The organism is Staphylococcus sp. HMSC059F04 (assembly GCF_001812565.1).
In the GTDB taxonomy this organism is placed as follows: domain Bacteria; phylum Bacillota; class Bacilli; order Staphylococcales; family Staphylococcaceae; genus Staphylococcus; species Staphylococcus lugdunensis.
Genome location: NZ_KV809472.1, coordinates 65,489 through 123,159, shown reverse-complemented (window position 1 = coordinate 123,159; position 57,671 = coordinate 65,489). Strand labels below are relative to the sequence as shown.

The following is a 57,671-nucleotide window of genomic DNA, read 5'->3' as shown; positions in this document are numbered from 1 at the left end:
CATATGTTCAGTATTAACAGTACCATATTTAGTTTGAATCATGCTACCTTCAAGTATTGGTAAAATATCTCTTTGGACGCCTTGACGAGAAACATCTTGGCCACTACTTTGATTATTTGTAGCTACTTTATCAATTTCATCAATGAAGATAATCCCCATCTGTTCTGCAAGTTCTATTGCTTCTTGATTGGCTGTTTCTTGGTCGATAAGTTCATCGGCAAAATCATCGGCTAGAATATTTCTTGCTGCTTTTACTGGCACTTCTCGTTCAACCTTTTTCTTAGGCATCAACTGATTCATCATGTCCTGCATTTGTTGATTTTGATTTGTACCAAGCATTCCTAAGGCCCCAGGATCTTGCTCTACTTTAATGCGCACCTTTTCGTCTTCGAGTTTTCCTGCTAGCAATTGCTGTCTTATTTCAGAGCGTTTAGTTTTAATTTCTTCTGTTGGTGGTTCTTCCTCATCTTCTTGGTTATTTCCAAAATTTGGAATGGCGCCACCAAAAAGATTTTCTAAAGGATTATTGCCTTGTGCTGCTTTCTTCTTCATACTTGGAACTAGCAATTTAACTAATTTATCATTTGCTTTGGCCACAGCTTCATCTTTAACCATGGCTTTCTTTTGATTTTTAACTAATCTAACTGCTACGTCTACTAAATCTCTGACCATGCTTTCAACATCGCGTCCCACGTAGCCAACTTCAGTAAATTTTGTTGCTTCTACTTTGATAAACGGGGCACCAACAATTTTAGCCATGCGCCGAGCAATTTCCGTTTTACCCACACCAGTTGGCCCAATCATTAAAATATTTTTAGGCGCGATTTCTTGTTTTGTTTCTTCATCTAATAAACTTCGTCTGTAGCGATTTCTTAAAGCAATGGCTACTTTTCTTTTAGCATCATCTTGACCGACGATGTATTCATTAAGTTGAGAAACAATATCTTTGGGTGTAAGTTTAATCCCATTTGTATCCATTTTGTTACCTCCATCAATTTAACTCAAATCATGTGTAGTATTATTTTTATAGTGTTTCAACAATGATATTATCATTAGTAAAGACGCAAATGTCAGATGCTACTTTAAGACTTTCATAAGCCATTTCTTTAGCAGACAAATGTGCTGCATGGCGTTTTAATGCGCGACCAGCACTTAATGCGTAATTGCCACCTGAACCAATCGCAATAATGTCATCATCAGGTGCAATAACTTCTCCTGTACCACTCACCACTAAAATGCCACTTTTATCCATAACAATCAACATTGCCTCTAATTGGCGTAGTTGTTTATCACCACGCCATTCTTGGGCAAGCTCAACAGCTGCACGTTCTAAATTACCGCTAAATTGTTGTAATTTAGTTTCGAATTTTTCAAATAAGGTAAAGGCATCCGCGACACTTCCAGCAAATCCTGCTAAAACTTTATCATCATATAACCGTCTAACTTTTCGTGCTGTTTGTTTCATGATGACTTGTTGCCCTAGCGTCACTTGGCCATCCCCAGCCATTGCTGCTTCACCATTATGTCTTACAGCATATATTGTTGTTGCATGTATTGATGTACTCATTTAATTACGCTCCTTTTTTGCTCTAGGATGAGCATTTAAATACACTTTTCGTAATTGATCTTTTGAAACATGTGTATATCGTCCTGTCGTCGATAAATTAACATGTCCTAATAAAGACTGAACTGTCCGTAAATCTGCGCCTTGATTAAGCAAATGCGTTGCAAAGGTATGGCGTAGTTTATGAGGGTGTATGTCTGTAACACCCGCCGTACGTTTTACAATATCATTTAACACATAGCGCACACCACGTTCAGTTATCGGTTGTCCATTCATATTTACTAATAAAAATGGATGGTCATTCTGTTTTACAGGACCAAATTCTAATAAGTATTGTTCTATGCTTTGCTTACAAAACTCTCCAAAAGGAAGAAAACGCTCTTTGCTCCCTTTTCCTAGCACTTTAACTCCTGGCAATGTTAAATCAATGTCCATTTTCTTAATATGGACAAGTTCTGAAACACGCATTCCAGTAGAATAAAGCAATTCTAATATTACTCGATCACGTAATCCCTTTTTAGCATCGTGTAATACCGTTTCAAAAAGTGCATCCATTTCTGCCTCATAAAAAAATTGTGGTAAGTACTGCTCTTTTTTAGGGTGTACTAACTGCACAAATGGATTAATAACAGTTTCGTCCTGTGTCATCCAATATTCATAGAACGAACGCAACGTCGAAATTTTGCGTGAAACTGTTGTTCTTTTCAAATTTTTATTATACAAGTAGCTCAAATAATTTCTAGCATCTTTATATTCAAACGTTGATAAAGTCAACATCTCTTGTGCTAAAAATTCATTGAATTGCATCAAATCATCATGATAGGACTTAATCGTATGGTCGGAGAAATTTCTTTCTACTTTTAACATATATAAAAACGCTTTCTGAATCTCGTTCAACAAAAATCCCCTCCATCATATGCATTGTAGCATATTACATGAAGGGGGCTAAAATAATTTGATATTTTATTCAAAATTTTTTGAGAATTTGTCAAAATTAGTTTACAATTTAAGACTTGTTTTTGTATAAATTATAATGTTTTTTTATACTTTTCAAGATATTCTAATGCACGGTTTGCAAGTGTTTCATACCGCTCTTTTTTATCTTTTATACGCTTTTCAAGCACCGGCAATAAGCCAAAATTAGCATTCATTGGTTGGAAGTTTTTGTCATTTTTCGCATGCGAAATATAATAAGCCATGCTACCAATCATCGTTTCTCTAGGGAAAATCACTTCACCTTTTGCAAGTAATTTATGTGCTAAATTGACGCCAGCAACAAGACCACTCGCCGCACTTTCAACATATCCTTCAACACCAGTCATTTGACCAGCAAATTGTATGTGTTCATTCCCAATAAGTTCATATTTTTCATTGAGTACATCTGGCGAATTAATAAAAGTATTTCTATGCATTACACCATATCTTACAATTTCAACATTTTCTAACCCTGGAATTAATTGAATAACCTCTTTTTGTGCGCCCCATTTCAAATGCGTTTGGAACCCTACAATATTGTAAAGCGTTCCTGCGGCATCATCTTGTCTGAGTTGCACAACTGCAAATGGGCGTTTTCCAGTCTTAGGATCTTCTAACCCAACCGGCTTCATTGGACCAAATAGTAATGTTTTACGCCCACGTTCTGCCATAACTTCAAATGGCATACATCCTTCAAAATATTTTTCTTTCTCAAATTCATTAACTGGCGCAACTTCTGCTGCTAATACCGCATCATAAAAACGGTTGAATTCTTCTTCAGTCATCGGACAATTTAAATAAGCAGCTTCACCTTTGTCATAACGTGATTTTAAGTATACTTTGTCCATATCAATTGAATCTTTTTCAATGATAGGTGCAGCAGCATCATAAAAATAAAGTTGATCTTTACCAGTTATATTAACGATTTCTTGCGCTAAACTTGAAGTTGTCAATGGTCCGGTGGCAATAATTGAATGCCCGTCAGGAATTTGTGTTATTTCTTCATTCAATACAGTTACATTGGGATGACTGCGTAATGCGTCGGTAACATAACCAGCAAAATCATGTCTATCTACTGCTAATGCCCCCCCAGCAGGGACTTTAGCCTGATCCGCTGCTTTAATTATTAACGAATCAAGCCTTCTCATTTCTTCTTTTAACACGCCTACCGCATTTGTTAATGCATTTCCACGTAAAGAATTGGAACACACGAGTTCAGCAAATTTATCTGTATGATGCGCTGGTGTTTGTTTCACTGGTCTCATCTCTATTAAATTGACATTAATCCCGCGTTGGGCTAATTGATACGCAGCTTCAGAACCTGCAAGTCCAACACCAATCACATTGACTGTTTGTGTCATTTCAATCCTCCTATTTTAGCCATACTTTATTTTTAGGCTTTATTGATAATACTATTTTTGAGCTTCTTCTTGATAATCACAATTAGAACAAACTACTTGACTACTGCGTCCTTTTTTCTTCTCTACTAAATAATGCTCACATTTTGGACAGTCTCTTCCAATTGGTTTATCCCATGAAATAAAATCACATTCTGGATAATTAGAACAACCATAAAATATGCGATTTTTCTTAGATTTTCTTTCAACAACATCGCCTTTTTTACAAGTTGGACATGTAACACCAATTGTTTTAACAATCGCTTTAGTGTTACGGCAATCTGGAAAATTAGAGCATGCCATAAATTTGCCATAACGCCCCATTTTAATGACCATTGGAGACCCACATACTTCACAATCCTCGCCAGCAGGTTCATCTTTAATTTCTATTTTTTCCATTTCTTTTTCTGCTCTAGCGACATCTAGTTTAAAACTATTATAAAAGTCATCAATAACCTTGCGCCACTTCATATCGCCTTCCGCAATTTTGTCTAATAATGTTTCCATATTAACTGTAAATTCAACATCAATGATTTCAGGGAAGTATTCTTTCACTTGCTCATAGACAATTTCACCTAATTCTGTAGGCACAAAACGCTTACTATCTAATTTGACATAGTTACGTTTTTGGATTGTGTCTATTGTTGGCGCATATGTTGAAGGTCGACCGATTTTTAATTCTTCTAACGTTTTGACTAATCTAGCTTCGGTATAACGTGGAGGTGGTTGAGTAAAGTGTTGTGCTGGCTCTATTTGAGTTGCAGTAACTTTATCTCCTTCTTTAAGATTTGGCAATTTATTTTCTTTATCATTTTCTTTATCGTCTTTTGCTTCTACGTATAATGTCATAAAGCCTTTAAATTTAATCGTTTGACCGTTCGCTCTAAATTTAATGTCATTTTGCGTTACATCTAAGGCAACGGTATCAAGTATCGCTGGGGCCATTTGGCTTGCAACAAAACGTTCCCAAATTAATTTGTACAAACGATGTTGATCTCTTGATAAATATGATTTCATTTCATTAGGCGTACGCATTGCACTTGTAGGACGAATTGCTTCATGGGCATCTTGGTCCCCCTGTTTACCTTTGGCTTGACGCTTAGATACATAATTGCTGCCATAATTCTCTGTAATATATGATTTAGCTTCATTTTTAGCAGCGTCTGATATTCTAGTAGAATCTGTACGCATATACGTGATTAAACCAACAGTACCTTGCCGTTTTAAATCTATACCTTCATATAATTGTTGTGCAATCATCATTGTTTTACGCGCTTTGAAATTTAATTTACGCGCTGCTTCTTGTTGCAATGTTGAAGTTGTAAAAGGTTGTGCTGGATTTCTAGTTTTTTCCTTTTTATTCACATTTGTTATTTCAAACTGGTCACCATCTAATTTAGCAGTTACTTTATTAACGTCATCTTTGTTTTGTAATTTAAATGGTTTATTTTTATAATGTAAAAATTTAGCCGTGAATTTGGATTTTTGATATCTAAATTCACCTTCAATTGTCCAATATTCTTCTGGTTTGAAATTGCGAATTTCATTTTCACGGTCTATGACTAATCTTAAAGCAACAGATTGTACACGCCCTGCTGACAATCCTTTTTTTACCTTTTTCCACAATACAGGTGAAATGTTATATCCTACAAGTCGATCTAAAATACGTCGTGCTTGTTGCGCATCAACTAAATCCATTTCAATATCTCGTGGATGTTTAAAGCTTTCTTTCACCGCATCTTTTGTAATTTCATTAAATACGACTCTATTTTCTTTTGAATCTTCAAGTTCTAATATGTTTGATAAATGCCAAGCAATCGCTTCACCTTCACGGTCGGGGTCACTAGCAAGAAAAACCTTTTTAGCTTTTTTCGCATATTTCTTTAATTCCTTTACTACCGGCCCTTTACCGCGTATCGTTATATATTTCGGTTCAAAGTTATCATCAACATCCACGCCCATTTGGCTACGTGGTAAGTCACGTACGTGTCCCATTGAAGCGATAACTTTATATTTTTTACCTAGATATTTTTCAATGGTTTTTGCTTTTGCAGGCGATTCAACAATGACTAAATTATCTGCCAAAGTGATTTCCCCCTCGCTGAACTAATTACTAAAGATAAATGATAAACGCTTAATTTTGTTTTTGTCAATCTTTTAATGTTCTATTTTTCATTTTATAACGATATTGTTAAAAAAATTGCATAAATTAAGATACTATATTTTTTCTATCTGAGCACACATTATTTAATAATTTCAAAAAACTTTATTAATATCATAATCCATTAAAATATCTTCAGCTCCAGTGACAATACACGCTCCTTCTCGTGCACGGTATAAATTACCTTGTGTAAGTGGATTAAATAGATCTCCTGGAAGAACATAAACATTTCTATTTTGGTCAAGTGCATGTGCGATTGTAATCTGACTACCACTACGTTTTTCAGCTTCGGTAATCAGTACACCTTTAGAAATACCGCTTATTAAGCGATTTCGTTGTGGAAAATGATATTTCGTTACTGGTTCGAAAGGTAAATATTCACTGATTGATAAGTGATGTGCTTCAATTTTTTGACGTAAAATATATGTTTCTTTAGGATAATGTGTGAGATGTCCAAATCCAAGCACTGCGATTGTCGCATGATGGTGTTGTATAGCTAATTCGTGTGCCATGCTATCGGCTCCTTTGGCTAAACCTGAAACAATCGTGAAACGACGATTAAATTCGCTAAATAAAAAGTCTAAAGCTTTGTAGGAATAACTTGTGGCTTTACGAGAACCGACAACGGCTAATGTAGTGTTTGAATTAAGGAGTGAAATATCACCACGATAAAATAGGATTGGTGGAAAATCATAAATTTCTTTTAATAAGGTAGAATAACATTGGCTATTGATAGTGATAAATTTGACAGAGGCATCGTATAATGATGTTAAAATATAATCTTCAGAAATCCGTTTGTATTGTGCAGCTATGTCTCCGAACCATTTTTTAATTTCTGTCTTCGATAATAAATTAAGTAAATCATCCTCTGAAAATGATAAAAAGTTAGGGTACGCATGTATAAGCCGTTGAAATTGAGGCGCTTGTATACCACTATAACGTAATTTTAATAAAACAATATCGTCCACTAGGCCACTTCCTTTTTTACTCATTATAACTTGCCAATGCAACAATCTATATCTCAATTGTTTAACAATTCTAGCTTTAATTTAATCTAATTGAAACAAGTAAAAATGCTTATTTCTATATCAGTTTCTTCTATTTAAATGACTGATTGTGATGCATCTACATAAAATAAACAGTCTAAAAATAAAAGTAACAGATTAAAATTGTGATGCCAAAACCTTTTCTTCAATATTATCTCCACAATATAGTTAATATGATATGAAACATCATTTGAAAGTATTAAAATTGAAGTTTCTATTGGCAGCCTATATTGACTCTTATTCATAAAACACCTCATTCATTTAGTTTATAAATGAGACAAAAAGGCCTTATTTAAAGGGGTCCCAACAGAGAGGATTTCGAGAAGAAATTCGACAAACAAAGCAAGTTGGGGTGGGGCCCCAACAGAGAGAATTTCGAAATGAAATTCGACAAACAAAGCAAGTTGGGGTGCGGCTATCTTCTATACAAGTCGATAATTCAAAGTCTTGTAAATAAAGAAGAACCTAAAACTTAATGATTGTGCTTTAGGCTCTTATCTCCATATTGGCAGTAGTTGACCGGATTGAAAATGCGCTTATAATAAGCTTATTTTAATTCTAGTCCATTTTATAAATTATCCTATTTTCTTAAATAGAATTTATACAACCATGGTCGCAAAGGCTTAATGAAATCGCCAATATATTCCTCTACAAACGCATTAAAGCCTTTTTTAAATTGTTGCACACCATAATCCTCCGCCTGTGAACTAAAATCACCTGTTATACCATAAAAATTATAACGATGAATATGATGAGACTTGGCAAAACAAATCATATCCCATTGTAAACGATATGCCCCCATATATTGGTTATATTTAGGATTTGAACCACTTGATAAATAATACATCTCATGATTGTTATAGACATATAATGCAGCTGCTAAATCAAGAATATTACCATCTTCCTGTTGTAAATCTTGAGTTTTAGCAATATTTTTATCGATACTCGCTAATTGTTGTGTTAACTGTTGATATTTTGTTTTACTTTTCTTAGAATTTGGATTAATTTCTAAAGTTTCTTTTACATCGTTTAATAATACTATTAATTTTTGTCGTTGTTTTTCAAGCCGCGTCAAATAATCAGCTAAATTGATATACGCTAATTTAATAAATCCATTGTCATGATAAATCTTTTGCATTTCTTCAAAGTATGACTCTTCTCTGAAATTGAAGCCATGTTTTTCTTCAGCCATTTTAAACAATCGATAAAATCTATCCGTCTCTTCTATAGGTAAGGTAATGACTTCAACACCCATTTCAAAGGTTTTGTTAATATTACGTCTTGTTTGATAAGACATTTCTTTTAACAATTGATCTTCAGATTTTTGTTGTAAATTAAGTACTGAATGCCATCTAATTTGGCTCATATCGGAGTATCCAACGCTAAAACCTTGATGTTCATATCCTAAACGGTGCATCGTATCGATCAACTTTTCATTGTTATACGTATGAATAATTTCCCCCTCTGCATTACGAATATTTTCTAAAATATAAGGGTCAATAAGAACAAATAAACCACGCTGTTTCTTTAGGTAGCGCGTAAGATGCTTAAAGAAAAATTTAACAAGCGATAAGTCATTATAATCCATCACAGGTCCACGATGACTATAAAAATATTTAAATATTTTGAGTACCCGTGCTTCTGTTAATAGACATGCTGCTATAACTTCCCCATAAATATTTTTCACACCAACGAGATGAACGCCTTTATGCTGCTGCTTACGATATTCATATAGTTGTATTGATTGAGTATAATGTGAGAAGTGTTTTGATGCATAGGTATTAAACTCCTCACAAGTCAAAGTTGTAAAATTCATTGTTCCCTACCTTTTATGCTTTTTTGTATGGTCTGATGAAATACATATCATAATCATAGTTATGAACTACCTTATGTGCGATATCAGCTCTTCTAGAATCACCACCATACCAGTTTTGATCTAAACTTTGAAATTTCATTAGTTTTCCATCATAATTGCCATTTAAAACTATCGCAGTATGACCAAAGCCTCCACCATATCGACCACTAAAAACAGCAACATCTCCTAGTTCTGCTTTAAAAGTAGGTGTATTTCTATATACTGTAGCTTCTCCTCTAAAGTTATTTGCAAAAGGTATATCTTTTGCTCCATATCCACGTAAGCCATGACCATATAAGTGATTCCAATAAACATTAACTAAATCAAAACATTGGTTACCATATGCACCATCAAAGTCCCAGCCTTTATAAGCTAAACTATTCAAATAATTAAGTGTACTAGAGCTATTATTTCTTCTATTGGTATTAGTACTAGAATTATTGCTTGAAATGAAAGGAACTTTCAAAACTTGCCCTATTAATATAAAATTAGGATTTTTAATATTATTTAATTTTTGTATTTTGGAAACAGTTGTATTAAATTTTTTTGCGATAGCTCCTAAATAATCTCCTTTTTTCACAACATAATTTTGAGTTCTTTCATTATAGTTTTCAGCAGATCTAAAACCGACTAAGCCACTATTACTAAATGTTTTATTCAACAATTGTTTTTGCGGTTTTTCTTTTGAATCTTTAGATTTAGTTATTTTGATATTAGTATTATTTCTATCTTTTCTATTTAAATAATCATTGGATAATTTAAATTTATTATTCTTTGTCGTCTTTTGATTATGTTTCGAGTCGCTATAATTCACTATAATATTTCTTTTTTTAGTTTTATTACCTATTAAATTTCCTTTTTTATTTTCATTATTAAAAACAGAAATTTTATTATTAATAGTTTCTTTATAGCTTGCTTTATCGTCTACAGATTTTAGTGAATTTTTTTCAACTAAATTAATTGTATTATTTACATTAATATTCTTTTGACTATTTACAGTTTCTTCTGCTGCCCATGCATGATTTAATTCTCCTATCATTAGAAAACTAGCAGAAAAAATTAAGCTAGTTATCAATACTTTGGGATTGATAACTTTTTTACAATATAGTTGTTGTCTTTCCATGATGATCTACCTTCTTGTTAATATTGTTTACAACATTATAATATCACTTTAAGATATATAATCAACTTTGTAGTTTGTATATGTGACAAAAATAAAATCTAAGTATTACTCTTTAAGATTAAATGCCCAACAAAAAAACAGATAGATGGCTTATTAGTCATCTATCTGCTAATCAAATATTATCTTTATTAGACAGTTATTTATCTATTGTTAATAATTGTTCATAAATGCCTGCTTCTTTAGCAGCTGCAATTAATGTTGTACCAATTTCAGATGGTGTATCAGCTGTTTTCACGCCACAGCTATTTAATGTTTTAATTTTTTCAGCTGCAGTTCCTTTTCCTCCTGAAATAATTGCACCAGCATGTCCCATACGTTTTCCTGGAGGGGCCGTTTGACCACCAACAAAACCAACAACTGGTTTAGTCATATTTGCTTTAATCCATTCTGCTGCTTCTTCTTCCGCAGTACCACCGATTTCACCAATCATAACAACCGCTTTAGTTTCTTCGTCATCATTAAATGCCTTAAGTACATCGATAAAGTTTGTTCCATTAACTGGGTCACCACCAATGCCTACAGCAGTTGTTTGACCAATACCTTCTTCAGTTAATTGATGAACTGCTTCGTAAGTTAATGTCCCAGACCGTGATACGACACCAACATGACCTTTTTTATGAATATAGCCTGGCATAATACCAATTTTACATTCATCAGCAGTAATAACGCCTGGACAGTTTGGTCCTACTAAACGTGTTTTTCTGCCTTCTAAATATCGTTTCACTTTGACCATATCCACTACAGGAATATGTTCCGTGATACAGATTACCATATCTAAATCGGCATCTGCTGCTTCTAAAATAGAGTCTGCTGCAAATGGAGCTGGTACGTATACTACAGATACGTTAGCACCTGTCTCTTGTTTAGCTTCAGCTACAGTGTTATATACTGGTACGCCTTCAACAACTTGTCCACCTTTACCCGGTGTTACCCCTGCGACAATTTGTGTACCATAATCAAGCATTTGTTTTGTATGGAAAAGGGCAGTAGACCCTGTAATACCTTGCACCATTACTTTAGTATTCTTATCTATAAATACACTCATCTTAGTGTTCCCATCCTTTCCTTACGCTTCTTTAACAAGCTTAACAATTTTTTGAGCACCTTCAGCCATAGTAGCTGCTGGCTCGATTGCTAAACCTGAATCATTTAAAATCTCTTTACCGCGTTTAACATTCGTACCTTCTAAGCGCACAACTAATGGTAAAGTTAATTCTACTTCTTTCACTGCTGCTACAATACCTTCTGCAATAACGTCACATTTCATAATTCCTCCGAAAATGTTTACAAAGATACCTTTAACATTGTCATCACCTAAGATAATTTTAAAAGCTTCAGTAACTTTTTCTTTCGTAGCACCGCCACCTACGTCTAGGAAGTTAGCTGGATTTCCACCAAAATGATTAATTGTATCCATTGTTGCCATTGCTAAACCAGCACCGTTAACCATACAACCGATATCTCCATCTAATGCGATGTATGATAAGTCATATTTAGATGCTTCGATTTCTTTTGGATCTTCTTCTTCTAAATCACGTAATTCTTGAATATCTTTATGTCTGAATAATGCATTATCATCAAAGTTAATTTTAGCATCTAAAGCTAATACTTCACCGTCTCCAGTTGTTACCAACGGGTTAATTTCCACAATAGAACAATCTTTTTCTATAAATACGTTATATAAAGAAATTAAAAATTTTGCAGCTTTGTTGATAGATTCTTTAGGAATATTAATATTAAATGCAATTCGACGCGCTTGGTAAGGCGATAAACCTACCACTGGGTCAATCGTTTCTTTAAAGATTTTTTCTGGTGTTTTTGCAGCTACTTCTTCAATTTCAGTACCGCCCTCTTCAGAAGCCATTAAAGTGATACGATCGGTTGCACGGTCAATAACAAAACCAACATAATACTCTTTTTGAATATCGCAACCTTGTTCTATATATAAGCGTTTCACTTCTTTACCTTCTGGACCAGTTTGATGCGTTACCAATTGTTTACCTAATAATTCATTTGCGTATGTTTCAACTTCAGAAAGTGATTTAGCAATTTTAACACCACCTGCTTTACCTCTACCCCCAGCGTGGATCTGTGCTTTAACCACATATACATCTGAATTTAATTCTTTCGCTTTTTCCACCGCTTCTTTAGCAGTAAATGCAACACGTCCTTCTGGAACAGCTACGCCCATAGAACGAAATATTTCTTTACCTTGATACTCGTGGATATTCATCTTCCATCCTCCTGTTTCTTAGGTTAAGTTCTACTCAATTATAAAAAATGAAAGCGCTATTGTAAACTGTAAGTCATTTACTTTTTGCAATTTATTTAAAATTCTAATAATTATAACATAGATTTAACTGGTTCAAAGGTTCTTCGGTGTATAGGTGTGACACCATATTGTTCTAAACCTGCTAAATGTGCTTTTGTACCATATCCTACATTTTTATCAAATCCATAATATGGATATACTTGTGCGTAGTCACGCATTAAATGATCACGATATTCTTTTGCCATAATACTCGCTGCAGCAATGGATACACTTTTGGCATCTCCTTTGATGATAGCTGTTTGTGAAATCGTACTATCTATTGACATTGCATCAATTAATAAATGTGTTGGACGAACTTGTAGTTGATTAATAGCACGTTGCATCGCTACTTGCGTTGCTCTATAGATGTTTAATTGATCAATTTCAGCTGCTGAAGCAATTCCATAGGCATAACCCCTAACATTAGCCATTAAATCTTGATTCAGCTGTGCTCTATTGACCGCCGAAACTTTCTTTGAATCATTTAATCCTAAATAATGATGATTTGCATTTAAAATGACCGCAGATGCAACTACTGGCCCAGCTAATGGACCTCGACCTACTTCATCGATACCACATATTATAGCGTCTGGTTGTTGCTGCAATATTTCTTGTTCATACTTCATCATTCTCTGATAATCCTGCTCTAACTTTAACTCTTTTTCAAGTTGGCGCTGTCTAACACGAATTGCTTGCTGTATACCTTTACGTTCATCAAAGTGTAAAGCATGATTTGAAAGTGCTTCTAATGTTGTTACCTTATTTAACTGCGCTTTAGCTTCTTTAATCGTTATTTTCATGTGCAATATCCCTTTTCATTTCTGAATATAAATCAAAACAGTAGGTACCCATTTTGGCATTGCGTAAATCATTAATGAGCAATTCAATTACTGCTTCATAATCGACTTCGTTTCCTTTTTGTAATAATCCTCGACGCCGTCCAATTGCATCAAACCATTCCAAAATTGCTGCGTCTTCTTCTACAGAAATATGATAATGTTGGCGCAATGTTTCGATATCATGTTGGATAAGAAAATTAAGTCCGAAGATAGCTACATCATCTAAATGTACAATACTATCTTTGATTGCACCTGTTAAGCTGAGCTTTTTACCTACAAGTTCATCTTCAAATTTTGGCCATAAAATACCTGGTGTATCAAGTAATTGCAATACTTTTCCAACTTTAATCCATTGTTGTTGCTTTGTAACACCTGGTTTATTACCTGTTTGCGCAATATTTTTGCGCGCGAGTTTATTAATTAATGTCGATTTCCCTACATTGGGTATGCCTACAATCATTGCCCTTATTGCTCTTGGTTTAAGACCTTTAGCTTGTTCTTTCGCAAATTTATCTTTGGTTGCTTCGATCGCTGCTGCTTCAACACCTTTTAAATTTTTACCATGTTTTGCATCTACAGCAACTGGATAGAATCCTTGTTCAACAAAATAGTGTTCCCACTTTGACATTTCTTTTAAGTTAGTCATATCTTTTTTGTTTAAAATAACCACACGTGGCTTTTGTTTGATGACATCATCTATCATTGGATTTCTTGAGCTATATGGTATTCTTGCATCTACTAATTCAAACACCACGTCTACTTTTTTTAGTTGTTCCGTCACTTCCCTTTTTGCTTTTGCCATGTGTCCTGGATACCATTGTATTGCCATCATTGTCACCTTACTTCCTATGTATTGTTAACTGTTTGATTATACTGTATATTCACAGTGCTTCCCAACATTGAGAAAGAATTTATGTCAACTATCACTTTTATTTTATAGAATTTAACTGTAATAGTAAAAATTTAATGTTATGTTTAAATGCATACTCCTAAGTACAAATACTTTTCATCGTAACCAGCATCCCCTACAATTTAAACAGAGTCAAAAAAGACAATAACAAATTGACTTAATCGAGGCTAAGTTATGACAAAAAAGTTACTCATGATTATGCTATTTTTAACACTTGCTATTATTGGACATACATATATTCTTTACCGCTTCATTCACGATGGTATTTTGTTTACTGGTCCAAATGATGGCATAGAACAAATGATTCCAATGCAAATGTATCTGTATGACAAATGGAGTCAAGGTCAATTTTTCTATGCTACTGACTTTGGTCTAGGAGGAGACTTTTTTAGCGATTTAAGTTACTATTTTTCAACTAATTTATTGTTCATTATAAATGCCATCATAATATATATTACTAACTTAATAGTATCGTTACCTACCGGAAATGTTACTTTTTGGACCATAAATGCAATTGTTATATCAATTGTCAAAGCTACAATTGCGATGCTTGTTACATATTTATTTAGTATGCGAATTGTTAAACATCGAGTGAACAGTAGTTTAATTGCTTTTCTCTTTGTTATGTCACCATTGTATTATCGTTTTACTGTCTATTGGCCATTCTTTAGTGATGTATTTATCGGATTACCTTTATTACTTTATGCAATCGAACACATGCTACAACAAAAAAAGATAGGTCTGTTAATTTTAGCCATTACCATCATCATGATAAATAACTTTTATTTCGCCTATTACTTTTTACTCATTGGTGCAGGTTATTTGCTTATTCGCATCACCTTTCCACATAAAGATGATAGGATGAAACGCATAACAGCTTTATGGTTATCTGTATTGTGCGCGTTTCTAGGTTTAGCTAATGCCTTATTTATGTTTTATTATAGTGCTCAAAGTTATATTAACAATCGCCGTATTCCGTATAAAGATCATGTTCCTGTATTCGAATCTTTAAATATTAATAATAATATCTTTATTGAGAATTACTTAATCATCTTGTTATTTATCACGATACAAGCATTGCTAACATTTAAGCTATATAAGCACTATTATTTTAGACTTTTTGCATTTTTAACGTGTATTACTATCCTTTTTAATTTTATGCCTATCGTAGATCAAATATTTAATGGTTTTTCGGCACCGCAAAAACGTTGGCATTTTTTACTAGCGTTTAATTCTGCAATGGTTATCGGGCTGTTTATAAAATATTTTAGTACAATTCGTATAAAAACGTATATATGGACAAATATTGTAGCACAATTAGCTGTTTTTATTAGCGTCATTGTTTATCATCAATATGTCCCTTGGTTAGTTTTAGTGCCCATAGTTTCTTTGATTGGATTATTCACTCTAATCATAAAAGATGCTACATCACGTTTAATAATAAAGCAGATTTATGTATTTTCCATTATTTCATTAAGCATTCTTGTTTCTGCTGTTTTTATTAAAAATCAAATTTATTTTAAAGATCACGAACAGCGTGCGAATAATATGTATATCCATTCTAGCCTATACAATTCTGAGTTACAACGGCAGCTTTTATCATATATGACACATACAAAAGAGCCATGGGAGCGTATTGATTGGCGTGTCAATGAGCAAGATAATACACCTATGTATCAGAAGTTTAAAGGCTTAAGTCTGTATTCAAGTATTTTTCATCATAATATTTTAGATTTATATTATGATGACTTGAAAATTAATTTAGCCGAAGAATCATTAAGTCGTTATCAATCTACTAATGGACGTCAAAATATTGCAAGTTTATTCTCTGTTCGTTATATGATGTTAAAAGATTATCAAAATAATTTACCTGCCTATTTTCAAAAGATAAAATCAAGTGGACAATATGCCATATATGAAAATAAATTGAATTTACCTGCAGTGAAAGTGACCAACCATCTTTATAATGACCAGTCAATAAAAACTTCGATTGATAGAGAACATGCCATGTTAGATGGTGTCATTGTACATAATGGTGGAAACAATTATCATAAGCACAGTAAAAATTTATTAAATAAAGTTTCACAATCATCCCAACATATTCAATGCTTATCTAATAAACATATAAAAGTAAACAGCCAACAAGGTGGCACGATTAAATTACATTTACCCAAATCAATACGTCAACACTACACTGATTTTTATCTCACTATGTATATTAAACGTGGTCAACCCGATAGTAATTATAGTGTAGCTATCAATGGTTATGTTAATCACAGGTTGTATAATCAATCTACGTATCGCACAGGCGTCAACACACAATTGTATCGCACACAACCTGATGAGAATGGTAATATTAGCATTCAGCTCACACCTTCTGGTACATTTGATATGAAGTTAATTTCGTTACATGGTGAAAATTATCATAAGTTAGTTCAGACGCATCGTCAAGCTAATTTTGACCATCGTTATCAAGATATTCAAGATGGCGTTCGTATTACTTTAGCTCCACATTCACAAGGAATGGCGGTTGTTAATATACCTTATCGTAAAGGTATGATGGCGTATGTAGATGGTAAACGTATCAATCCAATCAGAGTAAACACCATGATGACAGGTATTCCTGTTAAGAAAAGTACAACTTCAATTATCATTAAATATTTACCACCACATTGGATAGTCATGCTGCTGTTATCATCAATAAGTATCCTTTGTAGCATAATGATCACACGTATTTTCACTAAAAAAAGGAAAGATGAGGAATAACGTGATGCAAAAAAGAACTGTTCAAGCGATGAAGACATTTGTAATGATCACTTTAATCTCATTTATAGCAACACTAATCATTTATTTTCCTTTTATTAAAGATTGGATAAGTAAGGGATATGTATTTAGTGGTGTTGGTGATGGTTTTAGACAAATGATGCCTTTTCAAATGTATTTATATGAACATTACACACAATTAAAAGGATTTTATGATCACTCATTTGGTTTGGGTGGCGATTATGTTAAAAGTCTTGCCTATTATTATTCGCTATCGCCAACAATGTGGTGTAACTTTATCATGATATGGTTGGGCGAACGCTTATTACATTGGAATCCTCATGTCATTGGATTTTGGCCATTCAATCAACTTATTGTTGCTTTAGGTCGTTCACTATTGACATTTATTTGTGCATTTTATTATTTTAGATATTTAAAATTAAAACAAGCACCCTTGATGATAGCCACGATTTTATATGGCGCATCAACTGTTGGTCTTTATTATAATTTCACGTGGTCATTTTATGGAGATTTATTAATTTTTTTACCACTCTCATTGTGGGGGATGGAAAGATTTTTTCAACGTGGTAAGATAGGCGTTTTTATCGTCGCAATAGCTATAACATTATTTTCTAATTTCTATTTTAGTTATTATCAAGCGATTGTTTTAGGAATATATTTCTTATTACGTATTATTTTTGAATATCGCTATGATATCGTTACACGTTGGCAAAAGTTTTATCTACTTATGTTTGGTACGATACTAGCACTATTTTCAAGTATCATTGGCTTTTATACGGGAGTATCATCCTTTTTAAATAATGACAGACAACAAAACTCTGATTTTAAAATCAGTCTGTTTACTGATTTAACACAGGATAATTATTATATTTTTTCTAATGGCTTTTACATCACAATTTCGATTATTGCACTTGTCGCTTTGTTGAGCTTCAAGTTGTATAAGCATTATTATTATAAATTATTCGCGATCATCACTTGGTTTTTATTAATCGGATCATTAACACAATATTTTGATAGCGCATTTAATGGCTTTTCATTGCCTCAAAGGCGTTGGGTATACTTCTTAGTGCTTTCAACAAGTGCTTTAATGGCTTTATATATCCAACATATATCAGAATTATCGATAAAACAGTATTGCTTTGCTGCTATTCCTGTATTTATCTTTGGGTTATGTCGATATCTATTAGCGGAACATTTTGTCAATTGGATGCTAATCTCACTCATACTTATTATTATCTTAGCCTTGTTAGTTTGGAGAAAAAAATGGCTTTATCATCCATTGGTTTTACTTGGTATCGTTGTCATCTTCTTTGTTCAACAAGTCGTGATGACAATTGAATCAAGTAAACGTACGATAGGTCCATACTCAACGACGATGTCAACGATCACAGATCCAAGTTATTATAATACGAAGCTTGCAAAAGTAATTCAGCAGATTAATCACAAAAATAACAATCCACTACATCGTATTGATTATATGTCATTCTATGCTTTAAACTCACCATTTATTTATCATTATAACGGCATATCCTTATATTCAAGTATTTTTGATGGAAGTATCTTAAACTACTATGATCATCTTATGCAAATCAATATGCCGGTTGATAAAAATAGTACATATCGTTATTTGAGTAATCGTGCGAATTTAGAAGCACTCTGGAATGTTCAAGATCGTTTTAGACATCCAAATGATCTCAATATACCCTATGGATTTAAAAAGATAGACACTATTAAAAACGGTAATGATACATTAATCCATTCTAAAAACACAATAAATTATCCTGCAACTCATGTAACAAATAAAGTATTTAATGCGTCAGATTTAAAATCACCGTTAGATAGAGAGCAAGCCATGTTACAAGGCATCGTCCCTAGCGATGGTTCAATTAAAGCAAACACAGCGTTTAAAGCTAATCAAAATTTAATAGATGAAGCAAAGCGGTCTACTCATAATGCAACTTGGCTAAATCATTCTCGTTTAAAAGTAGATAAAAATAACGGTGGCGTTACGTATACTTTACCTAAAAACGTAGCTAAAAAATATAAAGATTTATATGTTGAAATGGATGTTGAGTTGCTCACACCTGATAAAAATCATGAAGTTGGTGTAAATGAATATGTCCAAGATCGTAATGAATTAACTTACAAATATCGTCGCTTTGTTACACCGGTCACGATGCGTATAAAAGCGGCTGATAAGCTAAATATACATCTATCTCAAGGAACTTATCGCTTATCAGTTAAAGGAATATATGGCGAAGATTATTCGTCCTTGCAACAATCAGCAAAAGACTTAAAAGCTGTTAGTGTAAAAGAAAATAAAAACGGTTATACGATTTCGAAATCAAAATCAACATCTGGCTATGTCGTTCTCCCTATGGTTTATGCAGATGGCATGAAGGCTACTGTGAATGGTCGCAACGAAGATGTTAAGAAAGTAAATGGTATTATGACAGCAATTCCAGTTAACAAAGGAGACACAAATATCAGATTAACCTATACACCTCCACACTGGCATTTACTTTTCATCATGAGTATACTTGGAATATTTTTAAGTATTGCATTTCGTTTTTGGGTTAAAAGAAAAGTATAACAAACCGGGACAGAAAACCTAAAATTTATAAGGAGCGGCACAGATTCATAATCAAGTCTGTTCCGCTCCTTATTATAGGACTAAATATTAACATGTATCTGTGACTTTTTATTCTATGAGCACTTTTATAGCCTATTTCAAATTGAAAAACTTCCAGCCTCTGCAAACCATACATGAGGCTGGAAGTTTTTGTATATGACAAGCATTACACTAACCCTTGTCTTATCATTACCTTCGATATGCTGATTAACGAATTTCTTGGATTCTAGCAGCTTTACCACGTAAATTACGTAAGTAGTATAATTTAGCACGACGAACTTTACCACGACGTTTAACTTCGATTTTTTCGATTTTTGGCGTGTGTAATGGGAAAGTACGTTCCACACCAACACCTGAAGAAATTTTACGAACTGTAAATGTTTCAGAAATTCCTCCACCACGGCGTTTAATTACAACACCTTCGAAAACTTGGATACGTTCACGTGAACCTTCAATAATACGTACGTGTACACGTAAAGTGTCACCTGTACGGAATGAAGGTAAATCTGTACGTAATTGTGATTTTGTTACTGCTTCAATTAACTTATGATTACTCATTATAATTTCTCTCCTTCAACCTATGTTCTTGCCTAGACAAAAGTATAGCAGCGGATCATAGTGATTTTTAGTGTCTTTTCACACTTAAACTATGTTAGCACATGGTCAGCCTTTTTTCAATTGCTTTTTAAAGCTTTCTATTATTTCTTTATCTTGTTCACTTAGAGGATAAGCCATTAATAAATCCGGACGCTTAAGATATGTGCGTATAAGTTTTTGTTTGTGTCTCCATTTTTCAATGTGTGCATGATTTCCTGATAATAATACGTCGGGGACAGTCATACCTTGAAATTCTCTTGGACGCGTGTATTGCGGGAATTCTAGTAAGCCATCTGAAAACGAGTCGTCTTGATGAGATTGTTGGTTACCAAGGACACCAGGAATTAAGCGCACAATAGCGTCCGTCATAGTCATAGCTGGTAGCTCACCACCTGTTAAGACATAATCACCCATAGAAATTTCATCTGTAACAAGATGTTCTCGAATACGTTCATCATATCCTTCGTAATGACCACAAATAAAGACAATATGCTCAGTCGAGCTTAGTTCTTGCGCAATCTTTTGTGTAAATGGACGCCCTTGAGGACACATCAGGATAACACGTGTCTCATCATTATGCTGAATATCTTTCATTGCATTGAACACAGGTTCTGGCTTCAGCACCATACCTTGCCCACCACCAAAAGGGTAGTCATCAACTTGATTATGTTTATTGACTGCATAATCTCTAAAATTAATTGTATTCACATTGATGATCCCTTTATCCTGTGCACGTTTTAAAATCGAATGGTTAAGCACGCCTTCAAACATTTCGGGAAATAACGTTAAATAATCAATTTTCATTAATCTAACAACCCTTCTAACGGTGTGATCATAATCGTTTTATTTTCAATATCAACATCTTTAACTACATCAGCAATATAAGGAATCATATATTCCTTATCGCCTTTTACTACCCAGACATCATTCGCACCGGTTTCAATAATATTTATGACACGCCCAATAGGTATTTCTCCATTAAAAACCGTACATCCTATGATGTCAGAATAATAAAATTCATGCTCTGCTAATTCAATGCCTTCATGATCTCGCTCTTGATACAAATAGTCACCTTTAAATGATTCAACATCATTGATATTATCAAATCCTTCAAATTTTAGCATGTGGAAGCCTTTATGAATACGATATGATGTCACTGTTAACTCAACATTGTCGTTATTGTGCTTTAAGGTTAATACTTCTCCTGGTTGAAAACGCGTATCTGTAAAATCAGAATGAGATTTTACTTTTACTTCGCCCTTAATACCATGCGTATTTACAATCTGTCCAACTTCAACTTGCATTATCTTCGCTCCCTCGGTCATTAAAGTTATGAATGCCGCTAACTATATACTTTTACCTTTTTAAAATAGGCCGAGACAGTTATGTTTGTCCCGGCCTTTATAAAATTCAGCAATTATAGTACAAGCTAATTATTTAGCGTGTTTTTGTTCGTCAAATTTTTTCATAATACCTTCTTTTGATAAAATATTATGAACTGTATCTGTTGGTTTTGCACCATCTTTTAACCATTTTAATGCTAATTCTTCATCGATTTTAACTTCTGGTGCATTAACATGTGCTGGATTGTAAGTACCGATTTGTTCGATAATACGTCCATCACGTGGTGCACGTGCATCTGCTACTACGATACGATAAAATGGATTTCTTTTAGAACCTAAACGTGTTAAACGAATTTTAACTGCCATTGATAAAACGCTCCTTTAAATTTCAATATTTATTTTCTACAAGAATAAATATTAACAGGTCTGTTATACTTTGTAAAGAGTTTTTTCTTTACCAATTTTAACTCTGTAAATGTATCTCACTTTTTTGACCAATGTGCTATTAAAAGTGTTGTTATCATAAAGCTTAAATCATCTGTTAAATTTGAAGATAATATTATCTCAATGCCATCGCTTATTAAAGTCTATTATAAATGATTAATTTTAGTTCGTGTTGCTGATTGAATACTTTTACCGATTGCTGTTCTTTTTGTATATATAATTTTTCATTAATCTGAATAGGTCGTTGATATTTTACTTTAAAGGAAGACCATGTCAGTTGATAATTTTGAAAAATATATTCACAAACAAGTTGTCCTGGCACAATATGTGAGTGTAATGGATTTTTATCATGAACAAGCCTTAAATATGTGTGTACCATCTTTGAATCAAACTGCACCGCTACCACCTTCTTTAATAAAGGTTTGCTCAATTTCAACACATACCTCTTCTTGTATAATAAGCTGTAAACAAAACTGATATTTTGTAATATTCTTGATTTGACGTTGTGATATACACGTTAAATGTGCATGGTATGACTGATCGACAATTAACTCTTTATTTTTAGCCACACGAGTTTCAGTTAATATGATTTTATCGTTAAGAAACTGGCTAAATAAATCAAAATGAGGCCATAGTTGTGCACACATCAATACAGGTACTTTGCCGGTATATTGTTGTTGGAATAAAGCGCAATATGCACGTACATCCGCTTCAATAAATTGAATGGTTTTAAAAGTGTTCTCGTTGTAAGAGGGCCGCATTACCCATTCCTCCTCCAATGCCCATTGTAGCAATGCTCGTCATCTTATCTTCCATATTAAATAAGCGTGTTATTAGCGCTGCACCACTCGCTGCGTATGGATGACCAGTCGCTATCGCACCTCCCCAAATATTGAGTTTATCTACAGGTATATGTAATTGTTGCTGACAAGCTAATACCTGTGAACTAAATGCCTCATTAATTTCAAATGTATCAATATCATTTATAGAAAAAGGCGTTTGTGATAATAATTGTTGGACAGCAGCAACTGGTCCAATGCCTAGTAAGGTTGGATCAACCCCTTTTGTTACAGCTTGCTTAAAGACGAGTCCTTCGTTAAATCCAAATCGTTTTGCGAGTTGTTTCTCTAAGACCAATATCAAAGCTGCACCATCATTTTTCATACAACTATTTCCTACAGTTACCGTTCCTCCTGGCAAAAGTGGCTTAAACCGACTAAATTTAGCCGGTGTTAATCGTGGTTTTAAACTTTCATCTTGCGCAAAAGTTTGTCCTTTTGAGTGAATCGGAACAATCTCTTTCTTAATTTTACCGTTTTGATAAAAGGATGCAGTCTTCTGATGACTACGAAAAGCAAATTCATCTTGTTCATCACGGCTTATATGATAATGTTGCGCTACATTTTCAGCCGCTTGAATCATTGAAACATCTTGATTATCAGGTGCAAAAGAAGCACGCTCATAAAATTGAGGTAAGTTAGTATCATAAACTGATTGAGGTCTTTTAATTTTCCAAGGCGCACGACTTGTACTTTCAACGCCACCAGCTAGATATACTGACCCTGCACCACATTGAATCATCCGACATGCATAAATGACACTTTCCAACCCCGAACCACATTGGCGATCCAATGTTAAACCAGGTATGCCGTATTCTAAATTTGCCGTCAACAATGATTTACGTGCCACATTACCTCCATTCCCTACTGTATTACCAATGATAACATCCTGAATATGACCACATATATTGGGATATTTATTCTGATAAAATTGAAATAGTGGAAGTAATAATTGTTCTGGTTCTAAATGTTTAAGTTGACCCGCATACTTACCAAATGCTGTGCGTTTGGCTGCAACAATAACGGCTTCTCTCATGTCGATAATTCCCCTTTTATGTATTTTTCTTGCATCATATGCCGTGCTATTTTACCGCTTTCTGTATAAGTCATTTCTTTAACACGTTGTACGATTGAAGGTATTTCATATCTTGTCACTTTTGAAATTAAATACTGTCGAATGTCTTGGTAAGTTAATGCAACCTCTCCCGTATAAAGCAAAACTGCTACTTCACCAAATTTAGCATGCGGTCTACCAATGATGATTGCTTCATCTATATCCGGATGATTATGTAACAGCTGTTCAATACGTGCCGGATAAATATTGTTACCACCAATGATTAAACGTTCATTGTGCCGACTCATCAAATAGAGAAAGCCTTGTTTATCCACATAAGCAAAATCTCCCGTCTCTAGCCAATCAATATGATTGTAGTTTGTATGATCTATATAGCCACTGAAAGCCATTTTACTATTAATGGATAACATACCAATGCCTTGTTTATCTATGTGTGTCAACTTTATATCAACACTTTCACATATCTTTCCAACCGAATCTAATGGCGCATGACGGTTATAGTTATAACTGATAAAACTTGCTTCAGAAGTACCAAAGAATTCTACAACATGAACCGATGGCATTATATCTTGAATACGACGATAAAGTGATGTAGATAATTTTGCGCCACTGCTCAATATCGTGCCTATTGAAATATGCGACAAGTCATAAGTAAGGATTGTCGACAACATGGTAGGTACAACAAATAAGGCCATTGTTGCCTGATTTGTGGATTCAAGTGATTGAATTAATTGCTTAGCATCAAAATCATCTTGCCCGCTAAAAGTACGCCCACTATAAAGTGCATACATACATGTGTAAAGTGTTAATGAGTGCTCTATTGGCCCAGGTGCCACTAAAACATCATGATTTTGACTGATGAGTGTTTCGTTCATTTTATAAGACGCTATCCAAGAAGGTTCATTTCTGTAATAAGCTTTTGGTAACCCTGTTGTCCCTGAAGTAAAACCAATGTGCAATAACTGATTAGGCTGTTGTATTAACGTATCATCATCATAGTATTCCGTTTTATGATAGCCTGAAGCATCAATAATCATATGAATATGACATTGAGTTGTTACATCAGCAACCATAGACTGATGCCATTGCGAATTCATCATTACTGGAATACCTCCAAGTTGATGCACCATAAAATAATGTACTATTCTCACCATTGACGATGGGTGCATTAAGCCTACTCTTTTATTATGTATCGAGTAAGGCATCTCACCACATGCTTGTATTATTTTATGATTAAGTTCTTTATATGTTAAATGATTATTATTTATGATTAATGCACGATTATGAGGTTGTGTTTTACTATATTGCGTTATTTTTGTCATTGTTTCAATCATTATCATCACCATATTGTTAACTATAAATAATTTCGTGTTTACAATTATACATGATGCTATTACTTTTTGGCTAAAAAAACATACTAAGATTACAAATGGGGACATAATTCCAAAATAAGCGCATAAAATGATTTGAAATTAAAAATCGTCTTTATGCTCCTATGATAGTAGTTAAAAGCACTGAACATTGTTTTAATAGCGGTTAATATAAAAAAGAAGCAGGCAATTTCTATTGAAAATTAATAGAAATTGCCTGCTTCAACTTGTTAACAATTATTTATTTCCAGACTGATTTTAATGGGTTTAAAATGGTAAATTCATACCTTTTAGCATATTTTGCATTTGGCTACGTTTACCCTTTTTACCCTTGCCACCACCAGTAAATTGTTTCATCATTTTCTTCATATCATTAAATTGTTTCATTAAACGATTGACCTCTTGTAATGAACGTCCAGAACCTTTGGCAATTCGCTTTTTACGTGATACGTTTAACGTTGCAGGATTTGCTCTTTCCATTGGCGTCATGGATTGAATAATTGCTTTAATATGGTCAATTTGCTTATCGTCCATATTTAACTTATTCATACCTTTCATCTTGTTCATACCAGGAATCATTTTCATAATATCATCTAGCGGTCCTAAGTTTTTCACCTGATCTAATTGGTCTAAGAAATCCTCTAACGTAAATGAGGAATCACGCATTTTTTTCTCTAAATCTTTCGCTTTTTCTTGATCAACATCTTGCTGCGCTTTTTCTATTAAACTTAGAACATCACCCATACCTAAAATACGTGAAGCCATACGTTCAGGATGGAACAGCTCTAGTCCATCCATTTTTTCACTCATACCGACAAATTTAATTGGTTTTTGTGTCACTGAACGAATAGATAACGCTGCACCACCGCGTGTGTCCCCATCTAACTTTGTTAATGTCACACCAGTTACATCTAGCTGTTCATCAAATGATTGTGCTACATTAACTGCATCTTGACCTGTCATTGCATCGACAACTAACATGACTTCATCTGGTTTAGAAATCGCTTTAACTTCTTGTAATTCATTCATTAATGCTTCATCGATATGCAAACGACCAGCTGTATCGATAATGACAAAATCTAAATGTTCCTCTTTGGCATGTTTTAAAGCATTTTCAACAATTTGTTGTGGCTTAACTTGATCACCTTCACTGTATACTGGAACATCTAGTTGTTTACCCACTGTTTGTAACTGATCTATAGCAGCTGGACGATAAATGTCTCCTGCTACAAGCATTGGCTTTTTATTGTATTTTTTACGCATTAAAAGGGCTAATTTACCAGCAGTAGTTGTTTTACCTGCACCTTGTAAACCTACCATCATCACTACAGTTGGTGGTTTGTTTGCCATTTTAATCGTCGTATTTTCACCACCCATGAGCTGTGTTAACTCATCTTGGACTATTTTTATTACCTGTTGACCAGGCGTTAATGACTGCATGACATCTGAGCCTAATGCGCGTTCTGACACAGTATTAATAAATTGTTTTACAACCTTAAAGTTAACATCTGCTTCTAACAATGCGAGTCGTACTTCACGCATCATTGTTTTAATATCAGCTTCTGTTACTTTTCCTTTACCACGCATTTTTTGCATCGTGGCTTGCAATCGCTCGGACAATCCTTCGAATGCCATGATATTGCCCTCCTTATTTATTCTAGTTCTTCTAATTGTTCAATATAGTCTTTTACTTTATCTGGTTGATGTATGACTTGCTTCATTTGATAGTATAGTTGACGTCGTTGTTCAAATTTTTCATATAGTTTAAGCTTCTGCTCATAATCTTCTACTAGATCACCAGTTCTTCTTATATTATCATAAACTGCTTGCCTGCTCACTTCAAATGTATCCGCAATTTCGCTTAATGAAAAATCTTGTAAATAGAAGAGTTCCAAGTAATTGCGTTGTTTTTTGGTTAATAATGCTTGATAGAAATCAAATAAATAATTCATGCGTAACGTTTTGACTAAATCATAATCACTCATGGTTATTTCCCTCATTAGCTGCTGTTTCTTGTTGTTGCTCAGGTATTTCTTCATTTTGTTCAATCATATCGGCAAATAAACCATATACATAGCTTTCAGGATTGAAAGGTTGTAAATCGTCAAGTTGTTCACCTAGACCCACGTATTTTACTGGAATATGCAATTCATTTCTAATGGCTAAGACGATACCACCTTTAGCAGTACCATCAAGTTTCGTAAGCACAATACCTGATACATTTGTAACTTCTTTGAATGAACGGGCTTGTGATAACGCATTTTGTCCTGTCGTAGCATCCAGACATAGTAATGCTTCATGCGGTGCACCTGGCACAGCTCTACCAATAACACGTTTCATTTTATCTAATTCTTGCATCAAGTTCGCTTTGTTTTGTAAACGTCCAGCCGTATCACAAATTAAAATATCCACGCCTTTATTTTTCGCTGCATTAATAGCATCATACATGACAGCTGCAGGGTCTGAACCTTCACTTTGGCTTACAACATCAACGCCAACACGCTCTCCCCATACTTTAAGTTGTTGAATAGCGCCGGCTCTAAATGTATCTCCAGCAGCGAGCATTACTTTTTTGCCTTCCATTTTATAACGATATGCTAATTTACCAATAGTTGTTGTTTTACCAACACCATTAACACCAACCATTAAAATAACATTCAAGCGACCATCTTCGAGATTCATCACTTCTGATTGGTCATCCTCTTGATGATAAATTTCGACAATTTTTTCAACAATTACTTCTCTTAAATCAGCTGTGTCTTGAATATTACGTCGTTGTGCTTCCGTACGCAATTCATCAGTTAACTGCATTACCGTATTGAAACCAACGTCAGCAGTGATTAGCATTTCTTCTAAAGCTTCAAAGAAATCTTCATCTACTTTACGATAGCGTGCTATAAGATTATTTAATTGTTCTTGGAAATTTTGTCGTGACTTTTCAAGACCAGCTTTAAATTTAGCACCAATTTTTTGTGCCTCAATTTCTTCAAAGTCTTCAATTGATATTAAGCCATCTTCATCAAAATCAGCTTCGCTCAATTTTCTCGGTTTCTTTTTAGCTGGTTCTGAATCAGCTGGACTATCGGCCGATGTATCTGATGAGAGTTGTTGTTCCTCATCACTTATATCTGTTAAATCTCTTTCTTTATCATCATTAGGCTTACTAGAAAACTTATCTTTTAATTTTTTAAAAAAACTCATTCTAGTTCCTCCTTCATTACTTCATCTATAGTGTTTAAATTTACGCTAACTAAATTCGATACCCCAGATTCTTGCATCGTAACACCGTATAGTCTATCAGCATATTCCATCGTACCTTTACGATGTGTAATAACGATAAACTGCGTTTCATTAGATAATTCATTTAAATACCGGGCATAGCGAATAACATTAGCTTCATCAAGCGCTGCTTCAACCTCATCTAAAATAACAAAAGGTGCAGAACGAACTTTCAATATTGCAAAGAGTAAAGCAATCGCACTTAATGCGCGTTCACCACCACTAAGTAAAGATAGATGTTGTAAATTCTTACCTGGCGGTTGCACAATAATATCTACACCTGCTGCTAAATAATCATCTTCGGTCAATTCTAACTTAGCATGCCCACCACCAAATAGCGATTTAAAGACGTTTGTAAAATGTGTTTGCACTTGATGGAATGTTGCCTTAAAGCGTCCTGCAACCTCTTGATCCATTTCTGAAATAATTTGTTCCAGTGTTTCTTTAGCTTCTCTTAAATCGGTACGCTGCTCATTTAAAAAGGTATAGCGTTCATTGAGTTCCTCAAATTGTTCAATTGCATTGATATTGACATGTCCTAGTTCATCGATAGACATTTTTGTAAGTTTAACCTTTTTACGCAATGACTCAATCGGCGCTTCAGCTTTATATAAATCACGTGCACGCTCAACAGTCAATTGATACTGTTCATTAAGGTGTTCAATTGCGTGATTAATCAGCACATCAAGTTTAGATTGCTTTGCTTTAATATCTTGGTAATAACTCTCTATTGATAAAATATCTTGATGATAGCTTTGTAATTGCTGTTCGCTGTCTTCAATATTATTATTTAATAATTGTCGCTGTTCTTTAAGTTCCGTTAATTTATCGTTTAATATGGTTCTTTCTTGTTGCTTATCGTTGATTTGAGCTTGTAATTTATCAAATACTTCTTGCCCCATCATCTCATCTGAATTAAATAATTTAATTTTGTCAGCAACATTGGTCATTTCTTTTGTTGTTTGTGCTTGTTGCTGTGTGAGACGTTCTAAAGCATCACGTTGCGTTTGAATTCGCTCTTTGATAACTGCAAGATCTGAACGTTTTTGGTTCAATGTTTGCTGTGTTTGAGTCGTTGATGCCTTATCTTCTTTTGTTAATTGCGTATAATGCTCAATGTCATTTTCTAATTGAGTTAACTTTGTTTGTATTGTCTGTAAACGCTGTTGTTTCTCTACTAAGGTTTGACGACTATTTTCACTTCGGTAGCCATCATTTTTCTCAAACTCAAATTCTTCATGTTCGTCTTTTAAATGTTGTTCTTGTGTTGTTAAGCGGTCTAATGATAATTCGTAATTGTGTACTTGCGCTTTGAATTGATTAAACTGTTGACTTACTTCTAAATATTGATTACCTAACTGTTCAGTTTGCGATTTCTGTTGTTGTAACGCTTGTTCAAATTGTTGAGTTTGTCTTTCATATTCTTGTAGTTGTGCACGCATTTGACTTAATTCATCTTTTTGGGTCAATATGCTTTTCGTTTTACGAGCGCCTCCACCAGTCATAGAGCCGCCTGGGTTAACAATATCTCCCTCTAACGTCACAATACGCGTCCGATAATGAATTTGACGAGCCAAATCATTCGCGTGTTTTAAATTATCAATAATAATCGTGTTTCCTAATAAATTCTCAACAATATTGCGATATGATGCATGAACATTAACCGCATCTGCAGCAATATTCACAAACCCTTCTGCTTGTTGTGCAGTTTGTTTAATTTCTTGCGCAACTCGGCGAGGTTGTATCACATTCAGCGGTAAAAACGTTGCACGTCCTAAGTTACGTTGCTTCAAATATTGAATTGCATGACGCCCATCTTGTTCAGATGTCACAATAATATGTTGAAGTGAAGCACCTAGAGCCGTTTCTATCGCTTGAGTTAATTGCGAAGGTACTTGGATAACTTCGGCTACAGCACCATGGATTCCATCTAATGCTTTATCTTTCGCTTTTAGCACATGTTTGACCCCATTAAAGAAATAAGTATAATCCTCTTCTTGAATAGCTAAACTATCAATTCTTGACTTTAACTTATCTGTATAACGATAGGCTTGATATAATTGATTTTCTTGTTCTGTTTGACGTTTTTTAGCTTGGGTCATTTGTTGCTCAAGGCGTTTAATTTCATTTTCAGCATGGGTTAACTTTGATTTAGCTTGCTTATATGCTTTTGTAGTTTCTGCCACATCATTTTGTATTTCTTTTAATTGGTTAAACGCTTCTAGTAATCGTGAATCAAGACGTGATTTTTTAGCTTCATTTTCACTAATTGTATGTTCTAAAAAGCGAATATCATTGTTGACATCTGATTGTTCAGACATCAAAGCGTAGTAGTCGTTTTTGATGTTCTCTAATTTTTCATCATGTTGTTCATCCGAAGAATATAACTGACTCTCTAACGTTTGAATTATTGAATTTAACTCTTTTTGTTTCTTTTTTAGTGTTTCAAGTTGTTCCTTTGCTTGCTGTTCTTCTATCTTTAGCTTGTCTAATTGTTGTTGCAAATTGTCCTGTTCTTCTTCATAACGGGCATTGGTAGCCGACTGATTCTTTTTGCGCTCTTCAAGTACATTCAATTGACCAGAAAATTTTTCATAATCTTCAGTTGTCTGTACTAAATCTTTATTTAACTGTTCCAGTTGATTGTCTATATGTTGACGAGTACCTTTATATTTTTGTAATTGTTGTTTTACTTGTGCTTGACTGCTTTCCTTTTGAGCTTGTTGACTTTTTAGCTCGTTCAAGCGTCCATCCAACTGCTCATTGTCTTCAGTGTAAGTATCGATATCATAAACAGTAACGATGACATCGCTTTCTTTCATTTCTTTCGTCAATTGCAAATATTCTTTTGCGATGGCAGCTTCTTCTTTTAAAGGCTCAACGCGTCCCTCTAAATCATATAGAATATCTTCCACACGTGTGAGGTTATCTTCAGTTTGATCAAGTTTCTGAACTGACTCTGCCTTACGCTTTTTATACTTTAATACACCTGCAGATTCTTCAAGAATTTGACGACGATCTATTGGTTTCGCGTTTAAAATTTCATCAACTCGACCTTGTGAAATAATGCTAAAAGCATCTTTACCTAACCCAGAATCTAAAAATAAATCTACAATATCCTTTAATCTAGCACGCTCATTATTTAAAAAATATTCACTTTCACCACTGCGATATAAACGTCGAGTGACAACGACTTCATCTGCATCTATTTGCAAATCTTTTTTGGCATTATCCAAATGTAGTTTTACTTCAGCAAAATTTTGTGCCTTACGATGTTCTGCACCAGAAAAAATAATATCTTCCATTTTAGAACCACGTAAAGATTTGGCTGATTGTTCACCCAACACCCATTTAATCGCATCGGTAATATTACTCTTACCGCTTCCATTTGGCCCTACGATAGCAGTGACGCCTTTATCAAACTGTACATTTGTATGTTCTGCAAATGATTTAAAGCCAATGGCATCTATTGATTTTAAATAAACCATGTTAATCTCCTCAATCTTTACCTCGTTGTTAAGTTATAAACATAAAGCTTGTTAACAGCTTATTTTAAACATTGTCGAAATGCCATTATTTATGTTGTCGCATAATATGATATGCGCGTTCAGCTGCTTTTTGTTCTGATTCTTTTTTAGTCTTTCCTTGACCATGTGCTATCGCTTGTTGTTCTAATATCACTTCAGATGTAAACAAACGGTGATGTGCTGGCCCTTCTTCTTTAACAAGACGATACATCACATCCCCTTTATTTTGACTATGAACAAATTCCTGGAACTGCGTTTTAAAATCTACAACTCCAATAAGTTCATCATCTTCTACATAAGGGAAAATTACTTTTTCAGCAAAATGCCAAACAGCTCCTAATCCTTGATCCAAATAAAGTGCACCGACAAATGCTTCAAAGGCATCAGAAATAAGTGAAGGGCGTGTGCGACCACCCGTTTTTTCTTCTCCTTTACCTAATAATATTAATTGGTTTAATTGAATTTTATTAGCAAATATTACAAGTGAGGGCTCACATACAATTGTTGCACGCATTTTTGTCAAATTGCCTTCCGGTAAGTTCGGATGTTTATCAAATAAATAACGTGAAACCGTCACTTCTAATACCGCATCTCCTAAAAATTCTAATCGTTCATTATGCTCCAAACGATTCATATTAAAATCATTAATAAAGCTAGAGTGAGAAAACGCTTGTTGGTACAATTTTATATTATCAAAATGGATACCTAATTCATTCATCTTTTGTTCAAACCGTTGTCTGAAATCTTTAATCATCTCATCTTTTTTTACGTTAGCCACACAGATACCTCCTAATTCAGTGTATAATAAAACACTTCACTCCCTATTTTAAGTGAATTAAATTAAAAACTAAAGAAAAAATCTGAGCCATCTCCTCGACGACCCAGATGTCATTTTATTATTTTTCAAGACTGTTAATATATTTAACAGCATCACCAACAGTGTTGATTTTTTCTGCTTCTTCATCTGGAATTTCAGTACCAAATTCGTCTTCTAATTCCATTACTAATTCAGCGATATCAAGTGAGTCAGCGCCTAAATCATCTTTAAAAGATGCGTCTTCTGTTACTTTATCAGCATCTACACCTAAACGGTCAACGATGATATCCTTTACTTTGTCGAAGTTTTCCACGTCGATTCACCTCCTTTAAAAAGTCCATTCATAGACTATTACATTTTCCCATTTTAAAAGCCAAAATACAAGCTAAAGTTTTATGGTAATTTTAAAATGCTGCTTGAAATTTAGACATAGTTAAATCTGGTTATTCTACTTAGCATGACGTAAATATTTTAAATGAACATGCGATATATACTTTACATATACATGCCGCCGTTAACATGAATGGTTTGACCTGTAATATATTTAGCTTTATCTGATGCTAAAAAGGCGACAGTATTAGCGATATCAGTATCTTGACCAAATCTAGCTAATGGTATTTGTTGTAGCATTTGTTCTTTAAGATCATCGTTAAGTGCGTCGGTCATATCTGACACAATAAATCCTGGGGCTACTGCATTAACAGTAATGCCTCGTGAAGCAAGCTCACGTGCAGCAGATTTAGTCAAGCCGATCACACCTGCTTTAGTAGCAACATAATTCGCTTGTCCTGGATTTCCTACTGCTCCAACAACACTAGATAAATTGATAATTGCACCACTGCGTTGACGCAACATTTGTGGCGTCACTTTTTGAATACAATTGAATGTACCTTTTAAGTTGGTATCAATCACATCATCCCATTCTTGTTCTTTCATACGCATTAATAAATTATCTCTTGTAATACCAGCATTATTAACAAGCACATTAATCGCGCCAAATTGTGCTACAACTTCTTTTATCATCGCTTTTACTTCATCACCATTTGCTACATTTGCTTGTATCGCAAAAGCATCCACACCAAGTTCTTTTATTTCGGATACGACTTCCTCTGCTTTTTCTTTATTGCCAGCATAATTTACTGCAACATTGTAACCTTCACTTGCTAATTGTAATGCAATGCTTCGTCCAATTCCGCGAGAAGCACCTGTAACTAATGCACTTTTAGCCATTTTGATTCCATCCTTTCACATCTTCTATAGTTTGAATTGACGTTAGTTTAACATCTCGGTTAATTTTTTTGATTAACCCTGATAGTACTTTTCCTGGTCCTATTTCAATAAAATGATCGACACCTTGTGCAAGCAACCATTCAATAGATTGAATAAATTGTACTGGTGAATATAATTGCTTAACCATATTTTCTTTAATCACTTGTGCATCTGTCTCACCCAGTGCATTCACATTTTGTACTACTGGGAATTTGGCATTCTGCCATTCAAATCGATCAATATATGTAGAAAATGCATCTTCAATGACCTGCATCATTGAAGAATGAAATGGTCCAGAAACAGCTAAAGGCATTACGCGTTTTGCTCCTAAAGCTTTTCCTTCTTCTACAAGCTTATCTATTAAAGTTTTATGGCCAGATACTACAATTTGTCCTGGACAATTAATGTTTGCTGGTTCGATGATTTCATCTTGTGTAGATAAGGTTTGGCATATGTGGTTTACCTCTTCATAGCCTAACCCCAAGACAGCTGCCATGCTACCTACACCATTAGGAAAAGCTTGAGCCATTAATAGACCACGTTTGCGCACAATTTTTACAGCATCCTCAAAGTCAAGTACGCCGGCTGCCACTAAACTAGCATATTCGCCTAGGCTATGTCCTAACGTATAATCTGCATCAATATGTTCTAATGCATGCAGTAATGCAATACTATGCGCAACAAGCGCGGGTTGCGTATATTCTGTTTGACTTAATTTTTGTTCTTGGTCTGTAAACATGGTTTCGAATAAATCAAAATCCATCACTTCTTGGGATTGATTAAGTATCTTCGTTGCAGCTTCATTATGTTGATATAAATCTTCAGCCATACCAACTTTTTGCGCACCTTGACCTGGAAAAATTATTGCTGTTTTACTCATCGTTTGCACCTACCGTTTCTCGCATTGTTTGCACAATATGTTGTTCCCCTGCAATTTTTGCTTGTCTAATTGCAGAGTAAAATGCTCTAGCATTTGATCCTCCATGTGCTTTGACTACCGTACCATCAAGGCCTAATAGCACTGAACCACCGTATTCGGCATAATCCATTTTTTTAGCAAAATGAGCTAAATCTTTCTTTAACACTAAAGCAGCTAATTTATTTTTAAAGCTACTTAATAATGTTTCTTTTAACATCTTGCCAATTGACTTTGCTGTACCTTCAATATTTTTTAATACCATGTTTCCGGTATAACCATCGGTAACAACAACATCTGTCGTGCCATCCATCAACGTCTTAGCCTCAATATTACCAGTAAAATTAAAACTACCATCATCTTGTAATAATGTATAAGATTTTTTCGTTAGGGTATTGCCTTTAGCTGCTTCTGTACCAATATTCAATAATGATACTTTAGGTTCAGCAATACCGCGTATTTTTTGTGCATAAATATTACCTAATTGTGCATATTGCAATAAATGTTCTGGTTTAGCATCAGCATTCGCGCCTACATCCAAGAACACAAATCCTTTACCATTTATTGTTGGCAAAGTAACAACAAGTGCTGGTCTTGCAACACCTTTAATACGTCCAACAATAAATAATCCCGCTGACATTAAAGCACCTGTATTACCAGCAGAAACACAACCATCTGCTTCGCCATTTTTCACTGCTTCAGCCATGCGGACCATAGAGCTATCTTTTTTTCGTTTAATTGCTCTTACAGGCTCATCTTCCATTTCAATTTTTTCCGTACAATGCCTAAATTCTATACGTTCATGATTGAGTGTATATTGTTGCTTATCCCCAAATAGAATGATTTCTAAATCTTTGAAATCTTTAATTGCTTGATCAACTGCTTCTAAAACAATACCAGGTGCATCGTCGCCACCCATCATATCAATTGCAATTTTAACCATTATATTCATCCTCGCTTATATAGAACATTTTAAAATGACCTTTAAAAACTAATATTTCTTTAACATATGATGTAACATCAATATGATAATAGTTTTCACTATGCTTTACCACTTTAGCGCGTGCTCTTACCGTATCATTTAATTTCACTTTCTCGACAAACGTTACATTACTTTCAGATGTTAATACAGTCGGTTTATGAATTAAAGCAACACATAATGAATTCGCTTGCGCAAATAAAATATGTCCTCGTGCGATATTATTCTTTGAAAAGACAGAATCTGAGGCAATATGAATGATTGATTCTGCCTCGATATTGGGATTCATCTTAATGATATCACCAAATATTTCGTTTGCTTCTAGTGATTGTAAATGTTGATAATTTTGTTCTGCAACCAATTTAATTCGCTTGCGCAACTCTGGAATTTTGAGATGTGTACGATCTAGTCGTATCGTCTGTATACTGACGCTGAATTGCTCACAAAGTTCATGATCAGTGATAAAAGGGTTATGCTCAATCGCTTGTTGAATGGCGATGCGTCGTTCATTTTTTTTCAATTTCATGCCATCCCCCCTTTTATTTAGTACCAAGTCTTAAACATCTTCACATATCATAACATTTTATATTTAAAAAGCTCAACAAATAACCTAAGTTGAGCTTAAAATTTGCATATGTCATTAGTCAAAACTTGTATGCAACAAATGGTTTTCTATAAAGCTGCGTAAATGATGATATGTTGCTGTAAAAAATTCACCGGATTGTATTAATTCAGATGCCTCATCTCGGGCAACTTCTAGCATGCGATAGTCTTCAACTACATTGGCAACCATGAAGTCAGGTAAACCACTTTGTTTGACACCGAAAAAGTCACCTGGACCTCGCATTTCTAAATCACGTTCACTTAGCTCAAATCCATCATTCGTCTGTGTCATTATCGTCATGCGTTCAATACCAGTTTCAGTCTTTGGGGAAGCGATTAATACGCAATAACTTTGATGTTCACTACGACCCACACGACCACGCAATTGATGTAATGTCGACAATCCAAAACGATCGGCATCATAAATCATCATAAATGTCGCATTTGGGACATTCACGCCTACTTCAACGACGGTTGTTGATACTAGTATATCTATTTGATGACAACTAAATTGATTCATTACGTCGTCTTTATCTTCTGTTGATAATTTCCCGTGTAATAGTCCGACACGTTTAGCTCCATAATAGTGCTGCAGCGATTCATAAATAGCAACAACATTTTGCACATCTTCGAGATGTTCAGAACTCTCAATCAACGGACAAATCACATAAGCTTGGCGACCTTTTTGTAACTCTGAAGTCATTTGATGTAATACTTGTTCGTATTGCTCGTGTTTCGCCCAGCTTGTTTTAATAGGCTTTCGTCCTTTAGGCAACTGTTTAATAGAGGATACGTCCATCTCTCCAAAAACAGATATAGCTAGTGTTCTTGGAATAGGTGTTGCAGTCATAAATAAGACATTAGTCATTGCACCTTTTTCTCTCAGTAATTGTCGTTGATTAACACCAAAACGGTGTTGTTCATCAGTGATTACTAATCCTATGTTATTAAACTGAACATCTTCTTGAATCAGAGCGTGTGTACCAATTACACAGTCAATCGTACCTTGTGCTAATTGCTCTAATAACAGCTGACGTTTCTTACCTTTAACCGAACCAGTTAACAGTGCAACATTCATACGTTCACCAAAAAGTTTAACTAAGCTTTCTGCATGTTGCTCAGCTAAAATTTCCGTTGGCACCATAAGTGCAGACTGATATCCAGCTGTTTTTAATGCATACATACAAATCGCAGCAACTACTGTCTTTCCTGATCCTACATCACCTTGCAATAAACGATGCATTCGAATAGGTGCTTTTAAATCTCTAAATATTTCATTCACACTTTGTTTTTGTGCATCTGTTAAATCAAAAGGCAACACATCTATAAAGTCTTTAACTTGCCTTAAATCATAATTAATTTCTATTGCATTATCTGCGGCCTTTTCTAATCGGTTCAACCACTGCATGCGCAACTCAAACATGAACAATTCCGTAAAGGCATATGTACGTCTTGCACGCAATAACGCAGCCTTATCTTTTGGGTGGTGTAAAATTTTGATTGTTGATTCGAGAGATTCTAGCTTATATTTTGCTTTTAGATCCTCAGAAAGCCATTCATGAATTGTCACATCACGAAGCGCTTCGCGTATCATATCCCGCATATTTTTTTGTTTAATCCCATCTTTAATACGATAAATGGGTTCGAGTTCGTCCTGTTTACTGCTAGACTGATTAAAGAACATACGGTTACCATTTATTTCTTGCTTAGCACGATTCCATTTCCCTTTAACCGTAACTCGTTGATTTAAGGCGATTTTATTTTTTAAATAAGGTTGATTGAAAAACACACATTTAACAGCAATATTGTTAATCATTAAATGTATCGTTAATTTTGATTTATTACGTCCAAAAAATGCAACGGTTGGCATTGAATAAACTTCACCCTCAACTGTTACCATCGTTTGATCTTCAGCCGTCGATAAATCAACTACTGTATTGTCTTCATAGCGTGTAGGTAAATACAACACTAAGTCACCAACTGAATATATATTTAGTTCATTTAATATTGCTATACGTTTAGGGCCTAGTCCTTTTATATGCGACAATGGATACGGGCTCTCTATTAAATTTACCTTAGTCATATCAATCACCTTATTATATCTAAATTATGACAAGCTTTATTTATATTCGATTCGTTTATTTTTCATATTATTCACTACACTTATGTTACCATCTTATGTTTTAAAATAGAAAGAGAGCGCACAGATAAAAATTCTGTAACACTCTCATCATATGAGTTGACTTATGGATACACATCGTACAAATAATACAAATCTCACTATATATCATTTAAATTGTCAACCGTTCACTAATAAATTATCTTCACATATCTGCAATTGAGAACAGATGGTTACAGACTACTCAACTGATAATAAATAGTTGTATATTGGTTGACCACCATCATGGAGTTCAACCTCTAAGTCTGGATAACTTTCCTCAAGCCATTCCGAAAGTTCATCTGTTACGGCTTGTGTTGCATCTTTCCCAGTTATAACCGTTAAAATTTCGCTATCATCTGTTAGCAATTGCTTTAATAAGCCTTGTAATGCAGCAAATTCATCGGCATCACTAATCACAATCTTATCTTCTGCTAAGCCCATAAATTCATCTTTTTTAATTTCAACACCATCAATTTTAGTGTCTCGAACTGCAAACGTTAAAGAACCAGACTGAATAGTTTCAAGTGCCGTTTCCATGTGCGCCTTATTATCTTCTAATGACGAGCCTTCATCATATTGGAATAAAGCTGCGATGCCTTGAGGAATGGATTTGGTTGGAATTACGATTGCCTCAGCATCAACGATACTTGCTGCTTGTTCACTAGCCATTAGAATATTTTTATTATTTGGCAAAATAATAGCACGTTTACATTGTGACTGTTCGATTACTTTAACAATATCTTCTGTTGATGGATTCATCGTTTGTCCACCGCTAATAATGTGTGTTGCACCCATCGATTTAAATAATTCTGAAATGCCTTCACCCATAGAAATAGTAATAATTGCTGTTTCAACTGTTTCGTGCTTATCTTGTTTCTTTTGATTCCCACTAGCTTCTTTGCGAATTACTTCTCGATGTTGCTCACGCATGTTCTCTACTTTTAGCTTGATTAATTCACCATACTGTTGTCCATAGTTAAAAACGTCACCTGGCGTTTCGGTATGTACATGAACTTTTACAATTTCATCATCGTTAATGACAAGTAACGAATCGCCGAATTTACTCATATCACTTCTAAATTCTTGTTCATCGAACGGCTTTTTGTCTTTGCCAAAGCGCACCATCATTTCTGTGCAGTAACCATAAATAATATCTTCTGTATTAATTACACCATGGAAATCATGTTCCTCATTGACAAATGTTTCTGTATCTAATTTAGGTGCTTGAGCTTCAACTTGCTCACCTTTAAGTCCTTTTAAAAAGCCTTCATAAACACATAGTAAACCTTTGCCACCGCTGTCAACAACACCAACCTCTTTTAGTACTGCTAATAAATTAGGAGTGTTATCCAATGATTTTTTAGCTTCTTCAATTGTATGTGTCATAATTTCAATAATATCACTAGTCTCTTCCGCTTTTGCTACAGCACCCTTAGCAGCATCTTTAGCTACAGTTAAAATTGTCCCTTCAACCGGCTTCATCACTGCTTTATAAGCTGTATCTACCCCCGCTTGAAAACTAGCTGCAAATTGTTGTGCATCTATGACTTTAGCATCTTCGATATTTTTACAAAAACCTCTGAATAATTGAGACAAAATAACGCCTGAGTTTCCTCGTGCACCCATCAATAAACCTTTAGAAAACGTTTTGCCCAATTCTCCAATATTTTGAGAAAGATTATTTTCAACTTCTTCTCTTCCAGACGTTATCGTCAGATTCATATTTGTGCCTGTATCACCATCGGGTACAGGATAAACGTTTAATGAATCTACCAAATCTGCATTATTAGATAAATTTTGTGCCCCTTGTATAATCATATCGGCAAATAATTTACCATTTATTTCGCTAATCATTATGATTGTCCTCCTAAACCTTCTTGCCCTTAGTATTCACTCGTACACCTTGTACAAATATATTAATTGAATTTACCTTTACATTAAGTGCTTGCTCTAATGTATATTTCACTGTAGATTGAACATTATTAGCTACTTCAGAAATTTTCACACCATAGCTAACAATGATATACATATCAACATCTAAAATACCATTGTTTTCATGAACTACAATGCCTTTAGCGTAATTTTCATGACCTAATATTTCAGCAATTCCATCGCGCACTTGCTGTCTGGAAGCCATGCCTACAATTCCATAACTTTCTACGGCTTTACTACCGACCACAGATGCTATTACTTCATTTGAAATATCAATTTTGCCATATTCGTTTGAAATTTCTAATGTCATCTTAAAGTCCTCCTGATTATTGGTTAAATATAAAATGACGCATGCTGAGATGATGGCTAAACATTGTCTTATGACAAGCCATTACATCTCTTTCAACTTGAATTTAACTTGGTCGACAAACTCTGACCGATTCATCTTATTTACTTATTCATTTTGGAACTTTGCTATTTGCTTTAGCTATGTCCTCACATTCACTATACTTTAACTTATCTTTAAAAGTATCATACTATATAACTCCACAGCTAACAATTATATCACAAAAATTTGTAAACGATAGATAATAATGAAAATCAAACGAAATTTTCTTGCTTATATAGTGTGATTATGGTATCTTATTCAAGTATATAAGTATCTAAGTGTATTTATATTTATTAAAGGAGGTACTTTGATGGGTAAACAATGTTACGTAACTGGTCGTAAAGCATCAACAGGTAATCATCGTTCACACGCTTTAAATGCGAACAAACGCAGATGGAACGCTAACCTTCAAAAAGTTAGAATCCTTGTAGACGGAAAACCTAAAAAAGTTTGGGTTTCTGCACGTGCTTTAAAATCTGGTAAAGTTACTAGAGTTTAATAAATATAATGCACACATTAACATGATCATATGTGGTGACCATGTTAATTCACTAGTTTGATTATCTAGTCATAAAGGAGCACATCGTTTTAAGCCGATGTGCTCCTTTTATGTTTACTCTTATGTTAATCATTATCGCGACTTCTTATTTGCAATACTTGTCCTTGATGTATGTCGATCCATGCATATGGATGATTAATTTCATTTGAAATTGTTAAAGTCGAACCAATTTCTAATTGTCGTCGTTCTAAATTGTATTTAAAGCCTTCTAATGAAAGTACGACTTCACCGTTGACAGGTATAAATGAAATATAAGGGAAATGTTCATCTTTAGCTATTTTGTGTCGTCCCATTTCCAACAATTGAATGACATTTTGGGCATCAACCATTTTAATAGCAATTCCGTGGCGACGATAATGTTTTTTAAGTAATATCTGAAGTGCTCCCATAAAATGATCTAAACGTCCACCCGTAGCGCCATAGATAAAAATATCCGTATAACCATGTGCTACAGCTTGCTCCACTCCCAAAGCTAAATCCGTATCATCTTTCTCTGCTTTAACAGGATGAATATCTAATTTTTCAATTAATTGTTGTCGCTCATGCTCGCTAACTGAATCAAAATCTCCAACCGAATAAACTGGGTTTATTCCATGTTCGACCAATATAAGTGCACCACGGTCAATACCTGCCCACGCTTCATTACGATACTGTTCTAATACACCTATAGGTAAATGTCTATCCGCACAAAGCAAATTGATTTTCATGACGTCTCAACCTTTCAAATCTTGAGTTACAACTGCATAGTCATGATGTTTAAAGAAGTAAGAACCAGCGACAAACATTGATGCACCAGCTTCAGCACACAGTTTAATTGTTTGATCATTAATGCCACCATCGACTTCAATATCAAAATCATAGGAATTGATTGCTTTAAGTTCTGCCAATTGTTGAACTTTTGCAACACAACTTTGAATGAATTGTTGTCCACCAAATCCCGGGTTTACTGTCATCACTAAGACATAGTCAACAATACTTAACACCGGTTTTATCAGTTCTACTGGTGTACCTGGGTTAATTACAACGCCAGCTTTAATATTTTGTAACTTGATGAGTTCAAGTGCACGATGAATATGTGGCGTTGCTTCAACATGAACAGAAATAAAATCGGCCCCAGCTTGAGCAAATTGTTCTATATAACGTTCAGGTTGCGCAATCATCAGATGTACGTCAATTGGTAAAGTAGTCTCACGTCTCACAGCCTCTAATACTGGAAATCCAACCGATATGTTAGGCACAAATTGACCATCCATCACGTCAAAGTGAAGACCATCAACGCCTGCTTGTTCTAGTTTGTGAAGTTCTTGATTTAATTGGCTGAAATCAGCTGATAATAACGATGGATATAATTTTTTCACTAGTATCTTACCTTTCTGTCTGCAATTTCATTATAAAGTTGTAAATAATGATCATATCTAAATTGTGCAATCTTGCCTTCTGATAGTGCAGCTTTTACTTGGCATTGGGGTTCATTAATGTGATTACAATTTCTAAACTTACAATGTTCACCATACTGATTAAATTCTACAAAATAATGTTTGATTTCATCTTTCTCAATATGATTAAAATCTAAAGCACTAAATCCTGGTGTATCGGCAATATATCCTTGATTACGATCAAATAATTCAACATGTCGTGTTGTATGTTTACCGCGATTTAAAGATTTTGAGATATGATTTGTGGTTAATTGTAAATCGGGGCGATAGTGATTGATAAACGTTGTTTTTCCAACGCCAGACTGACCACTCAATACGATTAATCCTGATGGCCATTGTTGCATCATTGTTGCTTTATCATCATCTATACCAACAAATTGAGTCATATAACCTATTTGTTTATATATGTTTAATACTTCTTCAATATCTTTAATTTGTTGAGAATTTGCTAAATCTCTTTTTGTTACTAAAATAGATGGATGAAGTTGATAAGAATGTGCAATAACGATAAAACGGTCTAACAATTGTGTTGAAAATTGCGGTTCTACGGCACTCATCACGATAACTAAACCATCAATATTGCTAACTGGCGGACGTTTTAAAGCATTTTTACGCTCTCGAACATGCTGAATATAACCTGCCGTGTTATTTTGTACTTCAAAATCTACAATATCTCCAACTACTGGTGAAAATTTATTTTTTCTAAATAATCCGCGTGGCTTAGTATTAAACCGATCACCATTGACATCTACTTGATACACGCCACTTATTAATTTAACGATGCGTCCTGTTTTCAAACTGACACCTCTCAATTTTTATGATACGAGGTTATTATATCAAAATGCATCATATTAATATATCTGTAATTCACTTATTATATAATATTTTGTTGTCTAGACATTAAAAAAACGGATAAACAAAGTTAACATTATCTTTGTTTATCCGGTAATCATATAATGGTGACTCAACACTTAATGATATTAATAATCCACATCTTTATCCAATACAATTTTATTATCAACACGCACTGTATAGCCTGCCGTTGTTCCTTTTTTTATTTTCAAAGAAATCGTAGTGCTTTTATCATCTTTAATTTTAAAACTTCGTGCAACTTCTGACGCTTTATGGTCCTCATCACGAATGTAAATATCTACTGTTTGGCTTTCATCATCTTTTCCAGAGTATGGAATATCTACTGTTTCAGAATGGGTTTTAACATCATCTGAATCACCATCTTCATCATTTTTATCCTCGTCTGAATCTGTATCTTCGCCTTTTGAAACTTTCAATTGAATCGTCGAACCTTCATCTACTTCTTTATCTTTTGGTGATTGTGAAATGACGTTTCCTTTTTTGACACTATCACTTGCTTCTGTAGTTACTTTAACTTTTAAACCATCTTCTTCTAATTCTTTTTTCGCAGTTGAATAGGCTTTGCCCTCATAATCTTTAACAAATACTTGTCTAACACCTAGGGATTCAATTAGTTCAATATGATGGTCATTAAGCCTAACCTTGCTGTCAGCTGGTAGATTTTGTTTTGCTATCAATCCTTTAGCCACTGTGCGACTGTAATCTTTTTTGATAGAGATATGATTCAAACCTAATGACTTTAATTTTTCTTGGGCTTTTGCCTTTGTCATTCCAACAACATAAGGCATTGTGACCTTTTCAGGACCTTTTGATAACACAATATCTACTGCATCACCTTGATTGATACGTGAACCTGCTTCTGGCTTAGAGTTAATGATTTGATTTTCCGCATACTTATCACTATAACTTCTAGATATATTGCCTAACTTCAAATGTTTCTCTTTGAGTAATTGTTCTGCTTCTTTTTCCGTTTTACCACTTAAATCTGGTGTTTCTTCATATTTATCTCCAAAGACACCCCATGCGATAAAACCAGCTAAACTAGCAATTAATAATATTATGATTAAAGCAATTAAAAACTTTTTCCCTTTTGACGATTTTTTCTTTTGAGGAACAAAAACATGCTCCTCTGCTGATTGAAATTGTCGTTGATTTACAATAGGTATTTGCATTGTTTGCGCAATTTTACCTTTATTGTCAGATTCTTTCATTTTACTTTTAATATCATTTTTATCGATAGCCAATGTTTTTACAGTTTCTTCTTCGTGTTGATATTTATCCTCATTTGCACGGCTATCGATAAGTGCACTACTCAAATCATCCATCATAGCTTGTATATTAATATAACGATCGCTTACATCTTTTTCCGTCGCTTTTAAGATAACATTGCTAAGTGCTTGAGGTACATCTTGTCTAATATCTGTAACGTTCGGAATTGCATCTTGGATATGTTTAATTGCAATACTAACTGCCGTTTCTCCATTAAAAGGTGGCTCACCAACTAACATTTCATACAATACGATGCCAATCGAATATATATCGGTTGATTCATCTGTTGGCTCACCTTTTGCTTGTTCTGGTGATAAATATTGCACGGTACCTAATACGTGATTTGTTTGAGTTAATGATGTCTCACTTAGCGCTTTTGCAATCCCAAAATCAAATATTTTTAGTGTTTTATTTTTATCGATTAAAATATTTTGGGGTTTAATATCACGATGAACAATTCTTTTATGATGCGCTTCCTGAATTCCATTCAATATTTGTTGCGTGAACTGAATTGCAGTATCAATGTTAAGTGGCCCGTGTGTATGTATATATTCAGATAACGTTGGTCCATCAATATATTCCATAATTAAATAGAAACAATCGTCTTCTTCATCAACATCATAAACATTGACGATATTTTCACTGAAAAGTTGCGTCGAGTTATTCACTTCACGCTCGAAACGGCGAAGAGTTTCTTCCTTTTCGTTTGGTGGAATAGAAATTGCCTTAATCGCTACTTGACGTTCAAGAATCATATCTTCAGCCAAGTAAACCATACTCATTCCGCCGCCACCAAGCTTATCAATCACTTTATAACGATCACTAATTATTTTTCCGATCATACTTTGTCACCTTCTATAGCTGCAAGAATTACACTTATGTTGTCTCTAGATTGATAATCAAGTGCTAATTGTATGAGCTTATTTCCTAACTGTTCTATAGTTAACTCTTCTAAAAGCGCATCCTTGATTACGTCATTTCTTATATAATCTGTCAATCCATCAGAGCATAATAATAAATAATTATAGTAATTGATTCGCTTAAAATAAATATCAGGTGTCACATGTTTATCTGTTCCCATTACACGTGTAATAATATTTTTTTGCGGATGATGAAATGCTTCTTCTTCAGTAATTTGACCTGTCATCACTAGATGATTAACAAATGAATGATCCTGTGTAAGCTGTTCTATCTCTCTTGAATTGACGACATATGCTCTTGAATCTCCAATGTTAGCAATAACGACTTTTTTCTCAAAAATCAAGGCACAGACACATGTCGTCCCCATGCCTCTATATCCTGGGTCTTCTTGTGCATAATAATATAATTCGAGATTAATTTGTTTTAATGTTGTACGCAACCACGTTTCAGCTTGAGACTCTTCAATCAAATTTTCTTGTTCAAAACGCGCTTGAAGTTCATTTGTTACAAACTGACTCGCTATTTCACCCGCTTGGTGACCACCCATACCATCACATAATACTAACAATTGCTGATGCGTTTTATTTAAAAATATACCACCAGCATCTTCATTTTTATCTCTATGTTGACCTGTATCAGTGAAAAATTGTGCGTTTAGCATTGTCTCTTACCTCGTTTCTACTTGTCGTTCCTTTGCTCTTAATTGACCACATGCAGCATCAATATCTGAACCTTGTTCTCGTCTTATTGTAGCATTTACACCCAATCTTTTTAATTCTTTTTCAAACTTAAAGATATCATCTTTTGATGTTTTTACATAATTTCGCTCTGGAACATGATTGACTGGGATTAAATTAACATGACAGTTTAGATTTTTAATTAGATGTGCTAATTCTCGTGCATGTTCAAGTTGATCATTGACGCCACCAAATAAGCCGTACTCAAATGTAATACGTCGGTTTGTTTTTTGTTGATAATAACGGATGGCTTCCATTAATTTATCAACATTATAAGCGCGATTGATTGGCATTAATTTAGAGCGTACATCATCTTTCGCAGCATGCAAGCTTACAGCAAAGTTAATTTGAATTTCTTCATCTGCAAAGTCATAAATGCGCGGCACAATTCCAGAGGTAGATACCGTAATGTGACGTGCACCAATGTTTAGACTATTATCATCATTAACTATTCGTAAAAAGTCCATCATTTCATCGTAGTTTTCGAATGGTTCACCAATGCCCATAATTACAATTTGTGATACTCGTTCCTCTGTTGCATCGAGCGCTTTTTGTACTGTAAGTACTTGTGACACTATTTCTCCAGCCTCTAAATTACGTTTTAAGCCACCTAAAGTAGACGCACAGAATGTACACCCAATGCGGCAGCCCACTTGTGTTGTTACGCATACAGAGTTGCCATAATCATGACGCATTAATACGGTTTCTATTGTATAACCATCTTGCAGTTCAAATAGAAATTTAATAGTGCCATCTTTACTTTCTTGTTTAACCACTGTCGTTAATGTCGTCATAACAAAATGATCTGCCAGTAGTTTACGCAAATCTTTGGATAAGTTAGTCATTTCTTCAAAAGAATTAACCCGCTTTTGATATAACCATTCATAGATTTGTTTCGCTCTAAATTTTTGTTGCCCCTGCTCAACTAGCCATTGTTGCATTTCATCAAAACGCAACGAATAAATCGATTGCTTATCAAAATCAGGTAAAAACTTATTCTTCTTCTTTTTTTGAGTGGTTATCATGCTTAACTTTCCTTTCTTTTTATCTTCGTGATAAAGAAGCCATCTGAATTAAAATCTTGTGGCAAAATTTGAAGGGTTTTGATTTGCTCACCTGTTTGTGGGTGTATCATTGGCTCAAATTCGAAATCTTTATTTTCCTTTAAAAAACTATAAATTACATTTTCATTTTCTAATTGTTCAATAGTACAAGTTGAATAAATAATTGTCCCACCAGGTTTTAAATGATGTTTTACATTATTTAAAATGTTTAATTGCAAGTCTACTAGTGCTTGTGTGCCTTCTTTGGATTGCGTATATTTAATTTCTGGCTTATGTCTCAGCACTCCTAAACCACTACATGGTGCATCCACCAAGATTTTATCATACATCTCTGTATATGGTTGAGTTGCATCATGTTGAAATGCATGTACGTTGTTTAAGCCTAATTTTTTGATATTATATTTTATTAAATTAATTTTATGTGCATGGATATCTGTAGCATCGACACTCCCTGTTGGAGTTAAAATTTCTGCCATGTGACATGCTTTACCACCAGGCGCACTACAAGCATCTAACACTTTATCATGTGCTTGTAAATTTGCCAATTGTGCTACAAACATAGAACTTTTATCTTGTATGGATATTAAACCTTCTTTAAATGCACGTGCCTCAATAACGGGGCGTCCTTGTATATGCAAGCAACTTAATATATCAGAATCCTTTGTAACCGTGTACCCGTCTTGTTCTAATGCATCAATAATATCATTTATTGACGCTTTAACAATATTAGCCCTAACAGTCGTCTCTGTGGGTGTGAGCAATGCTTGGCCTATACGATGCGTTTGAGCTAGGCCATAATGAGTTACCCAATGATCAACAATCCATTTAGGCAAGCTATATGCAATTGACATTCGCTTCTTTTCATCAGTTATATCATCCACATTAGGTAAATCACTACGCATTATCTGACGTAAAATAGCATTAACAATATTACCGTTGTGTGGCCCACCTCTATGTTTAGCTATTTCAACAGCTTCATTGATAATCGCATGATTAGGTACTTTATCTAAATAAACATATTGATAGATGCTCATCCATAGTAATTGTCGCACCCAGCCTTTAATTTTCGTTTGTACAAAAGGTCTCAAGTAATAGTCTAGTGTGAATTTTCGTTTAATTGTTCCGTATACAAGTTCAGTGTATAACCCTTTATCAACAGCTGACAAGTCTTGAGAGCTAAGCACATCATTGATTTCTAAGTTACTATAAGCCCCTTCATTCAATATCGCATGGATACTATCTAGTGCATGGCGTCTTACAGATTGTGTCATATTAATTTCTTCCCAACTAAAGAGGTTTGAACACCACTTAAGTAATTTGAAACGGGCATACGTTTTTTACCAGCCAACTGCATATCCGTTATTGCAATAGCATCATCTGATTGCGTACCAACAATGATTGCTTGCTTTGTTGTTGCAATAATTGTTCCTGGTTCCCCAGCTTTATTTTTAATGATATGTGCAGCAAAAATTTTCATATTTTTATCATCCATTGTAGTATATGCAACCGGCCATGGTGCAAGTCCTCTAATATGGTTATGAATCTCTTGAGCGTTGCGCTGCCAATCAACACGTTCGTCGGCTCGACTAATATTTGAAGCAAATGTTGCCTTAGAATCATCTTGAGGAATACTCTGATTCTTTCCTTCTAAAATGTCCGGCAATGTTTTTTGTAATAAATCTGCACCTAAAATGCTTAATTTATCATGCATAGTACCAACGTTATCATCTTCAGTAATACCAATAGCTTGTTGCGCAATGATATTACCAGCATCAAGCTTTTTCACCATGTACATAATGGTTATACCCGTTTCTGTTTCACCATCAATAATGGCTTGATGGATTGGTGCGCCTCCTCGATATTTAGGTAATAAGGAGGCATGAACATTGATTGCACCATATTTAGGTTTTTCGAGTAATACTTCTGGCAATAACTGACCAAAAGCTGCAGTGACAATTAAATCACTATCCAACTGTAATAATGCTTCCAACTCTTCAGAACCTTTTAGCTTTTCTGGTTGATAAACTGCAATATCATATTCGAGCGCCACTTTTTTTACAGGTGGTGGTGTCAGTACACGTTTTCTACCTACTGGACGATCAGGCTGAGTAACAACGGCAATCACTTCATGTTCCTTGATTAACATTTCTAATATTGTCGTTGAAAAATCTGGTGTGCCCATAAATATGACTTTACTCATTATCAAAATACGCCTCCACTTCTTTGTCAGTTAAAATTTTTTGTGCTTTATTTGTAAATGCTATGCCATTCATTTGGTCAATAATATGTTGCATCATGCGTGCCACATCATCATAAGCCGTTAATTCTAGGGTATTTCCCTGTACATCATAACTTTGAACCACAATCATCTGACTACGTGCTACTTCACCATAAATGTCTGGTAAACTAATAGAGCCTTCAAGATCAATGACCTGTTCGTCAGAAGCTTTTATAATAGTAGGATTGATAAGTTGTAATAAACCTTCCATTTCCATATCAACGATAGCCACTTGCTTATCTATCCCTATTTGAGAAGCGCAAAAAGCTGAAGCTTCTTGTTGATATAACGTGTCTTCAATATCTAACAATAGTTGTGTTAATGATTTATCAAACTCAGTCACTCTTTGTGCTTTCCTTTTTAATAAAGGATGCGTCGATTTGATTAATGGTTTAACTGTCATGTATAGACTCCTCTTTAAAATTCATCATATCATTATAACTTATCTAACAAGAAATTGCGACCACTGTTCAAATAACACCATCCATTTTAACATATGTCGTTAACCTGAAATGAATTATTTCTTAAATGCGTTGATTATTGTTCCACTTAAAACAAGCGAGCAGGACAGAATTCATTATGAATTCGTAGTCCCGCCCCGGAAAAGTTGACTAGGATTGAAACAAGCTTGATATAAGTGTATTTTCAATCCAATCAACTACTGTCAATATTTAGTTCATAACTTAAAACATCAATGATGTCACAGACTGTCAGGTTACTTCTGTTTTATAATTTAATATTCTTAAAATGTCATTACATCATGACTTGTGGATCGATATCTATTTTCAATGAGAGTTTATCTTTTATATATTGTTCATGATAGTAGTCATCTAAATATTGTAAAGCTGTTAATAGTTCTGGTTCTCGTTTGTATTTAACTAAAATTTGAAAACGATATTCATTATTTATTCGAGATAATGCTGCTGGAGAAGGGCCTAACACATATGATTTTGAGGTGAGATGTTGCAATAAAATATGATGAATATGCTTAGAAGCCTCCATTACTTTTTTCATCTCTTTATGTGAAATAGTGAAGTTAATTAAAAAATAATATGGTGGGTATTTTCCTAATTTTCGATAAGTCATTTCTCGTTGATAAAATGTTAAATAATTATTTTGTTTAACATCTTGAATTGCATAATGCTCTGGATTATAGGTTTGAATGATAACTTGACCTTCTTTTTCATGGCGACCAGCGCGGCCTGCAACTTGTGTTAATATTTGATATGTTCGTTCACTCGCTCTAAAATCAGGCAAATTAAGCATAGTATCAGCATTTAAAACACCAACTAAAGTAATGTTAGGATAGTCTAAGCCTTTGGCAATCATCTGCGTACCTAATAAAATGTCGCCTTTTCCTTGTTCAAAATCGCTTAGCAGTTTTTCGTGTGCACCTTTACGTGATGTCGTATCAACATCCATTCGTATGATACGTGCATCCGGAAATTCTTGCTGCAACAGTTCTTCAACTCTCTGAGTACCTGTTCCCATTTGTCTAATGTGTTCGCTTTCACAATTAGGACATTGATTAGAAGGCGTTTCTTCATAACCACAATAATGGCATTTCAACTGGTCAGTGGTTTTATGATAGGTTAATGAAATATCACAATTAGGACACTGAGGTACATGACCACAATCTCTACACAACATAAATGAAGCGTATCCTCTGCGATTTAAAAACAACACAATTTGCTCTTTTTTCTTTAATCGTGCATTCATTGCATCTCTCAAATCATTTGAAAACATAGAACGATTGCCACGTGACAATTCTTCTCGCATATCGATAATATCAATATTAGGAAGCGCTTGCTGATTGACTCTATGTGGTAATGAAAGCAACGTGTAAACCCCTTTTTCAGCACGTGCAAATGATTCCAAACATGGTGTTGCACTGCCTAAAATAATTGGACAGTTATGGTATTGACTTCTCCATTGAGCGATCTCACGTGCATGATACCGTGGATAGTCTTCTTGTTTATAGGTAGATTCATGTTCTTCATCGATGATAATTAATCCGAGTTCTTTAAAAGGGGCAAAAATACTTGAGCGTGCACCCACACTTACTCGAGCACGTCCATCTCGAATTTTTTGCCATTCATCATACTTTTCTCCTGTCGATAAACCTGAATGTAAGACAGCTACATCATCACCAAAACGTCGTTTAAAACGTAATACCATTTGCGGCGTTAAGGCAATCTCTGGCACGAGCATCATAGCTTGTTTACCTTTATTTAAAACTGCTTCAATAGTTTGTAAGTAGATTTCGGTTTTTCCTGAACCAGTGACGCCATGTAATAAAAAGGTACGGGCTTCGTCGCCATCGAGCGTTGTTTTCACAGTGTCAAACGCATGTTGCTGTTCTATAGTGAGTTTTTGTTTAACTTCTTGTTCAAACACGCGATTTGCAAATGGATCTCTATCAATTTCTGCATCATATTTTTCAACGTATCCCTTTTTAATTAGTGCATCGAGACTCGAATTTGAAAATCCCATATCGTTGATTTCTTTTAAAAAGACAAAATGTTGCTGCTCATCTAATAAATATGCATACAAATCATATTGTTTTATATATTTTTCCAACTTCGCTAATACTTCGTCTGGATGGTATCCTTGGATAATTTTTACCGCACGCTGTGTTTTTTTCTTTAATTTTTGTGATAATAATGTAACCTCTCGTATGTCACCATTATTCAACAACTGCACCAATTCAGCTAAATCATTGTTTTTTTGTGCATCCTTATATAAGTAATGACCTTCTTTATTAAATTTTACGCGTAAACTTTCAGCAACTTCTTGTTCTTTCACAAGTTCAAATGCTTTTTGATATTTCGCTTTTATGGCACTTGGCAACATTGCTTCAAGCACCGAAATTCTTTTGGTAACATGATAATTACTCATCCATGCACTTAATTGTATTAATTCCGAAGTTAATTCTGGTTGAATATCTTGTACTTCTTTGATTTCCTTAAGCTTAGTTTCATCGATATCTTGATCTGGATGTGATTGTATATCCATAACATACCCTTGCACTGTTCTTGGTCCAAATGGCACAACAACTCTAACACCTACTTGAACAAATGCAGCTAATCGTTTGGGTATGACATAGTCAAATGTGAAATCAACACTCTTTGACGGTATATCAACAATAACCTTTGCTATCATTAATGCCACCTAGTTTCTAATTCATCTAAAATTCGTTGGGCTACGTCTATTTTCTTCCCTTTACTTATATCAATTTGTAAATGATTTTTAAAATGCATTGTTAACTCGTTATCATCCGAACTAAAACCAATCGATGTATCACCAACATTATTAGAAATAATTACATCTGCATTTTTACGTGTTAATTTTTCTTGTGCATAACGCTCGATATCTTGCGTTTCAGCAGCAAATCCCACTAAATATTGATGTGATTTATGCTCACCTAAATATTTTAAAATATCCGGGGTGCGTTTAAAGACAACGGATAACTCACCATCTTGCTTCTTCACCTTATGGGGTTGAACCTCTTTAGGCGTATAGTCTGATACTGCTGCTGCCTTGAATACAATATCCTGGGTCTGATAACGTGCTGTCACTTCTTTAAACATTTCTTCAGCACTTTGAACATGCACAACTTCAATGCCTTGTGGGTCGTCTAGTTGTGTTGGTCCAGTGACTAATGTCACTATTGCACCGCGTTGCTTTAAGGCTTGTGCAAGTGCATAACCCATCTTGCCAGATGACCGATTTGATACAAAACGCACTGGATCTATAACTTCAACTGTAGGACCAGCTGTTACTAATGCGTGTTTACCTTTAAACGTACTTTGTTGTAAATGTTCTTGCTGATCAAAATAACGATTAATTACGTTTAAAATTTCCAGTGGTTCTTCCATACGACCTTTAGCAACATAACCACAAGCTAAAAATCCATCACCAGGTTGAATAAAGTGATACCCATCATCTTCTAAAATGCTTATATTGTGAAGCGTGCGTGGATTCTCATACATATGTACATTCATCGCTGGTGCGATAAATTTTGGCGTCTTTGTTGCCAGCAATGTTGATGTCACCATATCATCTGCAATACCAGCACTTAACTTAGCAATCGTATTTGCTGTTGCCGGTGCCACAACAATAACATCTGCCCAATCTCCTAATGCTACATGTTGAATCTCTTCAGGATGCGCTTCAATAAACGTGTTTGTATATACATGATGTCTACTAATTGCTTGAAACGCCAGTGGTGTAACAAATTGTTGTGCATGTTCAGTTAACATGACTTTCACTTCATAGCCAGCTTGTGTTAATTTGCTTGTTAAATCAATTGCTTTATATGCCGCAATGCCCCCTGTAACCGCTAATAATATATGCTTCATTGTTTGAACTCCTCTTTGGTCTACTTAGCCATCCTTATTTATCTTCATTATACACAAATGTATGTAAGATGAAAAAAAGATAACACAGCAATAATTGTCAGCTTAACTAGTGCTAAAAAGATAAAACACACCTTTTAACCAATGCCTAAGTTGTAGTCTCATTGACTGCATTGTATTTAAAGGTGTGCTATTTGTATGACATCAATATGATTATGAATTAAAAGGATTATCCGCGATATTCTGCAGGAATTTCTGGTACGATTTTACCACTTGCAATTTCTTCAAGCGCTTTGCCAACAGGTTTAGCTGAATGATAATTTGCAAGTAATGCCGTATTCGCTTTTTCATCTAATTCTCGTGCACGTTTAGCTGCCGTAGTGGCAATCAGATATTTAGAATTAATTTTAGCTGTTAATTGATTTAACGGTGGGTTTAACATTATTTTTTGGCCTCCAATATCATTTTTCTATATTTTGCTTCAATACGCTCTCTCTTCAAATGCTCTGCTTCAACAATCGACTGGATTCGCTGTTTAGCCAAATTAACTTTATCATTGACTACAACGTAATCATACAAATTCATCATTTCTACTTCTTTACGTGCCTCACTTACACGTTTTTGAATCTTTTCATCGGATTCTGTACCACGACCTACTAATCTTTCTCTTAGATGTTCTAAACTTGGTGGCGCTAAAAATATAAAAAGTGCGTCCGGGAATTTCTTCCTTACTTGCTTAGCACCTTCAACTTCAATCTCTAAGAAAACATCATGTCCAGCTTCCATCGTATCTTTGACATATTGAACAGGTGTGCCATAGTAATTACCAACGTATTCAGCATACTCGATAAACTGATCTTGTTGTATTAATGTTTCAAATTCTTCTTTCGTCTTAAAAAAATAATCTACGCCATCGATTTCTCCGTCACGTTTATCACGTGTTGTCATAGATATAGAGTACTTATATGATGTGGTTGGATCATCAAATATTTGCTTACGTACAGTTCCTTTTCCTACGCCCGATGGTCCGGAAAGAACTATGAGTAATCCTTTTTCATTATCCATGCCCTACGACCTTTCTATGCTATTCTTCTATTATTTTAATATGATATCACATTGTCATTAAAATTGTATAGCATATCTTAATTAAACTTCTTTCATGACGATAGTCGTCTATCATGTTAAAATATGATGAATGAATTAAGATGAAGGTGGCAAAAAATCATGGCATTTGATGGATTATTTACAAAGAAAATGGTAGAAGCATTACAATTTTTAGTGTCCGGACGTATTCATAAAGTGAATCAACCTGAAAATGATACCGTCATATTAGTAATTCGACAACAGCGACAAAATCATCAATTACTCATGTCGATTCATTCTAGCTTTTCAAGATTACAATTAACATATAAAAAGTATGACAATCCATTTCATCCACCAATGTTTGCAAGGGTATTCCGTAAACATTTAGAAGGTGGTATTATCAAAGCAATTCGCCAAATTGGCAACGATCGTCGTGTTGAAATTGACGTTGAAAGTAAAGATGAAATTGGCGATACCATCTACCGCACTATTATCTTAGAAATCATGGGTAAACACAGTAATCTTATCTTGACAGACCATGATGGAAAAATACTAGAAGGCTTAAAACATTTAACACCAAATACAAACCAATATCGTACTGTTATGCCAGGCTTTAAATATGAAGCACCACCAACTCAGCATAAGCTTAATCCTTTTGAGATTACTGGACAACAAACGTTAAAATATATTGATTTTAATGCAGGAAAAATTGCCAAACAATTACTTAATACCTTTGAAGGTTTTAGTCCATTAATTAGTAATGAAATCGTACAGCGACGTCAATTTATGACTAACGAAACGTTACCATTAGCCTATGATGAAGTCATGCAACAAACATATAATCAACCACAGCCTATTTTCCATAAAAATCATGAAACTGGTAAAGAAGATTTTTACTTTATGCCGTTGTTACAATTTTCAGATGATGTATCTGAATATGCATCTTTGCATGAATTATTAGATCGTTACTTTGATGCCAGAGGTGAACGTGATAGAGTAAAGCAACGTGCAAATGATTTAGTGCGTTTTGTGCAACAGCAATTAAACAAAAATGAACATAAGTTATCTAAATTAATTTCAGAATATGAGGGAGCTAAAGATAAAGAAACACAACGATTATTCGGAGAGCTTATTACAGCAAATATTTATCGAATTAAACAAGGTGATAAAACGGTAACTGCACTCAATTATTACACAGGTAAAGACGTCACAATCCCATTAAATCCAACTAAATCCCCTTCTGTAAATGCACAATATTATTATAAGCAATATCAGCGTATGAAGACACGCGAACATGAGTTAAAACATCAAATTCAACTAACGAAAGAAAATATTGCTTATTTCGAAACAATAGAGCAACAGCTACAACATATTACTGTTGATGAAATTGATGAAATTCGTGATGAACTAGCTGAACAAGGCTTTATGAAACAACGCAGACAACGCCATAAGAAAAAGCAGACAGCCATACGTTTACAAACATATTTATCCACGGATGGAGATACTATTCTTGTCGGCAAAAATAATAAACAAAATGATTACTTAACTAATAAAAAAGCGCATAAATCACATTTATGGTTTCATACAAAAGATATTCCAGGTTCTCATGTTGTGATTTTAAATGCGCATCCAAGTGAAACGACGATTAAAGAAGCGGCAATGTTAGCGGGTTACTTTTCAAAGGCGGGACTATCTGGCCAAATCCCTGTAGACTATACAGAAATAAAAAACGTGCATAAACCTTCAGGCGCTAAACCTGGATTTGTAACTTACGACAATCAAAAAACATTATATGCTACGCCTGATTACGATAAAATTCAAAGCATGAAACAATCTTAACATCAGTAGTTGCGAGTCTGGAATATAATTATATTTTAGGCTCTGAGTTCTATATTGG

50 protein-coding genes (1 of these 50 cut by a window edge) are annotated in these 57,671 nt (G+C 34.4%); 4 read left to right on the top strand and 46 right to left on the bottom strand.

All coding sequences use genetic code 11. The features are described from left to right. The 12 genes from hslU to ylqF all read right to left on the bottom strand — a co-directional run. A protein-coding gene (gene hslU / locus HMPREF2864_RS08625; RefSeq protein ID WP_002459291.1) for an ATP-dependent protease ATPase subunit HslU crosses the window boundary here: on the bottom strand, nucleotides 1-978 show its 5' portion. 426 nt of this gene lie to the left of the window's left edge; only the first 978 of its 1,404 coding nucleotides appear in the window; it begins with the start codon at nucleotides 976-978; the stop codon falls past the left edge of the window. A 46-nt stretch (nucleotides 979-1,024) separates the two neighbouring features. Beyond that, entirely contained in the window at nucleotides 1,025-1,567 is a 543-nt protein-coding gene (gene hslV / locus HMPREF2864_RS08620) for an ATP-dependent protease subunit HslV (protein WP_002459292.1), read from the bottom strand. Further along, nucleotides 1,568-2,461, bottom strand: coding sequence for a tyrosine recombinase XerC (xerC, locus tag HMPREF2864_RS08615; protein ID WP_002459293.1), 894 nt, complete (start codon nucleotides 2,459-2,461; stop codon nucleotides 1,568-1,570). 131 nt (nucleotides 2,462-2,592) lie between these two features. Beyond that, a complete protein-coding gene (gene trmFO, locus HMPREF2864_RS08610) occupies nucleotides 2,593-3,900 on the bottom strand; it encodes an FADH(2)-oxidizing methylenetetrahydrofolate--tRNA-(uracil(54)-C(5))-methyltransferase TrmFO (protein ID WP_070545122.1) in 1,308 nt (435 codons plus the stop codon). Between the two features lie 51 nt (nucleotides 3,901-3,951). Further along, nucleotides 3,952-6,027, bottom strand: coding sequence for a type I DNA topoisomerase (gene topA, locus HMPREF2864_RS08605; protein WP_172412355.1), 2,076 nt, complete (start codon nucleotides 6,025-6,027; stop codon nucleotides 3,952-3,954). 165 nt (nucleotides 6,028-6,192) lie between these two features. Beyond that, the gene (gene dprA / locus HMPREF2864_RS08600) at nucleotides 6,193-7,065 is read right to left on the bottom strand and encodes a DNA-processing protein DprA (protein WP_141743513.1); all 873 of its coding nucleotides are present in this window, start codon (nucleotides 7,063-7,065) and stop codon (nucleotides 6,193-6,195) included. 658 nt (nucleotides 7,066-7,723) lie between these two features. After that, the gene (locus HMPREF2864_RS08595; protein ID WP_070545124.1) at nucleotides 7,724-8,959 is read right to left on the bottom strand and encodes an aminoacyltransferase; all 1,236 of its coding nucleotides are present in this window, start codon (nucleotides 8,957-8,959) and stop codon (nucleotides 7,724-7,726) included. A gap of 13 nt (nucleotides 8,960-8,972) precedes the next feature. Beyond that, nucleotides 8,973-10,121, bottom strand: a complete 1,149-nt coding sequence (locus tag HMPREF2864_RS08590; RefSeq protein WP_070545126.1) for a LysM peptidoglycan-binding domain-containing protein — start codon at nucleotides 10,119-10,121, stop codon at nucleotides 8,973-8,975. A gap of 196 nt (nucleotides 10,122-10,317) precedes the next feature. After that, nucleotides 10,318-11,226, bottom strand: a complete 909-nt coding sequence (gene sucD / locus HMPREF2864_RS08585) for a succinate--CoA ligase subunit alpha (RefSeq protein ID WP_002478289.1) — start codon at nucleotides 11,224-11,226, stop codon at nucleotides 10,318-10,320. A gap of 21 nt (nucleotides 11,227-11,247) precedes the next feature. Then, the gene (sucC, locus tag HMPREF2864_RS08580) at nucleotides 11,248-12,414 is read right to left on the bottom strand and encodes an ADP-forming succinate--CoA ligase subunit beta (RefSeq protein ID WP_070545128.1); all 1,167 of its coding nucleotides are present in this window, start codon (nucleotides 12,412-12,414) and stop codon (nucleotides 11,248-11,250) included. Nucleotides 12,415-12,524: 110 nt separating this feature from the next. Further along, complete coding sequence (locus HMPREF2864_RS08575; protein ID WP_070545130.1) at nucleotides 12,525-13,292, bottom strand: ribonuclease HII; 768 nt, start codon at nucleotides 13,290-13,292, stop codon at nucleotides 12,525-12,527. Then, nucleotides 13,276-14,160: a ribosome biogenesis GTPase YlqF gene (gene ylqF, locus HMPREF2864_RS08570; protein ID WP_002493074.1), complete on the bottom strand. Its 885-nt coding sequence runs from the start codon at nucleotides 14,158-14,160 to the stop codon at nucleotides 13,276-13,278. The genes HMPREF2864_RS08575 and ylqF overlap by 17 nt, the downstream gene beginning before the upstream one ends. Nucleotides 14,161-14,415: 255 nt before the next feature. Here ylqF and HMPREF2864_RS08565 point away from each other — a divergent pair, with 255 nt between their 5' ends. Then, complete coding sequence (locus HMPREF2864_RS08565; RefSeq protein WP_070545132.1) at nucleotides 14,416-17,007, top strand: YfhO family protein; 2,592 nt, start codon at nucleotides 14,416-14,418, stop codon at nucleotides 17,005-17,007. 4 nt (nucleotides 17,008-17,011) lie between these two features. Continuing rightward, on the top strand, nucleotides 17,012-19,618 hold the full coding sequence (locus HMPREF2864_RS08560; protein WP_083300144.1) for a YfhO family protein: 2,607 nt from the start codon (nucleotides 17,012-17,014) through the stop codon (nucleotides 19,616-19,618). Nucleotides 19,619-19,864: 246 nt separating this feature from the next. Here HMPREF2864_RS08560 and rplS read toward each other — a convergent pair whose 3' ends face one another. The 21 genes from rplS to HMPREF2864_RS08455 all read right to left on the bottom strand — a co-directional run bounded on the left by rplS (nucleotide 19,865) and on the right by HMPREF2864_RS08455 (nucleotide 41,118). Beyond that, nucleotides 19,865-20,215, bottom strand: a complete 351-nt coding sequence (gene rplS / locus HMPREF2864_RS08555; RefSeq protein WP_002459304.1) for a 50S ribosomal protein L19 — start codon at nucleotides 20,213-20,215, stop codon at nucleotides 19,865-19,867. A 105-nt stretch (nucleotides 20,216-20,320) separates the two neighbouring features. Next, the gene (gene trmD / locus HMPREF2864_RS08550) at nucleotides 20,321-21,058 is read right to left on the bottom strand and encodes a tRNA (guanosine(37)-N1)-methyltransferase TrmD (protein ID WP_002459305.1); all 738 of its coding nucleotides are present in this window, start codon (nucleotides 21,056-21,058) and stop codon (nucleotides 20,321-20,323) included. Then, nucleotides 21,058-21,558 carry a ribosome maturation factor RimM gene (gene rimM / locus HMPREF2864_RS08545; RefSeq protein ID WP_070545137.1) on the bottom strand — a complete coding sequence of 167 codons (501 nt, stop codon included), beginning with the start codon at nucleotides 21,556-21,558 and terminating at the stop codon, nucleotides 21,058-21,060. The genes trmD and rimM overlap by 1 nt, the downstream gene beginning before the upstream one ends. 129 nt (nucleotides 21,559-21,687) lie before the next feature. Further along, nucleotides 21,688-21,963 (bottom strand): 30S ribosomal protein S16, encoded by a 276-nt coding sequence (gene rpsP / locus HMPREF2864_RS08540; RefSeq protein WP_002459307.1) that lies wholly within the window; start codon nucleotides 21,961-21,963, stop codon nucleotides 21,688-21,690. A gap of 214 nt (nucleotides 21,964-22,177) precedes the next feature. Next, nucleotides 22,178-22,438 carry a hypothetical protein gene (locus HMPREF2864_RS08535; RefSeq protein WP_002459308.1) on the bottom strand — a complete coding sequence of 87 codons (261 nt, stop codon included), beginning with the start codon at nucleotides 22,436-22,438 and terminating at the stop codon, nucleotides 22,178-22,180. Next, entirely contained in the window at nucleotides 22,428-22,802 is a 375-nt protein-coding gene (locus tag HMPREF2864_RS08530; RefSeq protein ID WP_002459309.1) for a hypothetical protein, read from the bottom strand. The genes HMPREF2864_RS08535 and HMPREF2864_RS08530 overlap by 11 nt, the downstream gene beginning before the upstream one ends. Continuing rightward, nucleotides 22,771-23,916: an acetyl-CoA C-acyltransferase gene (locus HMPREF2864_RS08525; RefSeq protein ID WP_002459310.1), complete on the bottom strand. Its 1,146-nt coding sequence runs from the start codon at nucleotides 23,914-23,916 to the stop codon at nucleotides 22,771-22,773. The genes HMPREF2864_RS08530 and HMPREF2864_RS08525 overlap by 32 nt, the downstream gene beginning before the upstream one ends. Beyond that, nucleotides 23,913-25,289 carry an AMP-binding protein gene (locus HMPREF2864_RS08520; protein ID WP_070545138.1) on the bottom strand — a complete coding sequence of 459 codons (1,377 nt, stop codon included), beginning with the start codon at nucleotides 25,287-25,289 and terminating at the stop codon, nucleotides 23,913-23,915. The genes HMPREF2864_RS08525 and HMPREF2864_RS08520 overlap by 4 nt, the downstream gene beginning before the upstream one ends. A 303-nt stretch (nucleotides 25,290-25,592) precedes the next feature. After that, a complete protein-coding gene (gene ffh / locus HMPREF2864_RS08515; RefSeq protein ID WP_002459312.1) occupies nucleotides 25,593-26,960 on the bottom strand; it encodes a signal recognition particle protein in 1,368 nt (455 codons plus the stop codon). A gap of 17 nt (nucleotides 26,961-26,977) precedes the next feature. Further along, a complete protein-coding gene (locus HMPREF2864_RS08510; protein ID WP_002459313.1) occupies nucleotides 26,978-27,310 on the bottom strand; it encodes a putative DNA-binding protein in 333 nt (110 codons plus the stop codon). Beyond that, a complete protein-coding gene (ftsY, locus tag HMPREF2864_RS08505) occupies nucleotides 27,303-28,526 on the bottom strand; it encodes a signal recognition particle-docking protein FtsY (RefSeq protein ID WP_002459314.1) in 1,224 nt (407 codons plus the stop codon). Before ftsY ends, HMPREF2864_RS08510 begins: the two co-directional genes overlap by 8 nt. Then, nucleotides 28,523-32,092 carry a chromosome segregation protein SMC gene (gene smc, locus HMPREF2864_RS08500; RefSeq protein WP_070545140.1) on the bottom strand — a complete coding sequence of 1,190 codons (3,570 nt, stop codon included), beginning with the start codon at nucleotides 32,090-32,092 and terminating at the stop codon, nucleotides 28,523-28,525. Before smc ends, ftsY begins: the two co-directional genes overlap by 4 nt. Nucleotides 32,093-32,177: 85 nt before the next feature. Next, nucleotides 32,178-32,885, bottom strand: a complete 708-nt coding sequence (gene rnc / locus HMPREF2864_RS08495; protein ID WP_207754609.1) for a ribonuclease III — start codon at nucleotides 32,883-32,885, stop codon at nucleotides 32,178-32,180. A 142-nt stretch (nucleotides 32,886-33,027) separates the two neighbouring features. Further along, nucleotides 33,028-33,261: an acyl carrier protein gene (locus HMPREF2864_RS08490; protein ID WP_001830184.1), complete on the bottom strand. Its 234-nt coding sequence runs from the start codon at nucleotides 33,259-33,261 to the stop codon at nucleotides 33,028-33,030. 182 nt (nucleotides 33,262-33,443) lie between these two features. Next, complete coding sequence (fabG, locus tag HMPREF2864_RS08485; RefSeq protein WP_070545142.1) at nucleotides 33,444-34,178, bottom strand: 3-oxoacyl-[acyl-carrier-protein] reductase; 735 nt, start codon at nucleotides 34,176-34,178, stop codon at nucleotides 33,444-33,446. Continuing rightward, nucleotides 34,171-35,097: an ACP S-malonyltransferase gene (gene fabD / locus HMPREF2864_RS08480; protein ID WP_070545145.1), complete on the bottom strand. Its 927-nt coding sequence runs from the start codon at nucleotides 35,095-35,097 to the stop codon at nucleotides 34,171-34,173. The genes fabG and fabD overlap by 8 nt, the downstream gene beginning before the upstream one ends. Beyond that, a complete protein-coding gene (gene plsX / locus HMPREF2864_RS08475) occupies nucleotides 35,090-36,076 on the bottom strand; it encodes a phosphate acyltransferase PlsX (RefSeq protein ID WP_002478302.1) in 987 nt (328 codons plus the stop codon). The genes fabD and plsX overlap by 8 nt, the downstream gene beginning before the upstream one ends. Continuing rightward, nucleotides 36,069-36,638 carry a transcription factor FapR gene (gene fapR / locus HMPREF2864_RS08470; RefSeq protein ID WP_002492927.1) on the bottom strand — a complete coding sequence of 190 codons (570 nt, stop codon included), beginning with the start codon at nucleotides 36,636-36,638 and terminating at the stop codon, nucleotides 36,069-36,071. The genes plsX and fapR overlap by 8 nt, the downstream gene beginning before the upstream one ends. Nucleotides 36,639-36,752: 114 nt before the next feature. After that, the gene (recG, locus tag HMPREF2864_RS08465; RefSeq protein WP_070545147.1) at nucleotides 36,753-38,798 is read right to left on the bottom strand and encodes an ATP-dependent DNA helicase RecG; all 2,046 of its coding nucleotides are present in this window, start codon (nucleotides 38,796-38,798) and stop codon (nucleotides 36,753-36,755) included. A gap of 276 nt (nucleotides 38,799-39,074) precedes the next feature. After that, nucleotides 39,075-40,730, bottom strand: a complete 1,656-nt coding sequence (gene fakA, locus HMPREF2864_RS08460; protein WP_002478304.1) for a fatty acid kinase catalytic subunit FakA — start codon at nucleotides 40,728-40,730, stop codon at nucleotides 39,075-39,077. 13 nt (nucleotides 40,731-40,743) lie between these two features. Further along, nucleotides 40,744-41,118 (bottom strand): Asp23/Gls24 family envelope stress response protein, encoded by a 375-nt coding sequence (locus HMPREF2864_RS08455; protein ID WP_002459323.1) that lies wholly within the window; start codon nucleotides 41,116-41,118, stop codon nucleotides 40,744-40,746. Between the two features lie 388 nt (nucleotides 41,119-41,506). Between HMPREF2864_RS08455 and rpmB the strand changes: the two genes are divergently transcribed. Then, nucleotides 41,507-41,695 (top strand): 50S ribosomal protein L28, encoded by a 189-nt coding sequence (gene rpmB, locus HMPREF2864_RS08450; RefSeq protein ID WP_002459324.1) that lies wholly within the window; start codon nucleotides 41,507-41,509, stop codon nucleotides 41,693-41,695. A gap of 125 nt (nucleotides 41,696-41,820) precedes the next feature. On the opposite strand, the gene HMPREF2864_RS08445 is transcribed toward rpmB, so the two are convergent. The 13 genes from HMPREF2864_RS08445 to gmk all read right to left on the bottom strand — a co-directional run bounded on the left by HMPREF2864_RS08445 (nucleotide 41,821) and on the right by gmk (nucleotide 55,756). Beyond that, entirely contained in the window at nucleotides 41,821-42,462 is a 642-nt protein-coding gene (locus tag HMPREF2864_RS08445; RefSeq protein WP_002478305.1) for a thiamine diphosphokinase, read from the bottom strand. 6 nt (nucleotides 42,463-42,468) lie between these two features. Beyond that, nucleotides 42,469-43,113, bottom strand: a complete 645-nt coding sequence (rpe, locus tag HMPREF2864_RS08440; RefSeq protein WP_002459326.1) for a ribulose-phosphate 3-epimerase — start codon at nucleotides 43,111-43,113, stop codon at nucleotides 42,469-42,471. Further along, entirely contained in the window at nucleotides 43,113-43,988 is an 876-nt protein-coding gene (gene rsgA / locus HMPREF2864_RS08435; protein ID WP_070545149.1) for a ribosome small subunit-dependent GTPase A, read from the bottom strand. Before rsgA ends, rpe begins: the two co-directional genes overlap by 1 nt. 183 nt (nucleotides 43,989-44,171) lie before the next feature. Then, the gene (gene pknB, locus HMPREF2864_RS08430) at nucleotides 44,172-46,175 is read right to left on the bottom strand and encodes a Stk1 family PASTA domain-containing Ser/Thr kinase (RefSeq protein WP_002478308.1); all 2,004 of its coding nucleotides are present in this window, start codon (nucleotides 46,173-46,175) and stop codon (nucleotides 44,172-44,174) included. After that, on the bottom strand, nucleotides 46,172-46,915 hold the full coding sequence (locus tag HMPREF2864_RS08425) for a Stp1/IreP family PP2C-type Ser/Thr phosphatase (protein ID WP_002459329.1): 744 nt from the start codon (nucleotides 46,913-46,915) through the stop codon (nucleotides 46,172-46,174). The genes pknB and HMPREF2864_RS08425 overlap by 4 nt, the downstream gene beginning before the upstream one ends. Before the next feature lie 6 nt (nucleotides 46,916-46,921). Continuing rightward, the gene (gene rlmN / locus HMPREF2864_RS08420; RefSeq protein WP_002459330.1) at nucleotides 46,922-48,016 is read right to left on the bottom strand and encodes a dual-specificity RNA methyltransferase RlmN; all 1,095 of its coding nucleotides are present in this window, start codon (nucleotides 48,014-48,016) and stop codon (nucleotides 46,922-46,924) included. A gap of 2 nt (nucleotides 48,017-48,018) precedes the next feature. After that, the gene (gene rsmB, locus HMPREF2864_RS08415) at nucleotides 48,019-49,326 is read right to left on the bottom strand and encodes a 16S rRNA (cytosine(967)-C(5))-methyltransferase RsmB (RefSeq protein WP_070545150.1); all 1,308 of its coding nucleotides are present in this window, start codon (nucleotides 49,324-49,326) and stop codon (nucleotides 48,019-48,021) included. Then, complete coding sequence (gene fmt, locus HMPREF2864_RS08410; protein WP_070545152.1) at nucleotides 49,323-50,255, bottom strand: methionyl-tRNA formyltransferase; 933 nt, start codon at nucleotides 50,253-50,255, stop codon at nucleotides 49,323-49,325. Before fmt ends, rsmB begins: the two co-directional genes overlap by 4 nt. Then, a complete protein-coding gene (locus HMPREF2864_RS08405) occupies nucleotides 50,248-50,736 on the bottom strand; it encodes a peptide deformylase (protein ID WP_070545154.1) in 489 nt (162 codons plus the stop codon). The genes fmt and HMPREF2864_RS08405 overlap by 8 nt, the downstream gene beginning before the upstream one ends. Before the next feature lie 350 nt (nucleotides 50,737-51,086). Further along, nucleotides 51,087-53,495: a primosomal protein N' gene (gene priA / locus HMPREF2864_RS08400; RefSeq protein WP_002459334.1), complete on the bottom strand. Its 2,409-nt coding sequence runs from the start codon at nucleotides 53,493-53,495 to the stop codon at nucleotides 51,087-51,089. Beyond that, nucleotides 53,495-54,694, bottom strand: coding sequence for a bifunctional phosphopantothenoylcysteine decarboxylase/phosphopantothenate--cysteine ligase CoaBC (coaBC, locus tag HMPREF2864_RS08395; RefSeq protein ID WP_070545156.1), 1,200 nt, complete (start codon nucleotides 54,692-54,694; stop codon nucleotides 53,495-53,497). The genes priA and coaBC overlap by 1 nt, the downstream gene beginning before the upstream one ends. 226 nt (nucleotides 54,695-54,920) lie before the next feature. Further along, the gene (gene rpoZ / locus HMPREF2864_RS08390) at nucleotides 54,921-55,133 is read right to left on the bottom strand and encodes a DNA-directed RNA polymerase subunit omega (RefSeq protein ID WP_002459336.1); all 213 of its coding nucleotides are present in this window, start codon (nucleotides 55,131-55,133) and stop codon (nucleotides 54,921-54,923) included. Continuing rightward, nucleotides 55,133-55,756, bottom strand: coding sequence for a guanylate kinase (gmk, locus tag HMPREF2864_RS08385; RefSeq protein ID WP_002459337.1), 624 nt, complete (start codon nucleotides 55,754-55,756; stop codon nucleotides 55,133-55,135). Before gmk ends, rpoZ begins: the two co-directional genes overlap by 1 nt. Before the next feature lie 159 nt (nucleotides 55,757-55,915). On the opposite strand from gmk, the gene HMPREF2864_RS08380 reads away from it, so the two are divergent. Further along, a complete protein-coding gene (locus HMPREF2864_RS08380; RefSeq protein WP_070545157.1) occupies nucleotides 55,916-57,613 on the top strand; it encodes an Rqc2 family fibronectin-binding protein in 1,698 nt (565 codons plus the stop codon). The last annotated feature ends 58 nt before the right edge of the window (nucleotides 57,614-57,671 follow it).

Excerpts from the sequence above, each read along its gene's own strand:
- hslV (WP_002459292.1), bottom strand. The coding sequence starts at position 1,567 with ATGAGTACATCAATACATGCAACAACAATATATGCTGTAAGACATAAT.
- trmFO (WP_070545122.1), bottom strand. The coding sequence starts at position 3,900 with ATGACACAAACAGTCAATGTGATTGGTGTTGGACTTGCAGGTTCTGAA.
- HMPREF2864_RS08595 (WP_070545124.1), bottom strand. The coding sequence starts at position 8,959 with ATGAATTTTACAACTTTGACTTGTGAGGAGTTTAATACCTATGCATCA.
- HMPREF2864_RS08590 (WP_070545126.1), bottom strand. The coding sequence starts at position 10,121 with ATGGAAAGACAACAACTATATTGTAAAAAAGTTATCAATCCCAAAGTA.
- sucD (WP_002478289.1), bottom strand. The coding sequence starts at position 11,226 with ATGAGTGTATTTATAGATAAGAATACTAAAGTAATGGTGCAAGGTATT.
- sucC (WP_070545128.1), bottom strand. The coding sequence starts at position 12,414 with ATGAATATCCACGAGTATCAAGGTAAAGAAATATTTCGTTCTATGGGC.
- HMPREF2864_RS08575 (WP_070545130.1), bottom strand. The coding sequence starts at position 13,292 with ATGAAAATAACGATTAAAGAAGCTAAAGCGCAGTTAAATAAGGTAACA.
- ylqF (WP_002493074.1), bottom strand. The coding sequence starts at position 14,160 with ATGGCAATACAATGGTATCCAGGACACATGGCAAAAGCAAAAAGGGAA.
- HMPREF2864_RS08565 (WP_070545132.1), top strand. The coding sequence starts at position 14,416 with ATGACAAAAAAGTTACTCATGATTATGCTATTTTTAACACTTGCTATT.
- HMPREF2864_RS08560 (WP_083300144.1), top strand. The coding sequence starts at position 17,012 with ATGCAAAAAAGAACTGTTCAAGCGATGAAGACATTTGTAATGATCACT.
- rplS (WP_002459304.1), bottom strand. The coding sequence starts at position 20,215 with ATGAGTAATCATAAGTTAATTGAAGCAGTAACAAAATCACAATTACGT.
- trmD (WP_002459305.1), bottom strand. The coding sequence starts at position 21,058 with ATGAAAATTGATTATTTAACGTTATTTCCCGAAATGTTTGAAGGCGTG.
- rimM (WP_070545137.1), bottom strand. The coding sequence starts at position 21,558 with ATGCAAGTTGAAGTTGGACAGATTGTAAATACGCATGGTATTAAGGGC.
- rpsP (WP_002459307.1), bottom strand. The coding sequence starts at position 21,963 with ATGGCAGTTAAAATTCGTTTAACACGTTTAGGTTCTAAAAGAAATCCA.
- HMPREF2864_RS08530 (WP_002459309.1), bottom strand. The coding sequence starts at position 22,802 with ATGCGGCCCTCTTACAACGAGAACACTTTTAAAACCATTCAATTTATT.
- HMPREF2864_RS08525 (WP_002459310.1), bottom strand. The coding sequence starts at position 23,916 with ATGAGAGAAGCCGTTATTGTTGCAGCCAAACGCACAGCATTTGGTAAG.
- HMPREF2864_RS08520 (WP_070545138.1), bottom strand. The coding sequence starts at position 25,289 with ATGATTGAAACAATGACAAAAATAACGCAATATAGTAAAACACAACCT.
- ffh (WP_002459312.1), bottom strand. The coding sequence starts at position 26,960 with ATGGCATTCGAAGGATTGTCCGAGCGATTGCAAGCCACGATGCAAAAA.
- HMPREF2864_RS08510 (WP_002459313.1), bottom strand. The coding sequence starts at position 27,310 with ATGAGTGATTATGATTTAGTCAAAACGTTACGCATGAATTATTTATTT.
- ftsY (WP_002459314.1), bottom strand. The coding sequence starts at position 28,526 with ATGAGTTTTTTTAAAAAATTAAAAGATAAGTTTTCTAGTAAGCCTAAT.
- smc (WP_070545140.1), bottom strand. The coding sequence starts at position 32,092 with ATGGTTTATTTAAAATCAATAGATGCCATTGGCTTTAAATCATTTGCA.
- rnc (WP_207754609.1), bottom strand. The coding sequence starts at position 32,885 with ATGATTAAAGATTTCAGACAACGGTTTGAACAAAAGATGAATGAATTA.
- fabG (WP_070545142.1), bottom strand. The coding sequence starts at position 34,178 with ATGGCTAAAAGTGCATTAGTTACAGGTGCTTCTCGCGGAATTGGACGA.
- fabD (WP_070545145.1), bottom strand. The coding sequence starts at position 35,097 with ATGAGTAAAACAGCAATAATTTTTCCAGGTCAAGGTGCGCAAAAAGTT.
- plsX (WP_002478302.1), bottom strand. The coding sequence starts at position 36,076 with ATGGTTAAAATTGCAATTGATATGATGGGTGGCGACGATGCACCTGGT.
- fapR (WP_002492927.1), bottom strand. The coding sequence starts at position 36,638 with ATGAAATTGAAAAAAAATGAACGACGCATCGCCATTCAACAAGCGATT.
- recG (WP_070545147.1), bottom strand. The coding sequence starts at position 38,798 with ATGACTAAGGTAAATTTAATAGAGAGCCCGTATCCATTGTCGCATATA.
- fakA (WP_002478304.1), bottom strand. The coding sequence starts at position 40,730 with ATGATTAGCGAAATAAATGGTAAATTATTTGCCGATATGATTATACAA.
- HMPREF2864_RS08455 (WP_002459323.1), bottom strand. The coding sequence starts at position 41,118 with ATGACATTAGAAATTTCAAACGAATATGGCAAAATTGATATTTCAAAT.
- rpmB (WP_002459324.1), top strand. The coding sequence starts at position 41,507 with ATGGGTAAACAATGTTACGTAACTGGTCGTAAAGCATCAACAGGTAAT.
- HMPREF2864_RS08445 (WP_002478305.1), bottom strand. The coding sequence starts at position 42,462 with ATGAAAATCAATTTGCTTTGTGCGGATAGACATTTACCTATAGGTGTA.
- pknB (WP_002478308.1), bottom strand. The coding sequence starts at position 46,175 with ATGATCGGAAAAATAATTAGTGATCGTTATAAAGTGATTGATAAGCTT.
- HMPREF2864_RS08425 (WP_002459329.1), bottom strand. The coding sequence starts at position 46,915 with ATGCTAAACGCACAATTTTTCACTGATACAGGTCAACATAGAGATAAA.
- rlmN (WP_002459330.1), bottom strand. The coding sequence starts at position 48,016 with ATGATAACCACTCAAAAAAAGAAGAAGAATAAGTTTTTACCTGATTTT.
- rsmB (WP_070545150.1), bottom strand. The coding sequence starts at position 49,326 with ATGACACAATCTGTAAGACGCCATGCACTAGATAGTATCCATGCGATA.
- fmt (WP_070545152.1), bottom strand. The coding sequence starts at position 50,255 with ATGAGTAAAGTCATATTTATGGGCACACCAGATTTTTCAACGACAATA.
- HMPREF2864_RS08405 (WP_070545154.1), bottom strand. The coding sequence starts at position 50,736 with ATGACAGTTAAACCATTAATCAAATCGACGCATCCTTTATTAAAAAGG.
- priA (WP_002459334.1), bottom strand. The coding sequence starts at position 53,495 with ATGATAGCAAAGGTTATTGTTGATATACCGTCAAAGAGTGTTGATTTC.
- coaBC (WP_070545156.1), bottom strand. The coding sequence starts at position 54,694 with ATGAAGCATATATTATTAGCGGTTACAGGGGGCATTGCGGCATATAAA.
- rpoZ (WP_002459336.1), bottom strand. The coding sequence starts at position 55,133 with ATGTTAAACCCACCGTTAAATCAATTAACAGCTAAAATTAATTCTAAA.
- gmk (WP_002459337.1), bottom strand. The coding sequence starts at position 55,756 with ATGGATAATGAAAAAGGATTACTCATAGTTCTTTCCGGACCATCGGGC.
- HMPREF2864_RS08380 (WP_070545157.1), top strand. The coding sequence starts at position 55,916 with ATGGCATTTGATGGATTATTTACAAAGAAAATGGTAGAAGCATTACAA.